Genomic DNA, 53,377 nt, shown 5'->3' on the forward strand with positions numbered 1-53,377 from the left:
AGGCCGGCCGCGAGGGCGGCAACCACCGCGCGCCACAGGGCGCCGAGGTTGCCGCCGCTGGCAGGGCGTTTATTAGACGCGGGCGCGGGCACGGGTTGCCTTGGCGCGATCGTTCGCGTTCAGCAGCACCTTGCGGATGCGGATGGCCTCGGGGGTCACCTCGACGCACTCGTCTTCGCGGGCGAATTCGAGCGATTCCTCCAGGGTCAGGGTCTGCGGCGGGGTCAGGTTCTCGAAGGTGTCCGAGGAAGCGGCACGCATGTTGGTGAGCTTCTTTTCCTTGGTGATGTTCACGTCCATGTCATCGGCGCGCGAGTTCTCACCAACGATCATGCCCTCGTAGACCTCTTCGGTCGGCTTCACGAAGAAGCTCATGCGCTCCTGCAGGTTGATCATGGCGAACGGAGTCACCACGCCGGCACGGTCGGCGATGATCGAGCCATTGATGCGGTACTCGATCGGGCCGGCCCATGGCTCGTAGCCTTCGGCCAGCGAGGCGGCGATGCCCGAACCGCGGGTTTCGGTCATGAAGCGGGTGCGGAAGCCGATCAGGCCGCGGGCCGGAACCATGAATTCCATGCGGACCCAGCCGGTGCCGTGGTTGGCCATGTTGGTCATGCGGCCCTTGCGCGAAGCCATGAGCTGGGTGATGGCGCCCAGGTACTCCTCAGGCACGTCGATGGTCATGTGCTCCATCGGTTCGTGGACCTTGCCGTCGATCATCTTGGTGACAACCTGCGGCTTGCCCACGGTCAGCTCGAAGCCTTCGCGGCGCATCTGCTCCACCAGGATGGCCAGGGCGAGTTCGCCACGGCCCTGGACTTCCCAGGCGTCCGGTCGCTCGGTTGGGAGGATGTTCAGCGAAACGTTGCCGATCAGTTCCTTGTCCAGGCGGTCCTTGACCTGGCGCGCGGTGACCTTGGCGCCCTTGACCTTGCCGGCTAGCGGCGAGGTGTTGATGCCGATGGTCATGGAGATTGCCGGCGGGTCAACGGTGATCAGCGGCAGCGGCTTCGGGTTTTCCAGGTCGGTGAGGGTCTCGCCGATCATGATGTCCTCGATGCCGGCGACGGCGACGATCTCGCCCGGGCCGGCTTCTTCGGCTGGAACGCGGGTCAGGCCCTTGGTGGCCAGCAGCTCGGTGATCTTGACCTGCTTCTGGGTGCCGTCCTGGCGGGCCCAGGCAACCTGCTGGCCCTTGCGCAGGGTGCCGTTGAAGATGCGCAGCAGTGCCAGGCGGCCGAGGAACGGCGACGCGTCCAGGTTGGTCACGTGGGCCTGCAGGACTTCGCCCTCGGTGTAGGTCGGGGCGGGGACGTGCTTGATGATGGTCTCGAACAGCGGCTCGAGGTCCTCGTTGTCCGGCAGCGAGCCATCGGCTGGCTGGTTCATCGAGGCGTAGCCGGCCTTGCCCGAGGCGAAGACGACGGGGACGTTCAAGATGGCGTCCAGATCCAGATCCGGTGCTTCGTCGGCCAGGTCGGAGGCCAGGCCCAGCAGCAGGTCCATGGAGTCGGAGATGACGCCGTCGATGCGGGCATCCGGGCGGTCGGTCTTGTTGACCACGATGATCACCGGCAGGTTCGCGGCCAGCGCCTTGCGCAGCACGAAGCGGGTCTGCGGCAGCGGGCCCTCGGAGGCATCCACCAGCAGCACCACGCCGTCGACCATGGACAGGCCGCGCTCGACCTCTCCGCCGAAGTCGGCGTGGCCGGGGGTGTCGATGATGTTCATGGTCATCTGCTTGCCCTGGGCGGCCGGGCCGCTGTAGAACACGGTGGTGTTCTTGGCGAGGATGGTGATGCCCTTCTCGCGTTCCAGCTCGCCCGAGTCCATCACGCGGTCTTCGGTTTCACCGTGGCTGTCGAAAGCGCCGGTCTGCTGAAGCATTGCGTTGACCATGGTGGTCTTGCCGTGGTCAACGTGCGCAACGATTGCTACGTTGCGCAGTTCTTCGCGGCTCGTGATGTTATCTGACATGCGTGAAGGCTCACTTCTGCTCGAGTTAAGGGTCAATGGAGTCGGGGCCAAGGTCGACCCAGCTATTTATTCTACGCTCTCAAGGCAAGCCAACCGGGGATCTGTGTCAAAACATACAGAAATAAGCACGCAACATCCGGATGAACCGGCAAATTCAGGCGGTCGCCACCCAGAAACGCAGCTGGGTGGTTCCATCCCCGTCCACGACTTCCGGGTGCGTCGCGTCGGGAACTGCCCCGCAGCCCAGGATGGTGGCGCGGGATCCGGAATTGCCGGCAGCGCAGGTGACCAGCGCCCGGTCGATCCCTGCGGCGCGCAGCTCGTCCAACCCGAAACGGCACAGCGCCGCGGCGACTCCCTGCCGACGGGCCTCGGGCAGCACGCCGTAGCCGATATGGCCGCCCAGGTGCTGCAGCGAGGCATTCAGTTCGTAGCGTACCGACACCCGCCCCAGCAGCCAGCCGTCCCGGTCCACCGCGATGAACAGGGCCGAGCGGACCCACCCCTCGGGGATGTGCTCCCCGTGCCGTCCGGCGTTCATCCGGTAGACGTAGTCGGCCCAGTTTTCCCCGTCCGTCCAGGCAGGAAGGAATTCGAAGTCCTCCGCCAGCAGCGTCTGGTGCGCGTCGACGGCCTGCTGCTCGTCGGCGTCGGTGAGTTCGCGAAACAACAGTTCGCCCAATTCGTCCATGGCTCCAGTATCCCTCGTGGCCGCGGGCCGCAGGTCAGTAGGCCAGGGCCTCCCCGCGCACCTGCCTGTACCAGTCCACGGTGCCGCCGGCCAGATTCAGCACCTGCGCTTCCGTCGGCGGCGCCCCGTCCGGCTGCGGGCCCAGGGCCTGGGCGGCGCGCAGCGACCGGGCCCCGCTCTTGCAGGCCAGCACCACGTGGGTGGCGTCCTTCGCGTCGATCGCCTCCCAGCCCAGGGAGAGGATCTGCTCCAGCGGCACGTGCACGCTGCCGGTGATCGCGGCGATCTGGCGTTCCCAGTCTTCGCGCACGTCGACGACCAGCACACGCTGCGCCGCCTCCCGGCGCAGGTCTTCCAGCGCGGCCGGGTCCAGCTGCGCGACGGCCGGGGCGGCGGCGCAGGATTCCTGCGCGTAGTCCCCCAGCTCCCGCACCGGTGCGCGCTGCGGGTCGCGCTCGAAGGCCAGGGTGCGCACCCCGGCGGTCAGCGCGTCGTAGAGCCAGAGCTTGCCGGAGAGGGTTTCGCCCGCCCCGGTGATCAGCTTCAGCGCCTCCACGGCCATGATCGAGCCTACCACCCCGCACAGGGCGCCGAACACGCCGCCTTCCGCGCAGCTGGGCACCGAGTCGGCATCCGGGATCTCCGGGAACAGGTCGCGCAGCATCGGCCCGGTGCGCGGGTCGAACACCGAGACCTGGCCGGAGAACTGGAACAGCGTGCCCCACACCAGCGGGGTTCCGGTCAGCTCGGCGGCGTCGTTGGACAGGTAGCGGGTGGCGAAGTTGTCGCTGCCGTCGATCACCAGGTCGTAGGCGGCGAAGAGCTGTTCGGCATTGTGCGCGGTCAGCCGTTCGGCCAGCGGCACGACGGCGACCTGGTCGTTCAGCTGGGCCGCCAGCCGGGGCACCGAGTCGACCTTGCGCGCCCCGACATCCTGTTGGCGGTGCATGATCTGGCGCTGCAGGTTGGACAGCTCCACCGTGTCGTCGTCCATGACCGCCAGCGTGCCCACGCCGGCGGCGATCAGGTAGTTGCTGATCGGGCTGCCCAGTCCCCCGGCGCCGATGACCAGCACGCGCGCGGCGGCGATGCGGCGCTGGCCTTCCTCGCCGATGCCGGGCAGGGTCAGGTGCCGGGAGTAGCGCGCCAGCTGCGCCGGGTCCAGCGCGGTGCGCGGTGCAACCAGCGGTGCGCGCCGGCTCACGAGAAGTCGCCGATCAGCGCCTGCATCATGCCCTCGCCCGGGGAGGAGGCCAGCGCGGTGTCGCGCACCGGGATGCGCCCGGCCAGCCGTGCGGCCCGTCCGGCGCGCACGGCGTCGCGCATCGCGGCGGCCATCAGCGGGGCGTTGTGGGCGCGGGTCACGGCGCTGGCCAGGAGCACCGCGTCGCAGCCCAGCTCCATGGCCTTGGCCGCGTCCGAGGCGGTGCCCACGCCCGCGTCCAGGATCACCGGGACGGTGGCGCGGGAGACGATGGCGGCGATGTTGTGCGGGTTCAGGATGCCCAGCCCGGAGCCGATGGGCGCGCCGGCCGGCATGACCGCCGCCACCCCGGCGTCCTGCAGCCGGGAGGCCAGCGCCGGGTCGTCGTTGGTGTAGGCGAAGACCTCGAAGCCGTCGGCCACCAGCTGCTCCGCGGCGGCGAACAGCTCCAGCGGGTCCGGCAGCAGGGTGTGCTCGTCGGCGATGACCTCCAGCTTCACCCAGTTGGTTTCCAGCGCCTCGCGGGCCAGGTGGGCGGTGAGGATCGCGTCGCGGGCGGTGAAGCAGCCCGCGGTGTTCGGCAGCGCGGCGATGCCGTGGCGCTGCAGCAGCTCGTACACGCTGGCCGAGCCGCCGGAGGAGTAGTGCCGGATGGAGACCGTGGTCAGCTCCGTGCCGGAGACGACGAGCGCCTGCTCCAGGGTGCTCAGCGAGGTGGCCCCGCCGGTGCCCAGGATCAGCCGGGAGCCGAAGCTGCGCCCGGCCACTTCGAAGGCGTCGTTGGCGGCGCTGAGCTCGGTGAGGCCCGCGGCGGCGTTGGTTGCGGTGGCGTGGTCCATGGTTCAGCCTCCCTGGGCGGCGGTGACGAGTTCGACGGTGTTCCCGGCGGCCAGTTCGCGTGTCGACCAGGCGCTGCGCGGGACCACGGCGCCGTTCACGGCGGCGGCCAGCCCCAGCTTGGCGCCGTCCGCGGCCTGGCCGCGCTCGTCCAGTTCGCGGCCCAGATGCGCGGCGATCAGCTCGCGCAGCGTGGAGCCGTCCGCGATGGTGGCGGGGGTTGAATTCAGCGTGATGTCGATGGTCATCGGTGCATCTCCATTCGGGTCGGTGCGGCGTGGCCGCCGGCACGGCGTGGGTCGGTGAAACGTGCGGGGTCGGTGAAACGGGCGGGGTCCACGGCCCGGGCGTGTTCCGCGTTCGGCGGCAGCCCCTGGACCAGGTCGGCGGCCAGCGCGGACCCGAACGGGGTGAGCAGCACCCCGTGGCGGGAGTAGCCGGTGGAAAGCACCAGCCCGTCGTCCAGCCGCCCGACCAGCGGCCGGTCGTCGGGGGTGCCGGGCCTGGCGCGGGCGATGACCTCGTTCAGCGAGCAGTCCACGATCCCGGGAACCAGCCGGCGGGCGTTGTCCAGCAGCCGGTGCATCTGCCCGATGTTGACCGCCTCGTTGCCGTCCTCGCGGCTGCTGGCGCCCAGCACCAGCGAACCGTCGGCGCGCGGCACCAGGTACACCGGGTCGCGGTGCACGATCCCGCGCACGGTGTGCTGCAGCAGCGGCGGTCCGGAGGGGCCCTGCAGCCGGAAGATGTCCCCGTACACCGGGCGCAGCGGCAGCCGCGGCGCCCCGGCAACGGCGCCCAGGCCCGCGGCGAGCACCACCTGGTCCGCCTCGATGATCCGGCCGCTGCCGGTGCGCACCGCGCGGGTGGCCCCGGCGCGCTGCAGCAGCTCGACGGCGGGTTCGCGGACCAGGTGCGCGTCCAGGTGCCCGGCCAGGATCCGAACCACCGAGCGCGGGTCGATCTGGTGGTCGCCGGCGCAGCGCACGGCGCCGGCGATGTTGCTGGCCAGCGCCGGTTCCAGCCGGCGGGCGGCGCTGGGCAGCAGCACTTCGGCGCCGAATCCCAGATTGGTCTGCAGCTGCACCAGCTCGTGCAGGGCATCGCGGTCGGCCGGTTCGGAGGCCACCACGAGGGTCGCGTTCCGCAGGTAGTCCGGGCGCAGGCTGGTGGCCTGTTCGATGCGTTCCACGAACTGCGGGTAGCGCTGGTTGGAGGCGCCGAGCAGTTCGTGCAGGATTCCCTGGCCCCAGGTGGTTTCGGCGGCCGGGGCGAGCATCCCGGCGGCGGCGCGGCTGGCGCCCTGCCCGGGATCCGGGTCGATGACGGTGACCTCGCTACCGCGCGAGAGCAGTTCGAAGGCGGTGGACAGGCCGATGATTCCGGCCCCGATGATGGCGACGTGCAACGACGGCACTTCCTTCCTACGGCGGCATGACCCGCATCAGGTGTGGCGGTCGGCTCGGTGCCCTCTCAGCCTGGTCGGTTCAGGCTCCCGCGGAGTTGAAGCGATTATAGGCACGACCCGCGGCGCAAAAGCCAGCCCGGCGCGTCCTTGCGCGTCATCTTCGCGCGCGATGGTCCCTGATCCGCGCAATGCACGGGGCTTTCCACGGCGCCGGGTGGGTAAATCCTCAAAGATCCATCAGTTTGTTTGCCCCGGGCCCGAAGGGTGCGGAAGTGTGGCGTGAAGGCGCCCGGAACCGGGCGGCACCGCAACCGGAAGGAGAACACAGTGCTGACACTGACCGATCAGGCCGATGCGATCGTGACCTCGCTGGTCACCAACCAGACGGAGGAGAACGAGGCGGGGCTTCGCATCCAGCCCGCCGACGCGGCCGAGGGCCAGCCCACCGCGCGTTTTGCCGTGCGCGTGGTTGACGGCCCGCAGCCGGCGGACCAGGTGATCCAGGGCGAGGGCAGCCCCGTCTTCCTCGACGAGCTGGTCACCGACGCCCTGGACGACAAGGTGCTCGACGCCAACGTGGATGCCGAAGGCACCATCACCTTCCAGGTCCTGGCCCAGCGTTAGGCTTCCGCCGCGCCCCGGGGCACGAGCTCCGGCGGCCCGGCCGCGAACGCGCCACTGCCCGGGCGGCGCTCGTCCGGTTCGGTCCACCCGGATCCGTACCACGAGCCGCTGCACCGGGCAGTGGCGTGTTGACTATGTTCTTATGCTCCGGCGCCTGGCCGGTTTCCCGCCGCGGCGGGAGGTTCGCTAGTCAGCGATCTCGCTGGTGACCTTGGCCCCCAGCTCGACGGTGCGCGAGACCGTGCAGTACTTGTCGTGGGAGAGCTTCACGATGCGCTCGACCATGCCGGCGGCCTTGCGGCCCTCGTCGGTGTCCGGGAACTTCAGGTCGAAGGACATCTTGATGTCCTCCATGCGTCCGGCGCCCTCCTCGCTCAGCTTGTAGCCGCTGGCGGCCACCTCGAACTTCTCCGGCTCGCTGCGGCGCGTGGTGGCCACGTCGACGTCGATGGCCGAGCACCCGGCGATGGCCGCCAGCAGCAGCTCCACCGGGGTCAGCAGCCCTTCGCCCTGGCCGAATTCCAGGCTGGCACCGGTTTCGCCGCTGGTTGCCCGGTACTTCTTGGACTCGACTCGCTCGACTTTGACTTCACGCAGATCACGGGTGTTTTCGCTCATGGATCTATCGTGACACGTCCGACGCGGAAATGTGGACATGGCGAAGCCGGATCCGGGCCAGCGGATCGGCCTGCTCCGCCGCCTTCTCAATCTCGAAGCCATGGTCAAGGAAGAACGTGAGGGTATTCGCATTCTGGCCGTTGATCTGGATGGTGGTGGCAGGGCACAACGTCAGGATGTCCTTAAGCAGCGCGCTGCCCACCCCCTGGTGCCGGTCGTGGTGGCGCACCCACAGCAGTTCGATCCGCGTTTCGCTCCACGCGGCAAAGCCGACGATGTCCTTGCCCAGCTGGGCGATCCGCACCGAGACCCGCTGCGAATACACCGCTTCGAGCGCGTTGGCGACGGCATCCACGTCTGCCGCCGAGAGGAAGTCGCGGCCTCCCTCCGCCGAGTTGCGCCAGACGTCCAGGAGTTCGGGAACTTCCTCCACGCTGGTCCAATTGCGAAGAACGAGCATCTCAGTCATTGCAACTCCTCTCCAGCCGCGGAATACACCGCATGTTGTCTTGTAATTTTCTCCTTGTGAGATGCCACCGAGAAGCACGGATTGGTAACAAGTAGCCACTCATCTGCGCCCTGAAACCGCGCACGGGGGTGGTGGACTGTCACAACTCACTTCCGGGAGTAGGCCAGAACCGCCCTGCTCCAGCGAGTCATTTCCCCTGCAACGATATCGGGTTGGTCAAGGTGCACGTTGTGCCCGGCCGATGGAACGACCGTGATTTCTGCCGAGGGATACCGTGCAGCGAGCTTGCGGGGATCCGCGAAGCCGGTGACATGGTCCTGCTGGCCGCACAGCATCAGCACCGGACAGTCCAGCGTGCCGGCCCGCTCGACAGGCAGTTCATCGAGGAAATAGCGCTTGGACAGCTTCACCATCGAGCGCAGGTTCACCGAGCGGATCCCCGGCAGCACATGGATGCTGAAGCGTTGCCAGTTCTCCACGGTCTGGAGCACTGACATCTTCTCGTAATGATCCGCGTCCTGCAGCGGAAGCCCTGCCAGCAGGCTCGGGTCGCTGTGCAGAATTTCCCGCGGCGGCACGGTCCGCTGGGCATGCAGCGGGAAGACCAGCGGCGCCAGCATGGCGATGCCGGCTACCTGCTCACCGAACCGGTCCCCCATCTCCTGTGCCAGCAGCGAGCCCAACGAGTTGCCGACCATCGCGAAGGGACGTTGTCCGCATTGCCTGCGGATCAGCGCTTCGAGCCAGTCGGCGATTTCGGGAAGTCCCCCGGCGCCCTTCAGGCCAGCGGTTTGGCCCATTCCGGGAAGATCCACATAGATGCGCTGGAAAATTCCGGTGGCGGCCAGCACTTCATCCAGCGCCAGGAGGATCCGGTGGTCCACCCCGTGCCCGTGAATCAGCACCAGGGGGATGCCCTGGCCGGCAACTTTTTGCACGCCGTCGATGTGGTGCTGGTTCATGCTCAGTGGGTCATTCCTTCGAGGCGCGGGCGTCAGATCGGCACGGGCCCCGCACCGATCACGGCCCGGCGGCTTGCGGCCTCGCGGCCGTTGGCGCCGCGTTGTCCTTGTCCAAAATAGCGCTCACCAGTAGAAACTGTCCAAGAATGTAGGTGAGCATGATCCAGAAGTCCTGGGCCGGGATATGGATGTCCGTGAACGAGCGCAGTGCAATCAGCGCATCGGAGAATAAGAACACCGCTCCGCCCAGCCCGCCCCGCAACCCGGTTCCGGTCGATAGCACAGCCATCGAAACCAATGCGAGGCCGTAGAGGACCACCGGCACCAGCAGCGCACCGGCCGAGGGCCCGCACAGCACCACCAGGGCAGCGAGCACGAGCAGATACGGGACCAGCCCCAGGGGCCGGCGGAGCACCGAGCCGCGCCACCACCGGCGCAGGAGCAGGATGTAGAAAACCTGCGCCACCATGAAACAGCCGACCATCGTCAAAAACCCGGGATCGCCGTCGATCACCCGCGGCAGGGAATCTCCGAGCCAGGAGAAGAACACCGCGGCCAGCGCCAGCGTGACGGTACGGCTCCGCGGCGCAGCGGTGGACGCAAGGATGAATCCGCCGAGCATGGGCATCAGCAGAACCTGCGTCGCCTCGCCGAGCATCCTCCCCGGAGCGACAAGCTGCGACGCCAAGTGGACCAGGCTGACCACCAGCAGAAGCGCCAGGAACACCCGGGCCAGCGGCCTGCTGTCCGTGCCCCCGACGCGTTCCAGGCGAACCCCTTCGCTGCCCATCGTTCCCCTTCATGACATTGCCGGCCCGGCGCGGCACCGGCCTTGGGACGACCCTAGCCAGTGCGGCCGACCGGGGCAAGGCATCGGTCCGTGCCGCGTTCAGGGCCCCTCATTGGCCGCCGCCATGGACCGTGCCCGTTGCCGGGAGAACGCAGAACTCGTTTCCCGAAGGGTCTTGGTAGATGCGCCATGGCAGCTGGCCCCATCCCGGGTGCAGTTCGCGGCCGCCGGCCGCGGCGATCCGCTCTGCGACAGCCTGCGGATCATCGTCGGCGTCCAGCCGAAGATCAAGGTGCACGGGGTTCTTCTCCGTCTCGCGCTTGGCCTCGGCTTCCGGGACGAATTCCAGAAGCGGTCCCCGGCCGCTGGGATGGCGCAGCGCCGCCGGTCCGCCAGTCTGGTCGATCCGCCACCCCGACAGCTCCGCCCAGAAGTGCGCATCGCGCTGCGGCCCGCTTGATTCCAGCCGGAGCGCTGCCAGCCGCAGCGGTCCCTCCGGCGCCTGCCCTGCGCACCCGCTGGCCACGGTGAACCGGTGACCCGCCGGGTCGCGTCGCAGGTCGACGTCCGCCGCTGGGCCGGACTCCGCTCCAGCACCGGCGACAAGGCCCGGGACCAGCCGCTGCCGCGAACGCCTGCCCGGCTCGACCTGCGGGAAGCACAGGTCGAGCACCGGTCCGCCGGGAATTCCCAGGCGGGTCTCGAAACCCTCAGCGCTATCGCTGAGCTGCTCGCAGCCCAGCATGTCCTGCCAGTACCGGCCGGCGGCCCGCGGTTCGGCCGCATCGAAAACGATGTTCTCCAAAAACATGGGTACACCCTACCGGCCTTGGGTGTGCTGCGGGCGTCCCGCGCGGGAAGTTTCCAGACGGCCGGCGGGTCCTGCTGCGGGAGGCCTGCGCCGCCCTTGGTTGCTTGGGCCACAGACCGGAAAACCGGAAGAATGTGGACTTAGTCAATGGAAAATGAATAAAAGCCCCAAAAGATCGTTGACTTAGTCAAAGGTAAACCGGGAGTTCTGCGGGTCGAAATGCACCGGGCTCGATTTCCGGGAACTCCGCGAACCGTTGGCTGACTTGGCTCCACGCAATGGACAACGAATTTATTCCGTGTTTCCGGAAACAAATTTCAGGTTCTGACATGCTTTTTCATGATTAATTCAGTCGTACGATATTTGCATGAGCACCAAGACATTTCCACACCTGATGTCGGAGGGCCGCATCGGTCCGATGACCACCCCGAACAGGATTGTTTTGCCAGCCATGGACATGAACGTGTCCGAAGGCGGCGAGATCGAGCAGTCCGAAATCGACCACTACGCATCCCGCGCCGCTGGCGGCGCCGGCCTGATCATCACCGGCGCCTGCGCCATCGCCTTCCCCTACGGCGCCGCGTCGATGAAGGAACCTGGCCTGTCGGATGACAAGTTCATCCCAGGCATCAAGGCGCTGGCCGACGCCATCCACGCCGCAGGCTCCAAGCTGTGCATCCAGTCGACCCACCACGGCAAGGTCGCCCGCGTCGACACCGCCAACGACCGCCCGGTCTTCGCCCCGAACCAGCCGGACTACAGCTACTCCATGGGTGCGCTGGCCGACTGCACCCCCGAAGAGCTGGCCAAGATGGGCGCGGCCACCGCAGGCAAGAAGATCAGCTATCACGAGATGACCAAGGAAGACATCGACTGGCTGATCACTTCCTGGGCCGATGCCGCCGAGCGCGTCGCCAAGGGCGGCGCCGACGCCCTCGAGATCCACGTGGCCCACGGCTACATCCTGGGTGTCTTCCTGAACCAGCGCGACAACCTGCGCACCGACGAATACGGCGGATCGCTGGAAAACCGCGCCCGCCTGGCCTGCGAGGTCATCGCCGCGGTCAAGGAGCGCGTGGGCGACAAGCTCGCGTTGCTGGTGCGCGTCTCCGGCGAGGAATACGGACAGGAAGGCGCACTGAGCCTTCCCGAGTCCATCGAAGCCTCCAAGATGTTCGAGGCCGCCGGCGCGGACGCCATCCACGTCACCGGCTGGGGCCGCAACCCGTTCGACAACTTCACCGACGGCCCGCTGCCCAATAAGGTCGGCGCCTACCTGGAAAACGCCGCCGAGATCAAAAAGCACGTCTCCATCCCGGTCATCGCCGTGGGACGCATGCTCCCGGAGATCTCCGAGAAGGCCATCGCGGAGAACAAGGTGGACTTCGCCGCCATGGGCCGCCAGCTGCTGGCCGACCCGGAACTGCCGAACAAGCTGCGCGAAGGCAAGTTCGACCAGGTCCGCCCGTGCATCAACTGCTACCTGTGCGTGGGAGAGAACTTCTTCGACGACACCCCGTTCTGCGCCGTGAACCCTGCGCTGGGCAACGAGAAGTTGCTGCCGCTCAAGCCGGCCAGCGCTTCCAAGCACATTGTCGTGATCGGTTCGGGCCCCTCGGGCATGGAATCCGCGCGTGTGCTCACCGAACGCGGCCACCGCGTGACCCTGATCGACAAGGCCGACCGCCTGGGCGGCACCATGTGGTTCTCCACCATGACCACCCCGGACAACGAGCGCCTGCTGCGCTGGCTGAAGTCCGAGCTCAAGCGCCTGCGCGTGGCCGTCAAGCTGAACACCCCGGCCACCGTCGATACCATTCGCGCGCTGAACCCGGACCACGTGATCGTGGCCACCGGCGCGGTGCGCCCGAAGCCGGACATGCCCGGCGGCGACCTGCCGAACGTGCAGACCGGCGACACCCTGCGCGCCATGATGCTGGGCACCGCCACCGCCGAGGAGGCCGGCCTGGTGCTGAGCACCATGGGCAAGATGGGCCGCCTGTCCGGATTGACCAAGTCGCCGGAGTTCGTCCGCCAGTTCACCAAGTACTGGCTGCCGATGGGCAAGAACGTCGTGGTCATCGGCGGTTCGCTGGTGGGCCTGGAGCTCGCCGAGTTCCTCGCCGAGCGCGGCCGCAAGGTCACCTTGGTGCATGAGAAGCAGCAGCTGGGCCTGCCGCTGGCCATGCCGCGCCGCTGGACCGCGGTCAAGGACAACCTGGAGCACGGCGTGCAGATCCACCGCAACGTCACCGTGGACCGCATCACCCAGAAGACCGTGGAATTCACCGTCAACGGCGAGGCCATGAGCGCCCCGGCCGACATGGTGGTCTATGCGGACGGCACCACCGCCGCCGCACCGGTCGCGGACGAGCTGCGCACCGCGGGCTTCAGCGTCGACGTGGTCGGCGATGCCGGTGCCGTGAACTACATCCACGGCGCCATCCACTCGGCCTGGGAAGCCACCGTTTCCCTGTAGGCTCCGACCCGGAAGCGCTACCCGAAACCCCGCTGCGGTCCACCGGCCGCGGCGGGGTTTCCCGTCTCCGGGGGCCTCGGCGCGCGATGGCGATGCACCAGGCCCAGCGGTACGCGTCCGCGAACAGCAGCCAGTCCAGCAGGGCCGGGTCGCGTTCACCCAGCTCGTGGCTCGGCGCCGCCTGGTCCGGGCCGGAGATCAGCCCTGCGCCCCGCTCCCCCGCCGCCGGGCCATGGCCTTCGCACGGCGCAGGAACTCTTCCATGCCGATGGCCCCGCAGGCTACGTCGGTCAGGTTTTCCACGTCCTCGCGGTTCGGAATCCAGCCCTCGTGCCAGGCGGAGGCCAGCGCCTGACGCACGGCGTTGCGCTTCACCGCGTCGAGCCGGTCGAACAGTTCCGGCCAGCGTTCCTCGATATCGAATTTATCGTCCATGGACAAGTCCTCCCCGATAATGCCGCCTCCCATTCTAGGTGCTGCCCTGCGCCCCTGGAAGCTTGGAAAGGGGCAGGTCAGATGGCACTGAAATCGGCCTCTGGCGGAGCTTTCGACAGGAGTCTACCCTGTAGCTAGCAGAACTATCGCACGCCCGGGAGCCGTGCAGGAGGACCCCATGAACAGCACCCAGACCACCGCCCGCGCGGATGCCTCGCGCACGGGTTTCAGCACCACGTTCCTGGCCACGCGCATCGATTTCCCCACCGCCGGACCGGACGTGCCCGCGGATTCCGTGGAGGTGGACGGCTCGCCGGTGATCAACTACACCCACTTCTCGCTGACGCTGAGCACCACGCAGAAACTCGCCCGCTGGGTGGCCTGGAACATCGACGGCACCGAGATCAAGCTGCTCTCCCGCACCGGGCTGAACTTCACCAAGGACCCGCGCATCCCCGAAGAATACCAGGCCGGCAACGACCTGTATGCGAACAACCGCTTGGACCGCGGGCACCTGGCCCGCCGCGCGGATCTCACCTGGGGTTCGGAGACCGAAGCGAAACAGGACAATAAGGACTCGTTCTATTTCACGAACATCACCCCGCAGATGGACGATTTCAACCAGTCCGGACAGGCGGGGATCTGGGGCCGGCTGGAGAACGCCCTCTACGAGGACGTCGAGCTCGACCAGCTGCGCTGCAGCATCTTCGGCGGACCCGTGTTCGCCGCCAACGCCCAGGTGTACCGGGGCTACCGGATCCCCACGGAGTACTGGAAGCTGATCCTCTTCGAACACGAGGGGCGGCTGAAGGCCAGGGCCTTCATGCTCACCCAGGACCTCGACCGGATGCAGGTGTTCATGGCGCTGGACGAATTCCGCGTCTACCAGATCAGCGTGGCCGAACTGGAGGAACGCACGGGGCTGGATTTCCCGGCCGCGGTCCACGCAGCCGACGACCTGGTCCTCGCCCGAGCCGGCGCGCGCTCCCCGCTGGGATCCACGGCCGACATCCTGTGGTGAGGCCCCACGGGCAGGGGCCCGCGGCCCCGGACAGGACAGCTAGAGGCGGACCTCGCCGTTGACGCAGGCCGCGACCTGTCCGCCGATCCAGATGTCCCCGCCCTCGATGCCCACGTGCACCCGGCCCTCGTAGCCGATCGCGGTTCCCTGCGCGGCGACGTAGTCCGCCTCGACGATGCCGGTATCCAGCATCCAGCGCCCCAGCCCCGCGTTCAGGCTACCGGTGACCGGATCTTCCCAGACCGGGTCATCGCCCACGAAGGCGCGGACCTCGAACTGTGTTTCCCGCCCCTGCGGGTGCGGGCCGATCACGCCGATGCACAGCGGACCCAGGTCCGCCGGGTCCGGGTCCAGCGCGAGCACCTGCTGCGCGCTGGCCAGCCGCACGCCGATCCACTGCGGCCCGTTCACGATCCAGGTGCTGTCCAGCAGCTGTTCGGGGTCCAGGCCCAGCACCTCGGCGACCCGCGCCCGCAGCGGCGCATCGAGCGGTTCGTAGCGGGTCAGCGTCGGCGCCTGGAAGGCCAGCAGTTCGCCGTCCGTGCGGACTTTCACCAGGCCGGCGCCGCACTCCTGGAGCAGGTGCCTGGGGTTCTTGGGCTGTCCGCCGGCCTGCCGCCAGGCGTAGGCCGACCCCAGGGTGGGGTGCCCGGCAAACGGCAGCTCGTGGGTGGCGCAGAAAATCCGCACCCGGTAGTCGGCCTCCGGGTCCGAGGGTTCGAGCAGGAACGTGGTCTCGGCCAGGTTGGTCCATTTCGCGAAGCGCTGCATCTGCTCGTCGCTCAACCCCTCGGCCCCGTGCACCACCGCCAACGGGTTGCCCCGGTACGGGGTCGGCGAAAAGACGTCCACTTCACTGTATCTGCGCGCAATCATGGCACTACGCTAGCAGTCGCCGCGCACGGTCCGTACCCCTGCCCCGGCCCGCCGGGGCTGACAGGCGGCGGGTCCATCAAGCACAATGGCGTCCATGAACATCAACGAAATCCTCAGCGGCATGGCCCACCGCCCCATCGACGCGGCCCGCAACCTGCCGGCGCTCACCGCCGAGCAGCTCAATGCCCACCCCGGCGGCCACCCGAACTCGGTGGCCTGGCTGCTGTGGCACACCGGGCGGGAAGTCGACATCCAGCTGGCGGCGTTGTCCGGCCGTGAGCAGCTGTGGCACCGCTACCGCGACCGCTTCGACCTCGGCGAGGCCGGCGACGGGATGGGCTACGGGCACACCCCGGTCCAGGCGCAGGCCATCCGGGTGGAGGACCAGCAGCTGCTGCTGGAGTACGTGGATGCGTCGTTGACCGCGCTGGGCGACTACGCGGCGCATCTGGGAGCGGAGGAGTTCGACGAGATCGTGGACCGCCGCTGGACCCCGGAGGTCACCCGCGGGGTGCGGCTGGTGTCCATCGTGGACGACGCCATCGCCCACGTCGGGCAGGCGGCCTACGCGGCCGGGGCGGTCACCGCGGGCGGAGAGTAGCCGCAGCCGGACGGCGCCCGGCACCGGGCCGTGCGCCGGGCCGCGGCATCAAGCCGGCTGCCGGCGCCCGCGGATCCAGCCCAGCAGCAGGTGGCGGAGCATCGCGCCGAACACCAGCGCCCAGACGAGCACCGCCACCGCCAGCGCCCCGTGCCCGATCGCCTCCACCACCGGCAGCTTGTCCACCCGGCCCAGGTTCAGCGAGGCCACCGCGAACATGCCCACCGGGAACACGATGGACCACAGCGCCGGGGTGTAGCCCAGCGGCACCCGGTGCACCAGGTGGCGCCAGACCCCGGCGCCGATGAGCATCGGGATCAGCCACAGGCAGAAGCTCCAGAACACCGCCACCGTGGAGGCGATGAGCACCCGGGTCGCGTCGATCATCGGGGTGGAGTCCATCTGCACGATCTTGGTGCCGGCCACCACCGCGATGGCCATGGCGCCCATGGCCACCCAGTAGGGCGGCTCGAACTGCCGGGCGGTGATGCCGAAGTGCACGATGCGCAGCAGCACCAGCACCGCGATCCCCGCGTACAGCGCCACGCCCACCGACCAGGACAGCACCGCCAGCAGCCCGACGACGTCCCCGGGAACCCCGGCGGCCGGTTCGACCACGCTCAGGCCGATCGCCAGCGACTGGCTGGCCACTGCCCAGATGAACCAGGTGCCGTTGGTGCGCGCCAGGATCGGCTCGCCGTCGCGGGTCATCAGCACCTGCCAGGGCAGCACGTAGCCGAACACGAACCACAGCGCCGCGGCGAAGAGCACCAGCGGAGCGGCGACCCGCAGCAGCCCCTCGGCGGCCAGCCGCACCGCCAGCACGTCGGTGCCCGCCACCACGGTGAAGTAGGCGAAGGCCGCTTCGGGGCTGCGCAGATCGTGCAGCATGGCCGTGCGGCAGGCCGCCGCCCGCCAGATGTACAGCACCCAGAGCACCGCGTAGGACGCCGCGGCGATCACCAGCAGCACCAGCGACGGCACCCGGGCCCCGACCTCGTGCAGGCCGATCGAGACGATGCCGGTGCCCATGACCAGCGCGAAGTATCCCGGGGCGAGGTGCTCCAGTGCGCCGCCCGCACCCGGGGTCCGGGGCCGGTGTCTGGTCGATTCTGCCGCTGCGTCGGGGCTCATGAGCCCAGCCTACGACGCGCACGCCCCGCGCAACAGAGACTTTTCGCGCCCGCTAGCGCCGGTGCCGCAGCGGCGCGGCGGAGAGCTCCTCCAGCCGCCCTGATGCGTGCTGCCGGGCGAGGTCGGCGGCGCGTTCCTCAGCCGTCGGCAGGGTGCCGCCTTTCGACAACGACATTCCGGGCCAGCGTCTTGAAGCGCGTGCCGTCCTCCTGGCGCACCGTGAGGGTGAGCGCACCGGTCTTGCTGGTGTTCAGGTCCTCCACGGTTCCGCTTTTTCCCTTGTGGGTTCCGGCCGCGACCCGGCACCGGTCGCCGTTGCCGGGCTGCACGTCCCCCGCAGGGTGTGCATTCTCGTTCATGGGTGCCAGTTTAAGCCGGGGGCGCCGTGGAGGCGAGCCCCCGGCGGGCATCCTGGATGCGCTCCTAGCCGATCCGGGTGATCGCCGGGAACACGTAGTCCTGCTCCAGGATCCGCGGATCCGGCTCGTACATGCGCAGCACCGGTCGGAAGGCGCCGGCCGGCGTCGGCAGCCAGTTGGCGCGATCCCTCGCATCGGCCGGCTCCCGGTGGGAGAGGTGGATGACCAGCGACCCGTCCGGCTCGAATTGCAGCCCTTCGGTGCGGTCGCCCAGCGAGTAGCGGCCGATGGGGTTTTCCACCAGGAAGTAGTTGGGCACGTCGTACATGGTCAGCGACCAGAAGGCCCCCACCGGCGGGGTCGGGTTCAGGTGCACCCGGTAGCTGTGCGCACCGGTGAGCGGCTGCTCGTCCTGGTCCACGTAGGTGGCCGTGTAGGCGGCCTCGAAGGCCTGGTTGCCCCACAGCCCGCCCAACGCGGCTCCCGCGCGCTGGGCGATGCGGCGCTGCGGATCGGCGATCTTGTAGCGGTCCTCGTCCAGCGAACCGACTTCGAAGTAGTCAAGGTTGTAGTCGAAGGAATGGTAGGCCAGGTTCCAGCCGTTGACCACCGCGTTTCCGCCCCCGGAGGCCAGCAGCTCATCCAGGGCGGCCCGGCCGGCGGCGAAGGCCTGCTCCAGCTGCTCCTCCCCGGCCTCGGCCAGCTGCAGGGCGCCGCGCTGCAGCTGCCCATCGCGCGGCGCCGGGGCGAACTCCCGGCTCCAGGCGCGGAACTTCGCCCAGAAGTCCAGCGCCGGCGCACCGGTCTCGGGGACCGGGGGCAGCCCGGCCGGCACCGCCGCGGCATCCAGTGGCGTAAGCGTCGTGGCATCCTGCAGCGCATGCGCTGCGGGAAGATCCGCCTCGTTGTCCACCGCCCAGCGTCCGACGATGCTGGCGACGCGCGTGGGCACCCGCACCACCACCGCGTCCTCCGGGGCCTGGCCCTCCCAGCCCGGGGGCACCAGCAGGTAGCGCCCGGCGCCGGTTCCGGTGGCGCGGTGCCCGACATACGCGAAGTTGTCAGTCCAGGCGCTGACGAACTGCAGCACGTAGTAGCGGCCGGCGGCCTCCGGCACCTCAAGCAGGATCGGTCCGACGCCCAGGTCCAGCTGCGCCATGGAGTAGATCGTGTCGTTGTTGATGGTCACGAAGGTGTCCTCGGGACCGGCCAGCGACCGGGCGTGGCTGAAGGTGTTCCACGGCGCGGCGGGATTCTTGCCGACGCCGGTGGCCACATAGCGGGCCACCTGCTCCAGGTTGAAGACCAGCGGGAAGGCGTAAAGGTAGGAAGCGAGCAGTTCCTCACGGCGTGGGCTCATGGGAGCGGTCCTTTCAGGCGGCGCGCCGGACCCGCGGTCCGGCATCATTGCCCCCCCCAGTCTGCCCCGCCGGGCGCCCGGGCGCATCCTCAATCGTTGATGATTGGCGGTGCTGCGCCCGGCATTGCGGCCCGGCGGCGCATGCGCGCGACCAGGTCGTCCAGCCAAGCGCCCACGTTCCTCCGGGCCTGGCCGGTATCCGGGTAGCGGCAGCGCAGGTGCACCCCGGCCTCGTCCAGGATGAACCAGAGCATCACCGAGTCGGTGCGGATCGCGGCGCTGACATACTGCGGCTCCAGCACGGTGGCCGGCAGCTGCACCGGCAGCCTGCGCAGGTCCAGCCAGGACACCGCGAACATGCCCGGCGCCTGCGGCATCCCGCCGAAGGGTTCCATCAGGGGCGCCAGCGGCCAGGAGCCCAGCGCGATGGCCTCCTTCACCGCCGCGGCGCAGGCGCGCGGGTCCGGGTCCGCGGATTCAAGCACCGAGTTGGTGATGAACCAGCCCACCGCATCGAACCAGCGCGGCTCGGTGCGGCTGTGCACCGGGAACACCGCGCGCAGCGGTTCCCCGGCCAGCGCGGCGGTGGTCTCGGTCATCATCGCCACGCTGAGCGCCAGCGTTGACACCCCGGCTTCCTTGGCCTGCGCGGAGAAGTCGGCCAGGGCCGCGGTGCCGAGCACGTCGCGCACCTCCACGCGTTCGGGCTGCGGACTCGGATCCCCCAGCGGCAGCCCGAAGCGCGGCATGGCCCCGCCGCCGGCCTCGATCAGCTGCGCCCAGCGCCGGCGCACCCCGTCCGGGGCGGGGGCCTGCCGCGCCAGGGACCGGGTGTGGTCGGTGAAATCCGGGGCCGGTTCCACCCCGGGCTCCGCCCCCGCGCCGATGGCTTCCAGCGCGGCGACCAGGTCCCGTGCGAGCACGAGCATGGACCACATGTCCACGTGGGAGTGGTCCGATCCGATCACCAGCGCCGGGCCGTCCGCGGTCTCGATCAGGCACAACCGGTGCGCGGGCCGCTCGAAGGGCGCGCAGCTGGCATCCAGCACCCGCTGCACCGCTGCATGCATGGTTTCGCCGGGCTCCACCCGGTGCTCGATCCACGCGCCGGGACCGAACCGCACCTGGTGCAGCTGCGCGCCGGCGGGATCGGCGTCTCCGCCGGGCCCGGGGGTGAAGACCGTGCGCAGCGTCCCGTGCCGGGCCACGACATGCTCCCAGGCGGCCGCGAGCTCGCCGCGCGGCACGGGTCCGGGCAGCCGGAAGGACAGCGCCATCCACGAGCCCGGCCGGTCGCCTTCCCCCACGTGCCGGGCCTGGTCGAAAGACACCGGCAGCCGGTCCCCCACCGCGCCCACGTCCAGGTCGTAGCTGAGCAGCGGGCCGAACGGCAGGCGCAGATACTGGATGTGGGTCAGTCGCATACCACGTATCATATTCGCAAAGCCACCGGAACAGAGCGGAGCCGCGGATGCATGAATTCCACGTGCCGAATGCGCGGATCGCCTGGGCGTTCAGCGACGAGGCCGGCCACCCTGTGGTGCAGCTGCACGGCCTGACCTCCAGCCGCTCCCATGACCGGCTGCTGAACCTGGATTTGGGCCGGGCCCTGTCCGGCACGCGCCTGCTGCGCTACGACGCCCGCGGCCACGGCCATTCCACCGGGCGCCCGGTGCCGGAGGACTACCTGTGGCCGGCGCTGGCCGATGACCTGCTGCGCCTGCTGGACTATTGGTTTCCCGGCGAACAGGTCCACGGGGTCGGCCCCTCCATGGGCGCCGGCACCCTGCTGCATGCGGCGGTGCGCCAACCGGAGCGCTTCAGCGGATTCACGCTGATGCTCCCGCCCACGGCCTGGCAGACCCGTCCCGCGCAGGCCGAATCCTACCGGCGCACGGCCGAGGGCATCGAGGCGCTGGGGCTGCAGGAGTATTTTGCGCGCGGCCCGGAATCCCCGCGGCCGCCGGCCGCGGCGGACAACCCGCAGGTGCTCCCCCACGTGGCCGAGGAGCTGCTGCCCTCGATCTACCGCGGCGCCGCCCTGAGCGACCTGCCGTCGGCCGCGCAGCTGGCGCGGGTCGCGGTCCCGACCACGATCCTGGCCTGGACCGGCGACCCGGGACATCCGCTGTCCACCGCGCAGGCGCTGGCGGGCATCCTGCCCCATGCCGAGCTGCAGGTGGTCGCGACACCGCAACAGGTGGCGGACTGGCCCCAGCTGCTGGCGCGGGACGTCGCCCGGCGGGCCGGCTGAACGCCGGCGGTCCATGCCGCGTCGCACGGGTCCCGGATCAGCCTGCGCCGCGCCGTGTCCGGGCAAGCCAGTCAACCAGCAGCGCCCGCAGCAGCAGCGGCTGTTCATGGGGCAGGGCGTGCCCGGCCCCATCGAGAACCGCCAGCGTGGAGTTCGGAAAATCCGCGGCGGCGCGCATCGTGCCGGCGAACCCGACGGTCGAATCCTGCCGCCCGGCCACCAGCAACGTCGGCGGCTCGTAGGTGGAAGGCGCCGCAGCGACCAGCTCCCAATGCCGGCCGATCCGTTCCATGGCCTGCGCATCGGCCAGTTGCGCTCCGGGCGCCACGAAACGCTCATAGCGTTCCAGCATGCCGCGGGTGTGGAGGACGAAATACTGCGTGAAACCTCGGTCTTCGCTCTGGACCCCGGGCACCAGGACCCGGTGCTCGGGAACCTCGGCATCGCCCGGCAGCAACGGGCAGACCAGAGCCAATCCAGCGACCCGCTGCGGCGCGGCCAACGCCATCGCCCGCGCGTAGTAGGCCCCGGCGGAATGGCCGGCCAGCAGGTAGGGGGCCCCGCCGCTGGCCCGGTCCGCGAAGTCGAGCAGGACCTCCAGCACATCCTCGGCGCCCCCGATTTCCGGCCCGGCTGCGGTTCGCCCCATCCCGGGCAGGTCAGGATAGATGCGCCGATACCCCGGCACGCCGTCGAAGGCCGGCTCGAAGCAGGCCTGCGGTTCGCGGTGGTCGACGCCGCCGCCGTGGAGAACGAGCACCGGCACCCCGGATCCGTGTTCGGCGTAGTGCACCACGGTGGTTCGCGTGGGAATGTCCATTGGCCCATGGTGCGCCCGCCGGCCGCCGTGGACAACGGCCGGCCGCCGTTCTTCGGCCGCCGTCCAGCCTCCGGCCTTGGGCCAGCCGGAGGGAGCTGCCGGAGGGAGCTGCCGCGGCCGCTTGCCGCGGGGCCCGACCCGCGCGCAAAATGTGACCATCAGCCACTTCGTTCAAAGGATCAGCGCATGTCGTTCCAGGCCTATTTGGACACCATCGAGAAAAAGACCGGGCTCACTCCCCGGCAGCTCGTCGAGCTCGCCGCGGCCAAGGGCCTAGACCAGCCGGGGGTGAAGGCCGGCGAGATCCTGGCGTGGCTCAAGGACGAGTACCAGCTGGGACGGGGCCACGGGATGGCGCTGGTCTACGTCATCCAGAACGGCCCGACGATCAGCTCCAAACACGTCGGCTCGGATTCGGTGCACCGCGACGACTCCGAGACGCTCTGGCTGGACGGCATCGCCACCAAACCGGAAGGCTGACGGCCGCGCCGCCACCGGCCCCGGCTAGGAACCCGACAATTGCCGATACGCGTCGGCGGCGGCTTCCTTCAGGAATTCCTCCGGCCAGTAGCCGCGCAGGGCCTGGCCGAACTCGATCTCCTGCAGCGTCGCACCCGCGGCGTGCGCCTGCGACAACACCGCCGCCAATGCGCTGAATCTGCCGGCCTGGTCGACCAGGAATGCGCGGTCCACGGGCGCTCCGTGCCCGGGCACCAGCACCTCGGTGTCCTGGATGCGTTCGGCCAGAGATTCCAGCACCAGCGGCCAGCCCAAGGGATAGGATCCCGAGCCGAACATCGGCGGCCCGGATTCCTCGATGACGTCCCCCAGGAACCACACCCCGGCATCCGGAATGCGGATGGCAAGGTCGGTATCGGTATGCCCCGGGCCCAGCGGCAGCAGCTCCAGTTCGCGTCCCCCTGGACGCACGACCTGCGCGGAGTCCAGCAGCGCGGTGGGCGGGGTCAGTTCCACCTGGCTCCAGGACATCTCCGGCTCGAGGTCGGGCCGCTCGCGCACGAGGTCCAGCCGGGGCCCTTCAAACTGCTCGAAGTGCCGCGGGATCAGGTAGTGTCCGTAGATCGGGATGCCGGCCCGGGCGAAGACCTGGTTGCCGAAGGTGTGGTCGTAGTGCGCATGGGTGTTCACCACCGCCGCAACCGGCTGCTCGAAGCGCCGCGCGACGTCGTGCATGATTTCCCGCGCCTCGGCGGGGTTGTTGCGGGTATCGATGATCGTCGCCCCGTGCGGCCCGATGACCGCTCCCACCGAGACATCCAGCGGGTCGTAGCGCCGCTGGAAGACCCCGGGGCCGACCTCCGTCCAGCCACCGCCGCTCATGCTTCCTCGCTGAAGGCCAGTCCGGCAAGGCCCGGCCAGGGGTCGGTGGCCAATCGGCCGTAGGTGGCCACGTCGATGCGCCGCCCGCCGACGGGGAACTTGGCCCGTTCGGTTCCCTCGCGGATGAATCCTGCGGCCCGGGCCACGCCGCCGGATGCCGGGTTGTCCACCCTATGGCCCAGCTCCAGCCGTTCAAGCTCCAGAGCGGTCAACCCCCAGTTCGCGACGGCCGCCGCGGCCCGGCTGGTCCACCCGCGGCCGCGTGTTTCGGAAGCCATCCAGTACCAGAACCAGCCGCTGCGATTGGCCGCATCGGCGTTCACGCACACCAGGCCCACCAGCCGGTCCTGGAGAACGACGGCCCACGGATGCCGGTTCGAGCCCGGTTCCAGCAGCGCCGCCACATAGCGTTCAGCTTCCCGGGGCGAGCCCACGGACCCCTGCCGTTCCATGCCCGTGCCCGGTGCGAAGGCACGCAGCACGTCCCCCGCATCGGAGGCCCGCAGCCTCCGCAGGCCCGCCTGCGCCTCCCCCGCGGGTTCCTGCCCGGCCCCGCCGCGTCCGCCGCCGGGCGCTTCTGCCGGCGGTGCCGCGGCCACCAGCACCGGCTCCCCGCCGGTCAGGTCCAGGATCGGCAGGTCCTCCCGCAGCACGTCAGCGTACATCAGCCGCAGGTCGTGGCGCAGTTCCTGCAAGGTTTCCCCGAACGGTCCCATGGCGTTGGCGGTGTACGCCGGAGGCTTGCCGGGGTCGGACTCGTACAGCTCGCAGACGTTCCAGCTGATGTTCCCCTCGCCGTCGGCATTCCGCGACGCCGCGTATCTCCACGACTGCATGCTCATGGCCCCAGCCTACCGATGCCCCCGGTCCTTGTCTGCCGCCGCCCGGCGTGCCCTTCGACGGCGCCACGGGAGGCGGCCGGCGAAGATGGGACCATGACAATCACCTACGAATCCGGCCGGCTGCCGGCGTGCGATGAACTGCTGGCCCTGTACGATGCGGTCGGATGGACCGCCTACACGCAGGACCCGCAACGGCTCGAAGCGGCGATCGCCGCATCGCTGTCGGTGGTCGCCGCGCGCGCCGCGGACCGCCTGGTCGGCCTGGCGCGCATCGTCGGCGACGGACTGACCATCGCCTACCTGCAGGACCTGCTGGTGGCGCCGGAGCACCAGCGCGCCGGGGTCGGCAGCGAGCTGTTCCGCCTTGCGTTCCTTCCCTACGACGAGGTCCGGCAGAAGGTCCTGATCACCGACGACGAACCGCGCCAGCTGGCCTTCTACCGGTCCATGGGCTTCAGCGAAATCCGCGACCTGGAACATCCCACCAAGGCGTTCGTCAGGTTCGGCTGACCGCCGGCGGCATGGCCGCGACATCATTGCGTCGACAGCTGCGATGCGGCTGTGCTGTACTGGGCCATGGGCCTGCTTCGCCGGTACCGCTCCACGGGAGCCGATCCGCTGTTCGGACATCCCCTCCGTGCGCACCACGGTGTCGCGATGGAGGGCTATTTCTGACACATCACCGACCCGGACACCGGGCGCGTGGTCATCGCGCTGTGCGGAGCCAACCAGGGGCCCGACGGGCCGTGGGCCACCCTGGGCCTGGCGGCCTGGCCCACCGGATTCCTGCGGACCGCCGCCGTCGACGGGGCCTGGACTGATCCGGACCGGCTGGGCGTCCGGGCCGGCGCGGACCTGCGGGCCTTCGACGCCACCGGTCAGCGCCTGCACCTCGATCTGGGTCCCGGAGCCGGACTCGACATGGAGATCCGCGATCCGCTGCTCTGGCCGCACCGTGCGCTGGGCGGTTCCAGCGTATTCCAGATGGTGCCGGGCCTGAACCAGTACTGGCACCCGTGGCTGTTGGGCGGCAGGGCCTGCGGCACCGCGGTGCTGGGAGATTCCGTGTGGGAGTTCGAGAATGCGCAGGTGTACGCGGAGAAGAACTGGGGGCGCGAAGGCTTCCCGGACTCCTGGTGGTGGGGCCAGGCCCAGGGCTTCGCGGATCCGCTGGCCTGCGTCGCGTTCGCCGGAGGCATGGTCACCGCCGGGCCGCTGCGCACCGAGGTCACCGGACTGGTTGTCCGCTTGCCCGATGCCCGGGTCATCCGTCTGGGCAACCCGCTGATCAGCCCGGTGGCCACGCGCACCGGCGACGAGCAGTGGCGGTTGTCCGGCCGCGGCTACGGTTGGCGCATCGATATTGAAGCCTCCGCCCCGCTCGATGCGGCGTTCGTGCTGCCCGTGCCGCTGCCCAGCGAGCACCGCAATGTCCCCGGAGACCTGGAGCATCTGGCCGGTGAGCTGAAAGTGACCGTGCGCCGCCATGGGCTGCTGGTCTGGGAAGGCAGCACCGCGCTGGCCGCGCTGGAACATGGCGGGCTGGCACGGGCCCGGCAGGAACTTCGCCGGCGCGGGCTTGGGGAAACGCTGGAATCTGCACCTCCAATGCGGCGGGAAAACTGACCCGCGCAACGCAGGCCGGCACACTTCGATCAGCCGAGTTCGGCCTGGATGGCGCGGATGGTGGCGCTCAGGATCCCGGTGCAGAGCAAGCCCGGTCCCAGCGGTCCCGACAAATCAGTCCCCAGCAACGGCAACTCGCGCAACGCCATCCGCTGCCGGTCACCCAGCTGCTGCACCTGCCACCGGATTTCTGCGGCGCTTGCCTTCGGCTCGTCCTCGCACGCCAAGTCCACGGCCTTCACCGCGTACGCCGCAGCGCCCAGCGCATGCGCTCCCATATGCGCGACCGACGCCGCTTGGGCCACCGATCTGGCCGCCGAGGCTCCGGCGGCGGTGCCAGCGGACTTCGCGGCTTTCCCCGCCGCGAAGCGCTTGCGGATCTGATCGGCGGTGTCTGCCTTTCCCTCCCCGTAGGCGCGGGTCCGGGCCACGGCCTCCTGGATGACGCGGCGGCCGGCCTCATCGCCGTCGTACAGGGGAACCACCCGTTCGGCGCAGGCCAGCGCCCAGCGGGCGAGGATGCGTCGTTGCGTATCGCTCAGGGTCTGGATTGATGCCATGCACCAAGAGTCGCACACCGCATGCAGTGCTTGGTTCTCTGCCCCCGCCATTTCCACCACTTTAATCGGATCAGTTTCCCTGCAGTGGCCGCACCGTGCCGGTGGAGCCGCACGCTGGCGATGCGTGGCAAAACTTCTCGCCGGCATGTCAGCATCCACCGGCGCTTGCCCCGCAAGGTCGCTGAAAGCACAATACCGGCCGCGCTGACCGCCGTCCCGCCCGGCCTGGTTCAGCCGGCAGACCTGCCACAAAGGAACACCCGATAGGCTGTTGGCATGCCAGCATTTGAGGGCCGCCTAGCAGGCGACGAATTCACCCCCACCGAGAAGCAGCTTCTCGACCGGTTGTGCTCCGGCCTCGGCCCGGAATCTTTCAGCGCCCGCCGACAGCTTCAAACGGCGCGCTGGGGAGGGTACGAATACGAGGGCTGCAAGTGTTTCCTGATCCAGATCCCCGCCAGCTCCACGGCACCGCTCATCAACCACGACGGCGGGCCGTTCACGATGCTCGAAGTCTCCGCGGATTCGGATTCTTTCGGCATGCTGGAGCTTTGGGTCCTCGACGGGCTCCTGCACTCAGTGACCTACATGCCCTTCGGAGAGGATCATGTCGAGTTGCCCACTGCTGCCGAATTCGAGCTGACCCTCATCGAATACCCCTGATCCTGCACCATGCCGGAAGCACGCAGCGATGAAGCAGGGTTCCGGCAAGGTGGCGACTGGCGATATCTTGGGCCTTGCAATGGGCATCTTGCGCCGCCTCGCACTGGATCATCGGAACAACTCGTAGACTGGATACGCATCCAGGTGCCGCATTATTGCCGGCACGTCGCCAACGGGCTCAAGTACCGGTCAACCGCCTCTCGTGCACGGCATGAGCTTCGACAAGACGTTGGCAGGGCATTGGTGTGGTTCAGACAGAAAAGGAATACCCATGACATTGCACCCTGGTCTGGCTTCAGTGGCCGGCCTCATCGGCACGTGGCGGGGTGAGGGCGACGGCGAATATCCGACGATCGATTCTTTCCGGTACTCCGAAGAGATCGCGTTCACGGATGTCGGCAAGCCGTTCCTCCACTACCTGCAGCGCACGTGGTCTCCTGCTGGCGCGCCGATGCACACGGAAACCGGGTATCTGCGGGTCGTCGACGGTTCCACAGCGGAGTTCGTGCTGGCCCAGCCTACGGGCCAGACCGAATTGGCGGAGGGCGCACTGGAAGCCACCGCCGAGGGATTCACCTGTTTTCTCGCATCACGAATCTTGAACTCGGCGAGCGCCAAGCACGTGGACTCCACGCAACGCCGCCTCGAATTGGCCGGGGATATCCTGACTACCCATTTCGCGATGGCTGCGGTGGGAGTCCAGATGACACACCACTTGAAATCGGTGCTGCGCAGGGTCTGAGATTGCCAGCCGCAACTGCGACGGGACCCTGGAACAGCATGCCATGAGCCAGGTGCCCAGCTTCCCCGCGAAACCGGGACCCTGGCTCATGGTGCGTGGATGTTTACCCCTGCAGCACGTAGCGCAGGGTCTCCACGACCTGGTTGGTGGTCTTGCACCATCCCTGGGCGCCGGCGTCGACCTCCTTGAGCGGGTGCACGATGTCTTCATCGTGCAAGGTCGCGTAGGGCTTGCCCAGCGCGGCGCAATACCCGGCGTCGAAGGCCGCGTTCCACTGCTTGTACTTGTCTCCGAAGCGCACCACCACGAAGTCGCTCTTCTCGATCAGGGTGCGGGTACGGATGGCGTTGATCTTGGATGACTGGTGGTCGCGCCAGAACTGGCTGGAGGCCTCCCCCAGGTGGTCGCCGGCGGCGTCGCTGGCCGGGTGGTCCGTGACCGGGGCGGTGAAAACGATGTCCAGGCCTGCGGCCTCGGCGCCGCGCTGGATCTCATCACGCCAATCGGTGTGGATCTCTCCCGACAGATAAACAGTGAAACTCATGGCCGACGGCTCCTTTGCTGGGACAGACGGACCCGGTTGGTCCTCGAATCCACCATCCTATGGGCCGCATCCGCTATTTCCGCTTCGGCGCCACAGCGCGCCTTAACAATCTCAGCGGCCCGAGCGGCGGCTGCCTTGGCCCTGCGCCGGCTACAGTCCCGAGGCCAGCAACTGCCGCCATCGCTGCGGCATGGGCGCGTCGATGGACAGCGTGGACCCGTCGGGCTTGGGAATGGTCATTGTGGCCGCATGCAGGTAGAGCCCGTTGCCGCCCGCTGCTGCGACCTTGCGGTTGAAGGCCTTGCTCCCGTAACGGTCATCCCCCGCGATCGGGTGTCCCGAATGCTGCAGGTGCACCCTGATCTGGTGCTTCCGACCCGTCAGCAACTGGACCTGGAGCAAGCTGGCGTTCCTGCCGATACGGCGCTGCACCTTCACCCGGGTCTCGGCCCGCTGGCCGGACGGCGCCACAACCACCTTGTCCTCCCGGCGTTGCAGCGGCGCATGGATCACGGTGGCCTTGCTGTCCCAGCTGCCGGCGACGACGGCCAGGTAGTGCCGCTCAATCTCCGCTTCCCTGTCGCGCAACAAATCATGCAGGTAGCGCAGCATGCTCGGGGTCTTGGCCAGGACCAGCACCCCCGAGGTATCCCGATCCAGCCGGTGGCTCAGTTCAAGCTGCGGCAGCTCGGGGCGCAGCTGGCGGAAGGCCTCGATCACCCCGGCCGCGACGTCGGTGCCCTTGTGCACCGCTACGCCGGCTGGCTTGTCGACAACCAGCAGGTCCCTGTCCTCGAACAGCACCGCATTGCCCAGGCTCTTGAGCAATGCGGCAGGAACCTGCGGTGCCCGGGCTTCTGCCGGTGCCGCGTCCAGAACCGGCATCTGGATGGTGTCTCCTTGGGCCAAGCGGTACGTCTGGTCGATCTTGCGTCCGTTGATACGCAACTTGCCGGTACGCAGCAGCTTGAACAGCTGGCCCGCGGGCACGTGCTTGAACTGGGAGCGGAGGTACTTGTCCAATCGTCGGCCAGCGTGCTCGCTGTCCACGACGATCGTCTTGTTCCCTGATCCGCGCGGTGTCATGAGTTGGGGCTGCAAAGCTGTCCCAGGCAAACAATCACTCCATATGCTGGTCCCGTTGGTTCTCGGGGCTCGGCGGTGCCGTTATCGGCGGGTCATTCGCTGGCGGCATCCGAGCAGTTGCGGCCATGCAGCAAGGCTCGAAAAGGCCAACTTTCATGGTACCGCGTTCAACTACGGACATCAGAATCCTCTGGTTCTCGAAGGCCGTGCTGGGTCCGCTGAAGCTGGTGCGCCACCCCGAGGCCCCGGCGACAGTTCCCCGTGTGTGGCCAGGCCCATCCACACCGATGACCGCAGGACCACTGCGTCCCGCCCATGACGCACCATTGGGGCTCGCCGTTGCGGTGAAGTTCACCGCTTCCGCCGTACCGCGCCGCCTGCCGTGGCCATCGCGCTCGGAGGGATAACGGCCACGGGATTCATGCTCTGGTGGCCTCGGGATGCAGCAGCGGACAGCAAGCCAGCAGTGCTCCCCCGAGCACGGAGCCCAAGCCGCCTACGGCCATGTCCGAGAGAGTGTCTTCATACGCGGTATAGATCTCCTTGCTGGCGAGTTCGCGACCTATCCATTCGATCATTTCCCAGAGGGCGCCGGCTGAAAGCCCCAGAGCGGTCACCAGCGTGACGCCCATGCGCGGGGAAAACGCCGGCGAACGAGGATCGGGCAACACCTTGGCATGGGTCAACGCCAGATAGAGCATGACGGCAATTGATCCGTTGCCCAGAAAGTGCACGGCCAGATCCCACCACGCTATCCGCACATACAGGTCGAGCACGTTGCTCCACGCGGCGGCCTGCAGGATCACCACGATCGCGGCGTCGGCGATCGGCCGCATTCCAAGGAACCTCGGTGCCACGCATCCGGGCAGCGCGAAGGCCAGGATTGCCGCGTCGGTGGGTCCGTACACCACCGCCGCCACCACGACGCCCAGTGCAGCAAGGCACCTGAGGACATCCGCGCCAACGGCCGCCGGGCCGTGGAGCCGGCGCAGGAAGTTCTCAATCATTCCACCGCTCCTGTTCCGGCAGCCGGAGCACCGCCTGCACGGGCAGGTGGTCCGACCCCCATCCCCCGTGGTAGCGCAGGCCGTTGGCGCCTGCCGCGGTGACCAGGATCCCGGGCGAGACGAGAATCCAATCCAGCTTGCGGCCCTCGGTCCGCGGAACACGATAAGACCCCAGCGTCCCCCACGCCATGCCCAGGGAGCGCCGTGCCCTGCCTGATGCCTCGAGCAGACCGTAGGTGCGCGTCAGCTCCTGCATTTCCGCGGCATCCAGCCCCGCATTGAAATCACCGGTCACCAGGACCGGAACCGGGCTCTGCGCGACCAGCTGGCCGATGCAGTGCACGGAGCGCCGTCGCGAGCCCGGCGACAAGTGGTCCAGGTGGGTGTTGACCATCTGGACGCAATGTCCAGTGCGCCGATCCCGGAAGCTCGCCCGAACGAGTATCCGCGGCAGGAGGTTTCCCCAGGAGATCGAGCCGGGACGGTCGGGGCGCGCCGACAGGGCACGTTGTTCCCAGCACAGCAGTTCTAGGCGCTGCGCATCGAAGATGATCGGGCAGCGTTCTCCGCGCCCCCGGCGGCTCCGTCCGTAGCCCACCGACCGGTAGGCGGAGCCGAGCGCCGACAGGACGAAGTCCACCTGGGAAGGAAGGGCTTCCTGCAGGCCGAGCACGCTCGGGCGCTCGGACTGCAGCAGGGACTTGATCCTAGGAGCCCTCACATCCCATCGATCCGCTGTCCGGCCCAGTGCATAACGGGTACGGCGCCTGATGTTCCAACTCATGACATGGATATCCGCCACACCGATCTCCCCGGCGAATGGCCTGCTGGCAGGGCGGGGCCCGGAGCCGCGTCCGCGCTCAGGCGACGCGGAAACCACTGGCGTTCCTCGTGTCCCGAGGGTGATTTCCACGGTCGACGCCGAGCAGCCTTTTCCAACGTCGGGGCGGGAATTCATCGGGCCAATGCACTAGAACGGTTCGGAAGCCGCGGCGCAGGCGTTTTGCGAAGGCGCGGGCGTCGAAGAATGGGCGCATCGACACCCCCATCATCGACGACTTCACATAGCCGACTTTGTGGTTCGCTCCAAGATGGAAGGCAAGATCCAGATCGTCATGAAGCTCGGGATCCCGGCGATGGGCCGCAGTGCGAATCTGCGCCCAGGCTTCCCGACGCAGCCCCATATTGGATCCGAACAGCGGACGATGGCCCAAGGCAGGTGCCGTGGCCAGCACGTACACCCCCAGGTAGACCGCGGCCAAGGGAGCGCGAAGCGCCCGGGGGCCGTCGGTGAAACGCGCGGGTCCGGTCAAGGCCGCGGTGCCCGGGTTCCGGGCAAATGCGTCCACCATGTCCTCCACCCAGGTCGCCGGAGGCACGCAGTCGGCATCCAGGCGCAGGATAATCTCGCAGCGGGCATGGTCATACCCCGCTGCGCTGGCCGCGGGGATACCGGGCTCTGGACACGCCACCACTGCCGCACCGGCGTCGCGCGCCACCTGCGCGGAATCGTCGGTCGACGCGTTGTCCACGACGACGATCTCGTCGGCGGCGCGGGTCTGGGCCTTGAGTGCAGCAAGGCACCGGGCCAGCAGGGGACCGTCGTTTTTCACGGGAATGACTATCGAGACCGTGGACCGCCCCGCCGGTCCGGCCTGGCGACCCGTGATCTCATAGTCCATATCCTGTGGCACCGTGTTCATGGAGCCTAGGCTATCGTCTCCGCGATCCGGCGCCGCCCAAACTGGATGCCAGCAGAAAAGGCAGACTGCGGCAATCCGGCCGGAAGCCTCGCGCCGACGCGCTGCACGGAAATTCCGTCGAAACCAGGCGTAGCGACGCCGGGATACTAGGCTGAAAGCATGGCAACCGTTATTCTCGTGCGGCACGGCCGCTCCACCGCAAATACCGCCGGCGTGCTGGCGGGCCGCGCCGACGGCGTCAGCCTGGACGAGGTGGGCCGGGAGCAGGCGTCGCTGGCCGGAGAACGGCTGGCCGCCGTCCCCCTGGTCGGGGTGGTCTCCAGCCCGCTGGAGCGCTGCCTGCAGACCGCCCAATTCATCATCGACCGCCAGCCCCAAGCGCCCTTCGCGCCCATGGACTCCGGCCTGGTCGAATGCGACTACGGCCAGTGGCAGGGCAAGACGCTCAAGGAGCTAGCCACCGAAGAGCTGTGGAAGGTGGTCCAGTCCCAGCCCTCCGCGGCCGCGTTCCCGGGCGGCGAATCGCTGGCGGCCATGCAGGCGCGCGCGGTGGCCGCAATCCGCCGCCGCGATGCTGCCTTCGAATCCGAGCACGGCCCCGGCGCAGTATGGGCGGCCGTCAGCCACGGCGACATCATCAAATCGATTCTCGCCGACGCGCTGGGCACCCACCTGGACATGTTCCAGCGCCTCAACGTCGGCCCCGCGTCGGTGTCGATCGTGCATTACGGGCCGCACCGTCCCAGCGTTTATGCGATCAACACCGAGGCCGGCGATTTGTCCTGGCTGGCCAAGGCCGCCCCTGCGGGCGACGCCCCGGTCGGCGGAGGCCCTGGACACCAGGCGCCGTGAACGTCTTCGGCCTAGAATATTGACATGTCTACACGTGTTCACGAGTTTTCCTGGCCAGATCGTGTCGTCGTCGGCGTCATCGGCGATCCGGGATCGCGGGCGTTCTACCTGCAGGTGCGCGCCGCCAAGCAGCTGGTGACGCTCGCCCTGGAGAAACAGCAATCGGCGGCGCTCGCCGAGAAAATCGACGAGGTGCTCGACCAGCTCGGCGCGGTCGAGGGCAACCCCTTCAGCGTCCCTGCCGGCACGCCCCTTGAACTGGTCGACAACGACCCGCTCGAACCGGTCGAGGTGCAGTTCCGCATCGGCGCGATCAGCCTGGGCTGGGATGCCACCACCTCGCAGATCGTCATCGAGCTCTATCCGCTGGGCGAAGACGACGACGAAGAGGTCCCTGCCGATGCCGACGAGATGCTGCTCGTGCGGGTGCCGGTGGGCACCGCGCGGGCCTTCGCCAAGCGCACCCGCGAGATCGTGGCGGCCGGGCGGCCCCTGTGCCCGCTGTGCGGTTACCCGATGGATCCCGAGGGGCATGTCTGCACCCCTCCGGAGGACTGATGCCGGCGCCGGATCTCATGGCCGCCGAGCTGACCCTCACCGGCCGCATCACCACGGCGTCCAATGCCACCTTTCTGGGCAGCATCGGAGCCACGGAGGTCGTCTACAAGCCGATCGCCGGCGAAAGCCCGCTCTGGGATTTTCCCGACGGGCTTCTGGCCCATCGGGAGGTCGCCGCATACCTGGTCTCCCGGGCTTTCGGCTGGGATATCGTGCCGCAGACCTGGCTGCGCGAGGGACCGCTCGGCGAGGGCATGGTGCAGCTGTGGAAGGAACCGGATGCCGGGCAGAGTCCCGTGGATCTGGTCCCGGCGGACCAGGCGCCGGACACCGGCTGGAAACACGTGCTCAAGGGCCAGGATGAGAGCGGACGCGTCGTCGAGCTCATCCACGAGGACACGCAGGCGCTGCGGCGCATGGCCGTGTTCGACGTGATCGTCAACAATGCCGACCGCAAGGGCAACCACATCCTCGCCATGCCCGATGGCCACCGCTACGGCGTGGACCACGGACTGACCTTCCACCGCGAGCACAAGCTGCGCACGGTGCTGTGGGGATGGCTGGGCCAAGCGCTGAACGACGACGAGCTCGAAGGCCTAGGCAAGGTCGCCGCGGGGCTGTCCGGCGAACTGGGGCGCAGCCTGGCGCAGCTGCTGACCGGCGAAGAAGTCGACGCCTTGGCCGCTCGCTGCCAGCGGTTGCAGGCCACCGGGACATTCCCCGGACCCAGCGGCCAGATGCCGGCTGTCCCCTGGCCGCTGTTCTAGGGACTCCGGCCCCGCGTGGTTTCCCGCTTCAGCGGGGTAAAGCCGGCAATCTCGGTGGCTTGCTCTCCCGGCGCCGGCGCGGATCGGCGCGCAGCGTGTCCGTCCGCCTCTCCGAATGCCTGCGCCGTCTCAGAGCTTCCCGTCGAGGTAGAGCTCCAGAAGCACTTCTTGCATTCGCGGCGCGTACTCCAGGGACTCGAAGGCGCTGCCGGTGCGGGTGTCCTGCCGCTGGACGATTTCTGCGCCCAGCAGCTTAGCCAGCACCGTCGGTTGCCACTCGCCGGGCCTGCCGGCCAGCACCCCGGCATCACGCAGGCGCTCGTTCATCCGCTGGGCCTTGAGCTGCGCGTCTTCGTCCCTCAGCTGCCCGGCACTGCGCCAGCGGTTCAGCAATGCGCTGGCAGTCAGCGTCCGGACGGGCGCCGGTTCTGCGTTGGCCGCCGGCATCCGCGGCGCCGGGGCGGGCTGCACAAGCACCGGTTCCGCGCCTTCGACCGCCGGGCCGGCCGCATCCTCGGGAGGATCCAGCGGGATCCTGGTCGCGTGGCGGCCCATGGTTTCGAAGGCCTGCCCGTTGTTCCAGCGGTTGGCCGCCGCGAACACCACAAACAGGTCCTTGGCCCGGGAGACCGCCACGTTGAGCAGCTCGTGGTTGGCCTCGATGAACCCGGCTTGGCCGCTGTTCTGCCCATAGGTTGCGGAGAACAAGACGATGGGCCGCTCCGCGCCCTGCAGCCGATGCGCGGTGCCGACGGCAACTTTCGAGGTAAGATCCGCCGGAAGGCCTTGGGAACCATCGGCTTGGCGGACTGCTTTCGCGATCTCCCGTTCGATGAGCCGCGCTTGGGCGCTGAAGGGGGTTACGACGCCGATGAGCTCGCCGCCGGCCGCTTTCTTGTTCAGTGAGGAATGCCGCGGGTTGTAGATCTCGAAATAGCGGGCATAGTTCTCCACGATCCACCGGGCAATGGCCTTCGCCTCGGCCTCGTTCCGGCGGCTGGAACCGGCCGGAGAGTCGAAGGATCCAGGCACGTCGTGCCAGGCGAACGCCTCCTCCTCGCCGTTGAGCGGGGAATTATCCGCTGGCCGGCGGGGTACCAGCAGTCCGTCGTAGAGCAGCTCGTTGCAGAACCCGATGATCTGCGGGTGGCAGCGGAAGTGCTCGCTGAGGAACAGTCCCGGATGCCCGTCCCCGTACTGCCACTTGGAGGCGTAGCTGGCGGCCTTCATCAGGCTGGACGGGGCGGAGCAGGTCAGCCCGCGCTCCCGCAGATCGCCCCACCAGCTGGCGGTGTCGATGCCCGCCGACGCGGCGACCTCCTCGTCGCTGAGCTCATCGATGTTCCACACCGGAGAGATCTGCTTGGTATCCCCCACGATGACCGCCCGCTGGGCCAAGGCCAGGGCCGGTAGTCCCAGCGGCGTGTCGACCTGCCCCGCCTCGTCGATGATCAACAGGTCGGCGCGTTCCAGGTCGAATTGATACGGTTCACCGGGCTTGATGTAGAGCTTGAAGTACTTCGGCATCTGGTAGAGCGTCATCACGAAGCACGGGGTCAAGGCCGCGGCCTGGCGCCAGTAGCGGTCCATGACGCGCCGCGTGTTCTTCTTGCGGTCCTCGGCATCCAGCAGGTCCTCGGCCAGCAGCCACTGCGCTTCGTAGTAGTGGACCGCCAACCAGAACTGGGCGTAGCGCAGGGTGAGGTCCAGCTTCTCGTCCAGTTCCTTCAGGTTCTGCGATTCCTTCACCTCGTCGATGCCCTCGATGAGGCGGCCGAAGCGGGAGGATTCCACGCCCGCGCACACCCGCTGGAATTCTTCCGAAGGGCCTTGGGACGCCATGACCTGCAGCAAGCGGATCCGTTCGTAGTCCAATTCCGACAGCGCGTCGTGGATCCAGTCGCACAGCCCTGCGATGTCGTTCGGTGCGCCGAAGTACCTCTTCGCGCTGTAGACGAAGTGGTCCCGCGCGCCGGCCCGGTAGACCTCGCCGCTGTAGGCGGCATAGGTCTGGCCCTTGTTGAGCTGCTCGACCAGGTATTGCCCTTTTGCTTCCTTGAGTTTTCCCGCGGCCGGGCAGTACACGGCCAGCGAACCCAGCGTGCTCCCGGCGAGCGCCAATCCGTCCTGTTCCTGCGGCAGCCAGCGGTAGTCCAGGATTCCCGGTTTGTCCTTGGCCACCGAGGCAAAGGAATTGATGATGTTGGTGACTGCCTGGTTGTTCGTCGAGGCCCCCACGATCACCGGCGGCGCGGCCTTCTCCAGCGCGCGGCGGGTGATCATGTTGGCGACGATGGCCTGCAGCATCGTGGTCTTGCCGGTCCCGGGCGGGCCGCTGACGGCGGTGACGTCGCCGCGGCCCGAGGCGAGGAACGCGTGGACGGCGCGGCGCTGCGAATCGGTCAGCGGATTGCCGTTGTCCATTGAGCCGCAGGATTCCTTGGCGCTGCGGTAGAGCCCACCGGCATCATGGATCGAGAGTTCTGAACGGCGTTCGCCCACCCACCCGGTGGCCGTGCTGTCCAGGAGCGGCGGAAGGGACTCCTGTGCTGACAGGAAATCGTAGAGGTCCAGTAGGGGCTTCACGGCGGTGAAGCGTTCATGTTCCTGGATATAGCAGTACTCGGTGGCGACGTCGAGTCCCTCGGCTTGCCCCTTGAGGGCGAAATCTTCCGGAGCGGAGCCCGAAACCTTGGTGAACAGCGTGTCGGCCATGCCCACCGCATCGGCGAACGACTCGGCCCGGGAAATGGCGGCGTTGGCCTCGGTGCGCAGGTAGTGCCAGAACTTCTCTTGCGGGCCCGCCATGACTTCCAGCCCGTCGCTGGTATCCGATGCCAGCCGATCCGCAGGGATCCACGGCGAGGTGCCTTGGTCGAATTGCGGCAGCAAGCGGCCATCCCGATACAGCTGGGCTGCAAGCAGCAGCAGTCCGCTGTGCCCGGATTCCTTGTACTCGGTGGAGAGCAGGGAGATGGCCACTGGCAGAGGCTTGTCCTGGTCGTCTGGCCCGTGCCGCCCCGAATTCCTGTCGTGGGCTTCGAAGATCCTGAGCGCTTCCTCAGGTGCGATGACGCCGGTGAGCAGCTCGGCGCGAGGCACGGCGATGAAGGTGGAGGATTTCTCGAAGACCACCGATTCCAGCTGGCCGCGCCTGAGCACTCGCGAGAAATAGTCTGCGATTGTTCGGGTATCGTGCACTTTGGCTCCCTGCAGTTCGCGGCAAGGCCATCCCCATCAACAGCTGGTGCGGACGAGTCGCCGTCCCCACTGCCTCACCGGACCGGCAAGCACAGCCCCCGGTTCCAGCTCCTGATGAGGCAAATAACTTCACCTCAGCGGACTTTTTCACAGACTAGCAGTCGGCGAGTGGAATCTACCGGTCATCGGCCACGTCGATCCGCGGCCTCGGTGGCCCTGTCCGCGAGGGTCGAGACGAGGCTGTCCGTGCGTTCGACGCTCTGCGGCGCGTCATCAGGCCTGGCTGCGTCGTACGTCCATGCCTGATTCGGCGAGCAGCAAGCTTTCCTGGCTCTGCGGCCGGTAGTACTCTGCACGGAATGCCGTGAACTCTTTCAGGTGCGGGGAAACCAGCTCATCCATGGCACGCAGGTAGTCTGGCACGATGTCCCGTGGCAGCCGCAAACCCATCGTCAGGTGCGGTGTCCAGCGCGGCCCCCTGCCCGCAGGATTCAGTGCGCTGATGCTGCGTGCTGCGATCTCCAACTCGTCGCTGGCCTCCAGCAGCCACGCCACGGTCTGCTTGCGTTTCGTCCCGAACACCACGGCGCCCACCCTGGTGAGCGTGGATGGAATGACCGCTGGCAGGAGCTCCGCTGCGCTGGCGACCACCTCCGGCGCCATGGCGGGGGCGAAGGTGATGGTGATGTGGGGTGTCTGCTGCTGCCGGGGAAAACCCCGCTGTTCCAGCTGCGCAAAGATTTCCCGGATCGACTGCTCTTGTGCCTCGGGAAGGCGCAACAGGATGTTCTCCGGCGACCGGCTCATCAAGTTCCTCCCCTGCACAGGTGACATGTTCTGGGTCCCAACTTACCAAGCCCGAAAGTTCTCCGGCGATCGCCGCGGTGGATTGCCGGTCACCCTCGCAGTGACGCAGCCACTTCCAAAACCCAGCGCTCTTGTGCAGATGTTTCAACAGCCCGGCGGTGGTAATGCTCCCGTACCCAAGCCACGGCATCCTCCGCCGGGATCCCGCTCATCACTGCCAATACCGACAGGGCCGCCCCGGTACGGCCGAAGCCTGCGCCGCAGGCAATCTCCACCCGCTGTGTTGCAGAGCGTTCGCGGGCCTCGTGCAGGGCCGCCACCACCTCATCGGTGGAATCGGGCAGCCGGAAATCCCGCCAGCGCACCCAGCGGTGCTCGATTGCTCCCGCCGGGGGTCGACGACCGGTGAGGTATACGACGAAGTCCGCGGCAGGCGCCGGTCGCCGCAACGAGCGCAGCCCGCGTCCCCTGATCTGCCGTCCATCGGGGAATTCGACGATTCCCCGGCCCTGTTCCCACTGTGCCATTTATCCGCCTCCCACTTCTTCGTGCAGCGCCAAGAAGCCCAGCTCCCGCGCCTATTCATCATGGCTCAACAGTGGCCTGCCCCTGCGTCGAGCACAAGCACCCGCCAATCACTGGGCGCCATCGGTGCAGCGCCCTTGCCCACCACCCGGGCAAAAGACTAGCGTGGCCAGTAAGGCATCACCCGGTCACGCCGACCGCCACGAGGACGGTAGTCTCCTTGTGGACGGGCAGCCACGCGATTCTTTCGGGCCTGCATTCGTGAAAACCTGCAGGCCCAGAATGTCGCAGCTGACGCAGGCCAACTTCCATCATCTATCGGCTCTCCGACGACGTGTTCCGCGAATTAGCCGCTACTGGGGCCTTCGATCAACGCCGACCCGTCTTGACAACGAACTCACGGAAGCATGCGTACAGCCGGAATAAGCATCGTACTTGTGGAACAAAACCGAGGTTGCGATCGATAATCGGCCAGATGTTAAGAAACAGCCCCAGATGTGCGAATACCCCGGATTCCAAAAGGAAACCGGGGCATTCACAGTGTTCAGGAATCAGACGTTGAAGCGGAACTCCACCACATTCCGGCACGTAGCAACGTCTCACCGATCACCACGAGCGGCCGGCTGAATCATCCTTCTTCCGGTATTTATCCAGCAGTTCCGCCGGAAGGTGACAGGAATCCTCGGGACAACGTGCGAGCCGGTCCTGGTGTTCCTCGGCGCTTCGCACATAGTTGGCCAGCGGCAGCACCTCAACGGCGATTCGGCGAGCGTCGTCTCTCGCAGCAATGAAAACTCGAGCCTGATCGAGATGGGCCTGCTTGTTGGAGTAAACACCAGTGCGATACTTCGGACCGAGGTCCGGCCCCTGCTGGTTGACACTGTAGGGATCGATGATCTCGAAGAGGTAGGCCATCAGCTGCCCGACACCCATAACCGACGGATCAAATCGTGTGCGCACGCATTCTGCGTACCCGTCGTAGTCGCTGTCGATACACTCGCTGGTTCCGTTGGCCCTTCCGGCCTCGGTGAACGTCACCCCGGGCAGTGTCGCGATGAAGGCTTGCACGCCCCAGAGGCAGCCGCCTGCCAAATAAATCTCTTCAACTACTTGCTCGGCTTCCATGTACCGATACTACTGCTACCTGCGCGGCGATCGTTCTGAGGGGAAAGGAACAACCCGAATACAACGGCTGTCCCGAGTCCAGGAGAGGTTGCCACGGGCTACCCGATACACGCAACAGCAGATACGGCCCGCTTGAGCTGACCCCTACGCATCTCTAGACTTCCGTCCGAAGCCGGAGTTGCCACGCCGTTTCGTTTGCGCCGAACTTGGCCTCAGATTTAACTCGGCCGCTTCGCCAGCAATGGGGTCGAGGTTTTACTGGGTCGCGATCCACCAAATGGCGCCCGAAGGGTCCATCACCCCGCCGCGCAGGTCGTCGTCCTGGTTCTTGCGGGCAGGCGCTTGGACGGCGGTCGCTCCCGCATCGATTGCCCGCGCAAAGGCGGATTCGGCGTCCCTCACATACAAATGCACATGTGCAGGAGCCGAGTCTGTCTCGGTCGCACCGCCACCAATCATCACAACGCTGTCATCAATCCTGACCTCGGCATGCATCAACGACCCGTCAGGGCGGTCAAATCGGCGCAGCAGGATCCCGTCAAAGGCAGCCTCAAGGAACGCGATTACTTCTTCCGCATTGCAGCAGATCAAATAGGGGCTAACCGACGGGTACGCAACAGGCTTCCATTTGTGCATGCCGTCAGGCTATGCCAAAAACTCAGCGATGTCAGCCCCGATGGCCCGATTCATGCTGCGACCGAGGCCTACATCGGCATCGTCTTCATGGCCGGTATCTTCCTGGAACGATCTCGGCACATGGCTCGTGCGTGACCATCGACTTTGTAGGAGACCTCGTCTCCGATTGGTGGCATGCATGCGTACCAGGCGCGGGATGCACCGCACCAGCAAAGACTAGGTGCTGGCTCAGAAGCACGAGCGTTTCGTCTCGCTGTGCTCGTTCAACGATCGAGCAGTTTCACACGCTAAACCGGAACCCCACCGAGTACCGGTACTTAGAACCAACAACGACGTCGCCCTAGTTGGAACCTTCAGAAATCTGCAGGTCTGGAGCACTACACTCTCACCACCGGTGGACTAGATGCCCGTCAGACACATATACGGCAAAGCCGCTCACGCGCCCCTCAACGGAGTGATTGAAGCGATCTGTTCCCCCACGAAACCCTCGGCACAATCAAGTTCATAGTGGCTCTGCAAATAGATTCAAAACTCCGCCGATGTGCCGAAGTACTACTCCAGCCACAGTTCGGTATTCGCGGTTATGCCCCGCTTGCTGTGCACGATCTAGTTGATCCGCCAAGGGGACGCCGATGAACACGGCGAGCTTGTTCTGAGTGATCCCGAGTTCTTCGATGAAGTCCGCCATAAGATCCTCACCCGGGTGGATTGGGCGATCAGCTCGACCTCGGTGGTAGTCGGTCAATTCGACATCTTCCATGCCTCCATCTCTTAAGACCAGGCATAGCCACCACCGCGCGATCACGCGAACGCAGTACTTCCTGCGACGATTACCGTCCAAAACGCACCAGCGGGTTCCCCGCCACACGATCCGGCCAACACGATTGATTTAATGCTAGACAATAAACACACACCGATCGGCCCATAGACCATACAATCGGTTTGGAGGCCGATCGGGTGTCCCTAATGCGGTGAATCGAAATTTCCACCACGTTACTCCAGATACCAACCTTTGAGGCTAATGCGCTAAAGGCTGACGATTCACGCGCTCTTCATTAGCCAATCGCAGTTGCAGGGCCACGAGTTCGATGATTTCCCAGGGGTCGTTTGTTGCACCCTGACCGTCGTGCTCGAGAACCTCAGCGACGTGTTCCGGTTTCTTAGAACTCGAATACACGAGTACCCGAGTCTTATCGCCCCACGAACGCAACCCATCGAGGAGTTCATACCCCGCGCGTCTGCTATCAGGTCGCCCCATATCAGTCACGATGACATCGAAGTCGTTATCGGCTATGAGTCGATATGCGTCGTCGGTCGTCGTTACACACACTGATCGAATACCGACCTCTGACAAGGCTGCACGCTCCCACGCGACCGACTCGGGTTCATCATCCACCCACAACACCAGTCCAGAACCAGCTTCACGTAGTTCGCTGTAGAGCCGGGGTATCTTCGTTGGCAGGTTGGATGGGTACTCTTGTGCGCGTGACTTGTACGCTTCCCCGAGTACCTCGATCAAGCGAGCAACCCCTTGATTCGCGCCAGCCGCGCTTGCCGCCGCATCCTCGCTCGTGCTCTCTATGCGCCCCCACAACTTGAGATATCGGCTCTCTTGCAGAGTTCCTTGCTCTTCCTGAAGCGCAAAGATGCGTAGAGACACGTACAGCGCGAGGAAAGTAATCGCAAGTGCGAAGCACGCCAGGGGGTTCACCCCGGCATAGAACCAATCCTGCAGAACGAGAGACACGACAGTACCGACAAAGCACACACACGACGCGCTAAATGCGAGGGCACGGCCACATTTCCCGAGCAGGACCCGAGCAGATGCGCTGGCGAGTGATGCACCCTCTTCCACTGTGCCCCTTTGATTGTCGAAACGCGATTAGACGTTGAAGCGGAACTCCACAACGTCGCCGTCCTGCATGATGTAGTCCTTGCCTTCGATGCGGGCCTTGCCGGCGGACTTCGCATTGGCCACCGAACCGGCGGCGACCAGGTCGTCGAAGCCGATGACCTCGGCCTTGATGAAGCCGCGCTGGAAGTCGGTGTGGATCACGCCGGCCGCCTCAGGAGCGGTGGCTCCCTTGCGGACGGTCCACGCGCGGGTTTCCTTCGGACCGGCGGTCAGGTAGGTCTGCAGGCCAAGGGTGTCGAAGCCGACGCGGGCCAGCTTGCCCAGACCGGACTCGACGATGCCGGCGTCTTCCATCATCTCTTCGGCTTCGTCCTCTTCCAGCTCGGCCAGCTCGGCCTCGAACTGGGCGTCCAGGAAGATCGCCTCGGCCGGAGCCACGAGCGCGGAGAGCTTCTCCTGCATCTCGGTGTCGGCCAGGCCTGCCTCATCGGTGTTGAACACGTAGATGAACGGCTTGGTGGTCATCAGCTGCATCGGCGCGAGCTCGACGAGGTCCACGCCGTCGGTCTTGCTTGCCGAGTAGAGGGTGCGGCCGTCTTCGAGGATCTTCTGCGCGGCCAGCACGGCGTCCAGGAAGGACTTCTCGATCTTCTTGGTGCGCAACTCCTTCTCAAGGCGCGGCAGCTGGTTCTCGATGGTCTGCAGGTCGGCCAGGATCAGCTCGGTGGCGATGGTCTCGATGTCCGAGGCCGGGTCGACCTTGCCGTTCACGTGGATCACGTCGTCGTTGACGAACGCGCGGGTGACCTGGCAGATCGCGTCGGCCTCGCGGATGGTGGCGAGGAACTTGTTGCCCAGGCCTTCACCCTCCGAAGCGCCCTTCACGATGCCGGCGATGTCCACGAAGGACACCGTGGCCGGCAGGATGCGCTCGGAGTTGAAGATCCCGGAGAGGACCTTCAGGCGCGAGTCCGGCAGCGGCACGACACCCACGTTGGGTTCGATGGTCGCGAACGGGTAGTTGGCTGCCAGTACCTGGGCACGGGTCAGCGCGTTGAACATGGTGGACTTGCCGACGTTGGGCAGTCCGACGATTCCGATAGTAAGAGCCACGGGAGGAAATTCTACCTTTTACTAGTATTGTGCGCCCAGTTCTGTGCGGACGCGTGAAATATGTTGGGCCTAGCGGGATGCGGGGCGCGGGCCGCGTCCGCCCAGGGCGCGCTCCTCGTCGCCGGATTCCTTCAGCTTGCTGCGGATCTCCTTGGGCAGCGAGAAGATGATGTCTTCTTCCGCGGTGGTGACCTCGGCGACGTCGTTGAAGCCGTACTCAGCCAGCAGCGCGACGACCTCGCGCACCAGCACCTCGGGCACCGAGGCGCCGGAGGTCACGCCCACGGTGGAGACGCCTTCGAACCAGGTCTCGTCGACCTCGTTGGCGAAGTCCACGCGGTAGGCGGCCTTGGCGCCGTGGTCCAGCGCGACCTCGACCAGGCGCACCGAGTTCGAGGAGTTCGCCGACCCCACGACGATCACCAGGTCCGCCTGCGGGGCGATGTTCTTGATGGCCGCCTGGCGGTTAGTGGTCGCATAGCAGATGTCGTCGCTGGGCGGATCCTGCAGGTTCGGGAAGCGCTTGCGCAGACGTCGCACGATCTCCATGGTCTCGTCCACGCTCAGCGTGGTCTGCGAGAGCCAGATCAGCTTGTCCGGGTTCTTCACCTGGACGGTGTCAGCCTCTTCCGGGTTGTTCACGATGGTGGTGACCTCGGGGGCCTCGCCGTAGGTGCCTTCGACCTCCTCATGGCCTTCGTGGCCGATGAGCAGGATCTCGTAGTCGTTCTTGGCGAAGCGCACGGCCTCGCGGTGCACCTTGGTCACCAGCGGGCAGGTCGCGTCGATGGTCTGCAGGCCGCGGTCCGCGGCGGACTGCACCACGGCCGGGGAGACGCCGTGGGCGGAGAACACAACTAGGGCGCCCTCGGGCACTTCCTCGTTCTCCTCCACGAAGATCGCCCCGCGGGACTCCAGCTCGGAGACCACGTGGACGTTGTGCACGATCTGCTTGCGCACGTAGACCGGCGGGCCGTAGTGCTCCAGCGCCTTCTCCACCGCCACCACCGCGCGGTCCACGCCGGCGCAGTAGCCGCGCGGAGCGGCCAGCAGCACCTTGCGTTCGGTCACCAGCGGGGAAGCCGCCAGGATCTCCTGCACAGGGCGGCGGGTGCGCGGAATACGGGGGACCGGCAGGGATACCGGGACAGAAGTGGAAGTAGCCATACCCCTAGTCTACGAAGTGGGCGCAAGTTAGCGCATGCTCATATGAGCCGAACCACCCCGACGGGCCTGTGAGTTCCGCCTCTGCCGGTGATTTGGCGGTCCGTGCGCGGCCGTCGGCCGGGGCAAATCCGCGCAGATGTCGCACCGGTGGTGTAGCGTCGATTGCGCGCCACAGGTGCGCAAGAACAGCCAAAGGAGCCGTGAGCAGATGCAGTCACCGCCGTCATCCGGCGCGCCGACCGGCGTGCCCGCCACCGCTGCGCAGACGAGCCCGGAGAACCCCTGGCCGCTGCGGGTGCTGTCGGAAAAGATGAAGATCCACATCGAGAACTCCCCCTACACCTGGGTGGAGGGGCAGCTGCTGGAGGCGAACGTGCGCAACGGCCACGCCTACCTGACGCTGCGCGACGTAGACGTGGACAACTCGTTCTCCGTGACCATCTGGTCCTCGGTCATGCGCCAGCTGGAAACCACTCCCACCGTGGGCTCGCGCGTGGTCGCCCGGGTCAAGCCCAGCTTCTACGCCAAGACGGGCCGGCTGTCGCTGAACGCCACCGACCTGCGCCCCGTGGGCCTGGGCGAACTGCTGCTGCGCCTGGAACGGCTGCGCCAGGCGCTTGGCGCCGAAGGCCTGTTCGACCCCTCGCGCAAGCGCCGGCTGCCGGTGCTGCCCGGACGCATCGGGCTGATCACCGGGCGCGACTCGGACGCGGAGAAGGACGTGGTGCGCAACGCGACGCTGCGCTGGCCCGCCGTGCAGTTCTCCATCATCAACACCGCCGTGCAGGGGGTGGACGCGGTCCCGCAGGTCATCGCCGCGTTGCAGAAGCTGGATGCGGACCCTCAGGTCGAGGTCATCGTGATCGCCCGCGGCGGCGGCGCACTGGAGGACCTGCTGCCGTTCTCCAACGAGGACCTGGTTCGCGCCGTGGCCGCGGCGAGCACCCCGGTGGTCTCTGCCATCGGCCACGAGGCCGACCGCCCGATCCTCGACGACGTCGCCGACCTGCGCGCCTCCACCCCCACCGACGCGGCCAAGCGCATCGTGCCGGACCTGAATGAGGAGTTCGCCGGGCTGGATGCCGCACGCCAGCGCCTGCAGCGGTCCATCGACACCATGCTGCAGCGCGAGAAGCTGCTGGTCTCCTCGCTGCGTGCCCGCCCGGTGCTGGCCAACCCGCAGGTCATGGTGGATTCCCGGGCCGAGGACCTGCAGCGCTGGGTGCAGCGTTCCACCGCGCTGATGGGCCACCGCGTGCAGCGCGCCCAGGACGAAGTCACCCACCTGCGCGCCCAGGTGCGCGCACTGTCGCCCCAGCAGACCCTTGACCGGGGCTACTCGGTCACCCAACGGGCCGACGGCAGCGTGCTGCGCGACGCCGCCACCGCCAACCCGCAGGACCTGCTGCGCATCAGGGTCGCCGCAGGCCAGCTCACCGCCACCGTCCAGGACATCTTCCCCGCTGCCCCGGCAGCCAACTAGTTTGGAGCACCGACCCATGAATGAACAGATTCCGGCCGAGATCGCAGCGCTGTCCTACGAGCAGGCCCGCGACGAGCTGGTTGCCGTCGTCAACCAGCTGGAGACCGGCGGCGCGCCGCTGGAAGCATCGCTGGCCCTGTGGGAGCGCGGCGAAGCGCTGGCCGCCCACTGCGAGAACTGGCTCAACGGCGTCTCGCAGCGCCTTGAAGCCGCCCGCGCCCGCCACCTGGAGAACTCCGAGGACTAATCCTGCGGCCAGGTCGGAACCAAGGGATTCTTGGTGCTGCACGACATGGAGCGCTCCGGCTGGCTGGCGATGTCGGCTTCCGGGGCGCGTCGCCGTTACCGATCAGCAGCGCCGACCTTGCACTGGGGTACCTTGGGTGGGTGCAGTTCAAAATGTTTGAGGCCTATGCAGCCTCTTTGGCGGAGCCCGTTGCCGTGGCCCCCGAAGCGCAGAACAGCGACTACGAGTCCGGCCTCGCCCAGATCGACGGCGAAACATGGCATATTCGTACGGCACGCAATACTCCGACGAAGCCTGGCGCTTTCGTGGCATTCTGGCGCCGGGGAATCGACGGAACGACCATACCGTTCAGCGATGAGGATACGGCCGCAGGCCTGCTCGTCTTCGTGGAGCAGCAAGGCCGACGTGGTGTCTTTCGTTTTGCCCGCGCGCATCTGGCCGAGCTGGGAATCACCTCCGGCAGAAGGCCCGGCAAACGCGGGTTCCGGGTCTACCCCAGCTGGTGCAAGGACTTGAATACCCAGGCAACAGCCGCACAACGGGCTCAATCACCCGCATTCGAAGAATTCTGAATTGGCCGACCCAGCTGACCGGCTCAGGGCTTCAGCGATCCCCAAGCAGAACCGTAGTTGCCGACGAACCCGACTGTCCGCATCGCTTCCTTCCTCCGCGCTCCCCAGTCAGGCCATCGCCCACATCGGTTCAAAACGGGACATCCATCCGTCCGCGCCAGACAGGAAATCTCCCCTTGGCTGCGCAACGCGGAGGAAGCGGACTCCGGGGACACCATAAGAAGCTCGACTAGCGTGTCGCGTCAAGCCGGGCCTTTTCCGCGGCAACGTCGAATTTCGCCGGCGGCCACTGCGGGTCGATGCGCCGCAACGCCTGCAGCAGCAGCTCGGCGACGCACAGCCGGGCGCGCCACTTCTGGTCCGCCGGGATGACGAACCACGGGGCCGCGGCGCTGTCGGTGCGGTTGATCGCGACTTGGTAGGCCTGCTGGTAGTCGTCCCAGCGCAGCCGGTCCTCCACGTCGCTGGCCGCGTACTTCCAGAACTTGTCCGGACGTTCGAGCCGCTCGGAGAGGCGCTGATACTGTTCGTCGCGGCTGATGTGCAGCATCACCTTGATCGGGTGGATGTGCAGCTCCCCCAGCCGCTTCTCGAACGCGGTGATCTTCGCGTAGCGCTTCTCCACCTGCTCGGCGGTGCTCAGCCGCTGCACCCGGTGGATCAGCACGTCCTCGTAGTGCGAACGGTCGAAAACGCCGATGATGCCGCGCCGCGGCAGCCGCTTCTCGACACGCCACAGGAAGTCGTGCGCCAGTTCCTCCGGGGTCGGAGCCTTGAACGCGTAGTGGTCAACACCCTGCGGGTCCAGCAGGCCCACCACGTGGCGTACGATTCCGCCCTTGCCGGAGGTGTCCATGCCCTGCAGGATCAGCAGCACCGAGTCCTCGGCCTCCTGCTGCAGCGCGGAGGCGAAGAGCCGTTCCTGCAGCGAGGACAGCTCCTCGCCCAGCTCCTTCATCCGCAGAGCGGCTTCCTTCTTGTCCTGCGGCGCATCCGCCGGCCACCAGTCCGGGTCTCCCGTCGCGCGCAGGGACAGATCCAGGCCGGGCTCGGCGCGCAGCGCGCTGATCAGGTTTTCCGGGTAGGCGGTCATCGTTTCTCCCTTGTCCCGCACGTATTTGGTGCCAGCCTACCGGCTTCGAGCCATGGCGCAGTAGTCCGTGCGGACACATTCGGTCGCGTAATGATGTTCAATCCCCGCCCTGCTGCGCTCAAGACTGTGCAACGAGAAACACCACCCCGCTGGGCTGGATTCCAGCTCGACGGGGTGGTGCTCAAAGGTACTGCAGGAGCTAGGCGCGGGCGCGCCAGTCCTCAAGGAAGGTGCCGATGCGGCCGACCGCGTCGGTCAGATCGCGCACGTTGGGCAGCGTGACCAGGCGGAAGTGGTCCGGGCGCACCCAGTTGAACGCGGTGCCCTGGGAGATCAGGATCTTCTGCGCCTTGAGCAGCTCCAGGGCGAACTTCTCGTCGTCGTGGATCGGGTAGACCTCGGGATCCAGCTTCGGGAACATGTACAGCGCTCCCCTGGCCTTCTGCACGCTCACACCCGGGATGGCGGTGAGCAGGTTGTAGGCCGCGTCGCGCTGCTCCAGCAGGCGACCGCCGGGCAGGATCAGGTCGTTGATCGACTGGTAGCCCCCCAGCGCAGTCTGGATCGCATGCTGCGCCGGCACGTTGGCGCACAGGCGCATGTTGGTCAGCAGGTTGATGCCCTCGATGTAGTCCGCGGCCAGGTGGCGCGGGCCGGAGATGGCCATCCAGCCGGCGCGGAAGCCGCAGACCCGGTAGGCCTTGGACAGCCCGGAGAAGGTGATGACCAGCACGTCGTCGGCCAGGCCGGCGGTGTTGATGTGCTCGGCGTCGTCGTACAGGATCTTCTCGTAGATCTCGTCGGAGAAGACGATCAGATCGTGCTTGCGGGCCAGCTCCAGGATCCCCTCCAGGGTCTCCTTGGGGTAGACCGCGCCGGTGGGGTTGTTCGGGTTGATGATCACGATGCCCTTGGTGCGGTCGGTGATCTTCGCTTCCATATCCTCCAGGTCCGGAAGCCAGCCCTCTTCCTCCACGTTGAGGTAGTGCACCGGGGTGCCGCCGGCCAGCGAGACCGACGCGGTCCACAGCGGGTAGTCGGGAGCCGGGATCAGCACCTCGTCGCCGTTGTTCAGCAGCGCGTTCAGGCTCAGGGTGATCAGCTCGGAGACGCCGTTGCCCAGGTAGACGTCGTCCACGCCGATGGTCTGGATGCCGCGGGTCTGGTAGTACTGCGAGACCGCGGTGCGGGCGGAGAGGATGCCGCGCGAGTCGGAGTAGCCCTGGGCGTTGGGCAGGTTGCGAATCATGTCGACGAGCACCGCGTCGGGCGCCTCGAAGCCAAACGGCGCGGGATTGCCGATGTTCAGCTTCAGGATGCGGTGGCCCTCGGCCTCCATGCGGGTGGCGTGCTCCAGCAGCGGCCCGCGGATGTCGTAGAGGACGTTGTGCAGTTTCGTCGATTGTTTGAATTCGGCCATGGGTACACTTTCTCACGTCAGGCGCGCGCGGCGCGCCTTGTTACTCAACCGTTGCACTCGGCCGACGTCGTCGGCCGGGTGACGGGCTGCTAGTTGTCGATGATCCAGCGCCAGCGCTGCGCGGCGTCTTCCGGCGCCATCGCATCGGGGCCGGAGACCATCCTGTTCAGACCGATCAGCGCCTGCTGGTTCATCTGGCGGGTCACCTGGTTCAGGCCGTCGGCAGCGTCCCGGTCCACCGCGTCGCCGGCCAGCGCCAGGTAGGGGGCGGCGTCGAACAGCTCCGAGCTACCGTCGACCATGGAGAACCCCTCGTCGCCGATCACCGCGTCCTGCCGCTCCAGCACGACCACGCGGCCCACCGAGGCGCGCAGCTCATCGTGCAGCTTGGCGGCGTCGACGGTGCGGAACACCGGGTCGGCGCAACCGGCACCCGCCAGCGCGCTGTCCAGCCCGGCGGTCGACGCGGCGGCGGAGACGAAGGCCAGTTCGCTGCAGGCGGCGGCCAGCGAGGCGACCGAGTCGATGGAGTATTCGATCGCCTCGGCGCCGGAAAGCACCATGACGGCGTCGGCATCGCCCTCGGACAGCGGCAGCGCGGTGAACCCGAGCTCGGCGTCGTTGACCAGTCCCACGAGCGCCTTGGCCTCGTCGCCGGACAGCCGCTGGTCCTCGCCGCGCGGGTCCAGGTCCGCCGGCAGCAGTCCGATGGCCGCCGGGGCGGTGTCGATCGCGATGTCCGCGGCGCCGTCGGCCACCTGGCGGTAGGGATCCTGCGAGGGCTTGGCGAAGCTGATGGTGTAGCCCAGCTTCTCCAGGGCGTCGCCGTAGACGTGCGCCAGCGCCTGCCCGGTGGGATCCGCGGCAGGGGCGATGCGCAGCGCGACGTCCCGGCTGGGCTCGGTTCCGGCGTCCTGCGGCGGGTTCGTGCAGCCGGCCAGCGGCAGGGCCAGTACGCAGGCGGCCAGGGCCAGCGTGCGGGCGGGGGTGGTGTGTGGGAACTTCATGTCCCTACCGATTTTAGGCCAGCGCGGGGCGGATCAGTGGTTGCGCGCGCCGGGATCGGTCATCCGCAGCATCACATCCACCCTTTCGATCCTGTTCAGCTGGCGGATTTCCTCGCGGGTGAACCAGGCGGCCTGGCTGGTGGAGCCGTTCTGCTCGGCGCGCAGCTCCCCGCCGGCCAGCTGCGCGGTATAGGTGACAGCGACGGTCTGCATGGGATGGCCGCCTCCCGAGTAGCGCTTGGCACCGGGGATGATGCCGGTGGTGACATCCAGCAGCGCCAGGTGGTCCACGTGGTAGCCGGTTTCCTCGAAGACCTCGCGCACCACCCCGTCCGAGGTCTGCTCGCCCAGATCGATGCCGCCGCCGGGCAGCGTCCAGCGCGGGATGAACCGCGGATCGCGGTGGCGCATGTCCCAGAGGGCCAGCAGCACCTTGCCCGCGTTCTCCACCAGCGCGTAGGCGGCCAGGCGGGTGTCGTACAGTTCTCCGGTCTGCTCGGATGCTCGTGTCATGAGACTAATATATCCGTCGGCGCCGGCCGTTCCGGGCAGCTGCGCCGCACCCCGGCGGCAGCACGGCACGCGCCTTGCGCATCGAAGCAGTGCTCGATTCAGCCCAAGTATGGTGAAATATTCTTATGTCATCGCAATCAGAGCAGACCTACGGTACCGATCTCGACGAAATTGATCGAATCATCATCGACGAGCTGGTCGCCAATGCGCGCATCTCCAATGCGACGCTGGCCCAGCGTGCGGGCATCGCCCCGTCGACGGCGCTGCTGCGCACCCGCTCGCTGGTGGAGCGCGGCATCCTGACCGGCTACCACGCCGAGGTGTCGCTGCGCAGCGTGGGCCGCACCGTGCAGGCGCTGATCTCCGTGAAGCTTCGGGTCCACGACCGCGAGAAGATCGACACCTTCGTCGACCGCATCCCGCAGCTGCCCGAGGTGCTGTCCATGTTCCACGTCTCCGGCGGCACGGACTACCTGCTGCATATCGCGGTCAGCTCCACGGAGGCGCTGCGCGACTGGGTGCTGGATAACCTGGCCACCGACGAGTCCGTGGGGCATACCGAAACCACGCTGGTCTTCGCGCACCACCTGGGCCACCGCGGCCCGCTGCCTTCCGGGGAAAGCAGCCTCTAGGCACTGATGTCCGGGGGCCTTCGGGCTCCCGGGGCGGCGCCGTGGCGCAAACTCCCCCGCACGGCAAAAAACCTGCGCCCCTGAAGGGGAACGCAGGTTTTTTCTGTTGGCTGGCGGCGCTAGGCGCGGCGGCGCTGCATGACCGCATCCAGGTTCAGGCGGGCCTTGGCCGAAGCCGACTTGTCCGGGGCCGGAGCCTCGGTGCGCGGCGCGGCGGTGTCCGCGCCGGCGGCCTCGGCGGCAGATGGTGCGGCGGCGGCCGGCGGCTGGATCGCGGCGTCCTTCGCCGCAGGGGCCAGCTTGGCCGGAACACTGGCCACGGCGGCCTGGTCCTCGGCGGAGACTTCCGAGGCGATGCGCTTGGCATCCTCGGAGGCCTTGAGGCTGATCTGCTTGCTCGGACGCAGCGGCTCGGAGACCGGCAGCGGTTCCGGGGCCACGCGGGCGGCGATTTCGCGGTGGGTGGCCTCGCGCACCTGGACGTAGGTGGGGCGCGGCACGTTGGTCGGCTCCCAGGTGTCCGGCTGCTTCACGCCGCCGAAGCCATGCGCCACGCGCAGCGCCTCGGCGCGCAGCTCGTCGGCCGTGATCGCCGGGGCGCGGCGGGCGGAACCCGGACGGGCGTCGAAGACCTCCTCGTCGCCCTGCTTGCGGACCAGCACCGGGGCGGCGCCGTCCTGGATCGCAGGGGTCTGCATTGCGCGCTCGCGGGTGGCCTCCAAGGTGGCCAGCAGCTTGCGGTTGCGGTCGCGCACTGCAAGCATGCGCAGCGACGCGAAGGAGCCCAGCCCGGCCAGGAAGAAGATCCCGACCCAGCCGAAGGTCAGCGCGGTGAACGGTGCGAGAACCAGGCCGACGAGGGTGGCCACGACGGCCAGCAAACCCACCAGGGCGAGGGACAACCGGCCATAGCGCACGCGAATCCTGAATTCAGAGACAGCCTTCGCCTGCGAAGCGCTCTGTGACGTGCCGGCCATGTGGTTCCTCCATCACCGATAGGTTCGGTCAAATTCTGCGGGAAACCGGATACGGCTTCTCGAGTCAACACTATGCAACCGATGAACCGGTCACCCGCACTTGCGCAGGCGTGTTGCAAAGTTTTCGTGCACGATGTGCCACCTCAGAAGCGCATTGACGGCTTCGGGCCGGATTTGGCGGCTTTATTCGTAGATGCGTTCGATCATCGGCGCCGCCAGCTCCTCGCGGTTCAGCGCGAAGGTGCGGTGGTCGCGCCACTGCCCGTCGATGTGCAGGTAGCCGCGGCGCAGCCCCTCGTCGCGGAACTTCAGCTTGTCCACCACCCGCAGGCTCGCCGTGTTCTCCGGGCGGATGTTGATTTCCAGCCGGTGCAGGCCCAGCGCGCCGAAGCAGTGGTCGACGACCAGCGCGCAGGCCTCCGGCATCAGCCCGTACCCGGCATGGGACTGGTCGATCCAGTAGCCGATGGACGCGGTGCGCGCCGCGCCCCACTGCACCCCGCTGACCGAAACCTGCCCGATGATCGGCGGGTTCGCGCTGTGCAGCTGCGGCAGCGTGAGCACCCAGGCGTAGCCGGTGCCTTCCCGCGCGGCGGCGTGCTTCAGCCCGATCATGTCCCGGTAGGTCAGCACCTCGGGCGGACCCGCGGGGTTGGTGGGGTCCCAGGGCTTGAGCCACTTCGCATTCGCGTAGCGCAGCGCGGACCACTCGGCGGCGTCGGACAGTTTCAGCTGGCGCAGCACCAAACGCTGCGAGACCAGATCCGGAACCGCGACCCTGCCGCGCCAAAAGCCTTTCATGGCTTTAATGGTATCCGCCGCACGGCCCCGGACGCGGCCGCTGCGCGTCATACACGCCCCGGCGCGGGCGGCGCAGTGAGTACAGTGGGTGCCATGGATGCACAAAGCTCACCGTCCTCCGTGCCGGCCGATTCCGCCGCCGCGCGCCCCGGCGCCTTTGCCGAGTCGAAAAAGGCCCT

At 67.5% G+C, this 53,377-nt stretch carries 60 protein-coding genes, 1 pseudogene and 1 riboswitch (2 of these 62 running past the window's edge); of the genes and pseudogenes, 19 read left to right on the forward strand and 42 right to left on the reverse strand.

The genetic code is table 11. The annotated features are described in order from the left end of the window. The 7 genes from JQN66_RS11400 to thiO all read right to left on the reverse strand — a co-directional run. Positions 1–92: the beginning of a hypothetical protein gene (locus JQN66_RS11400; RefSeq protein WP_204675075.1), read on the reverse strand. It extends 355 nt beyond the left edge of the window; only the first 92 of its 447 coding nucleotides appear in the window; its start codon is at positions 90–92; the stop codon falls past the left edge of the window. Continuing rightward, the gene (gene typA, locus JQN66_RS11405) at positions 73–1,980 is read right to left on the reverse strand and encodes a translational GTPase TypA (protein WP_188946571.1); all 1,908 of its coding nucleotides are present in this window, start codon (positions 1,978–1,980) and stop codon (positions 73–75) included. Before typA ends, JQN66_RS11400 begins: the two co-directional genes overlap by 20 nt. Before the next feature lie 154 nt (positions 1,981–2,134). After that, entirely contained in the window at positions 2,135–2,671 is a 537-nt protein-coding gene (locus tag JQN66_RS11410; RefSeq protein WP_204675077.1) for a GNAT family N-acetyltransferase, read from the reverse strand. 34 nt (positions 2,672–2,705) lie between these two features. After that, positions 2,706–3,875: a molybdopterin-synthase adenylyltransferase MoeB gene (gene moeB / locus JQN66_RS11415; protein ID WP_204675079.1), complete on the reverse strand. Its 1,170-nt coding sequence runs from the start codon at positions 3,873–3,875 to the stop codon at positions 2,706–2,708. Beyond that, complete coding sequence (locus JQN66_RS11420; protein WP_204675081.1) at positions 3,872–4,714, reverse strand: thiazole synthase; 843 nt, start codon at positions 4,712–4,714, stop codon at positions 3,872–3,874. Before JQN66_RS11420 ends, moeB begins: the two co-directional genes overlap by 4 nt. A gap of 3 nt (positions 4,715–4,717) precedes the next feature. Next, positions 4,718–4,960, reverse strand: a complete 243-nt coding sequence (gene thiS, locus JQN66_RS11425; protein ID WP_245353577.1) for a sulfur carrier protein ThiS — start codon at positions 4,958–4,960, stop codon at positions 4,718–4,720. Continuing rightward, entirely contained in the window at positions 4,957–6,129 is a 1,173-nt protein-coding gene (gene thiO, locus JQN66_RS11430) for a glycine oxidase ThiO (protein WP_239463994.1), read from the reverse strand. Before thiO ends, thiS begins: the two co-directional genes overlap by 4 nt. Next, positions 6,117–6,221: riboswitch (TPP riboswitch) on the reverse strand. It overlaps the preceding gene by 13 nt. A 226-nt stretch (positions 6,222–6,447) precedes the next feature. On the opposite strand from thiO, the gene JQN66_RS11435 reads away from it, so the two are divergent. Then, complete coding sequence (locus JQN66_RS11435; RefSeq protein ID WP_188946567.1) at positions 6,448–6,744, forward strand: Fe-S cluster assembly protein HesB; 297 nt, start codon at positions 6,448–6,450, stop codon at positions 6,742–6,744. Between the two features lie 186 nt (positions 6,745–6,930). Here JQN66_RS11435 and JQN66_RS11440 read toward each other — a convergent pair whose 3' ends face one another. From JQN66_RS11440 to JQN66_RS11460, 5 genes are all read right to left on the reverse strand, one after another. Then, the gene (locus tag JQN66_RS11440) at positions 6,931–7,362 is read right to left on the reverse strand and encodes an OsmC family protein (protein ID WP_188946566.1); all 432 of its coding nucleotides are present in this window, start codon (positions 7,360–7,362) and stop codon (positions 6,931–6,933) included. Between the two features lie 4 nt (positions 7,363–7,366). Beyond that, on the reverse strand, positions 7,367–7,831 hold the full coding sequence (locus JQN66_RS11445; RefSeq protein WP_204675083.1) for a GNAT family N-acetyltransferase: 465 nt from the start codon (positions 7,829–7,831) through the stop codon (positions 7,367–7,369). Positions 7,832–7,977: 146 nt separating this feature from the next. Continuing rightward, a complete protein-coding gene (locus JQN66_RS11450) occupies positions 7,978–8,793 on the reverse strand; it encodes an alpha/beta fold hydrolase (protein WP_204675085.1) in 816 nt (271 codons plus the stop codon). Between the two features lie 58 nt (positions 8,794–8,851). Beyond that, a complete protein-coding gene (locus JQN66_RS11455; RefSeq protein WP_204675087.1) occupies positions 8,852–9,583 on the reverse strand; it encodes a lysoplasmalogenase family protein in 732 nt (243 codons plus the stop codon). 109 nt (positions 9,584–9,692) lie between these two features. Beyond that, positions 9,693–10,394, reverse strand: coding sequence for a VOC family protein (locus JQN66_RS11460; RefSeq protein ID WP_204675089.1), 702 nt, complete (start codon positions 10,392–10,394; stop codon positions 9,693–9,695). Positions 10,395–10,761: 367 nt separating this feature from the next. Between JQN66_RS11460 and JQN66_RS11465 the strand changes: the two genes are divergently transcribed. Continuing rightward, a complete protein-coding gene (locus tag JQN66_RS11465; protein ID WP_188946561.1) occupies positions 10,762–12,873 on the forward strand; it encodes an oxidoreductase in 2,112 nt (703 codons plus the stop codon). A gap of 198 nt (positions 12,874–13,071) precedes the next feature. Here JQN66_RS11465 and JQN66_RS11470 read toward each other — a convergent pair whose 3' ends face one another. After that, positions 13,072–13,308 (reverse strand): antitoxin VbhA family protein, encoded by a 237-nt coding sequence (locus JQN66_RS11470; RefSeq protein ID WP_204675091.1) that lies wholly within the window; start codon positions 13,306–13,308, stop codon positions 13,072–13,074. Between the two features lie 178 nt (positions 13,309–13,486). On the opposite strand from JQN66_RS11470, the gene JQN66_RS11475 reads away from it, so the two are divergent. Continuing rightward, positions 13,487–14,329 carry a DNA/RNA non-specific endonuclease gene (locus JQN66_RS11475; protein WP_204675093.1) on the forward strand — a complete coding sequence of 281 codons (843 nt, stop codon included), beginning with the start codon at positions 13,487–13,489 and terminating at the stop codon, positions 14,327–14,329. Between the two features lie 39 nt (positions 14,330–14,368). On the opposite strand, the gene JQN66_RS11480 is transcribed toward JQN66_RS11475, so the two are convergent. Further along, positions 14,369–15,205, reverse strand: a complete 837-nt coding sequence (locus JQN66_RS11480; RefSeq protein WP_204675096.1) for a PhzF family phenazine biosynthesis protein — start codon at positions 15,203–15,205, stop codon at positions 14,369–14,371. A 94-nt stretch (positions 15,206–15,299) separates the two neighbouring features. On the opposite strand from JQN66_RS11480, the gene JQN66_RS11485 reads away from it, so the two are divergent. Beyond that, entirely contained in the window at positions 15,300–15,806 is a 507-nt protein-coding gene (locus tag JQN66_RS11485; RefSeq protein ID WP_204675098.1) for a mycothiol transferase, read from the forward strand. A gap of 48 nt (positions 15,807–15,854) precedes the next feature. Here JQN66_RS11485 and JQN66_RS11490 read toward each other — a convergent pair whose 3' ends face one another. From JQN66_RS11490 to JQN66_RS11505, 4 genes are all read right to left on the reverse strand, one after another. Then, positions 15,855–16,940 carry a tellurite resistance/C4-dicarboxylate transporter family protein gene (locus JQN66_RS11490; RefSeq protein ID WP_204675100.1) on the reverse strand — a complete coding sequence of 362 codons (1,086 nt, stop codon included), beginning with the start codon at positions 16,938–16,940 and terminating at the stop codon, positions 15,855–15,857. Between the two features lie 137 nt (positions 16,941–17,077). Continuing rightward, positions 17,078–17,299: a KOW motif-containing protein gene (locus JQN66_RS11495; protein ID WP_204675101.1), complete on the reverse strand. Its 222-nt coding sequence runs from the start codon at positions 17,297–17,299 to the stop codon at positions 17,078–17,080. 64 nt (positions 17,300–17,363) lie between these two features. After that, positions 17,364–18,659: a DUF1254 domain-containing protein gene (locus JQN66_RS11500; RefSeq protein ID WP_204675103.1), complete on the reverse strand. Its 1,296-nt coding sequence runs from the start codon at positions 18,657–18,659 to the stop codon at positions 17,364–17,366. A gap of 89 nt (positions 18,660–18,748) precedes the next feature. After that, the gene (locus JQN66_RS11505) at positions 18,749–20,083 is read right to left on the reverse strand and encodes a condensation domain-containing protein (protein ID WP_204675105.1); all 1,335 of its coding nucleotides are present in this window, start codon (positions 20,081–20,083) and stop codon (positions 18,749–18,751) included. Between the two features lie 47 nt (positions 20,084–20,130). Between JQN66_RS11505 and JQN66_RS11510 the strand changes: the two genes are divergently transcribed. Continuing rightward, positions 20,131–20,913 carry an alpha/beta fold hydrolase gene (locus JQN66_RS11510; RefSeq protein ID WP_204675107.1) on the forward strand — a complete coding sequence of 261 codons (783 nt, stop codon included), beginning with the start codon at positions 20,131–20,133 and terminating at the stop codon, positions 20,911–20,913. Between the two features lie 37 nt (positions 20,914–20,950). Here JQN66_RS11510 and JQN66_RS11515 read toward each other — a convergent pair whose 3' ends face one another. After that, complete coding sequence (locus JQN66_RS11515; RefSeq protein WP_204675109.1) at positions 20,951–21,733, reverse strand: alpha/beta fold hydrolase; 783 nt, start codon at positions 21,731–21,733, stop codon at positions 20,951–20,953. A gap of 186 nt (positions 21,734–21,919) precedes the next feature. On the opposite strand from JQN66_RS11515, the gene JQN66_RS11520 reads away from it, so the two are divergent. Then, positions 21,920–22,213, forward strand: a complete 294-nt coding sequence (locus JQN66_RS11520) for a DUF4287 domain-containing protein (RefSeq protein ID WP_161449800.1) — start codon at positions 21,920–21,922, stop codon at positions 22,211–22,213. A gap of 24 nt (positions 22,214–22,237) precedes the next feature. Here JQN66_RS11520 and JQN66_RS11525 read toward each other — a convergent pair whose 3' ends face one another. Further along, positions 22,238–23,074: an MBL fold metallo-hydrolase gene (locus JQN66_RS11525; RefSeq protein WP_204675111.1), complete on the reverse strand. Its 837-nt coding sequence runs from the start codon at positions 23,072–23,074 to the stop codon at positions 22,238–22,240. Continuing rightward, positions 23,071–23,916 carry a GNAT family N-acetyltransferase gene (locus JQN66_RS11530; protein WP_239463995.1) on the reverse strand — a complete coding sequence of 282 codons (846 nt, stop codon included), beginning with the start codon at positions 23,914–23,916 and terminating at the stop codon, positions 23,071–23,073. Before JQN66_RS11530 ends, JQN66_RS11525 begins: the two co-directional genes overlap by 4 nt. 93 nt (positions 23,917–24,009) lie before the next feature. Here JQN66_RS11530 and JQN66_RS11535 point away from each other — a divergent pair, with 93 nt between their 5' ends. Next, positions 24,010–24,426, forward strand: a complete 417-nt coding sequence (locus JQN66_RS11535) for a GNAT family N-acetyltransferase (RefSeq protein ID WP_204675113.1) — start codon at positions 24,010–24,012, stop codon at positions 24,424–24,426. 192 nt (positions 24,427–24,618) lie between these two features. Continuing rightward, complete coding sequence (locus tag JQN66_RS11540; protein ID WP_239463996.1) at positions 24,619–25,542, forward strand: tocopherol cyclase family protein; 924 nt, start codon at positions 24,619–24,621, stop codon at positions 25,540–25,542. 29 nt (positions 25,543–25,571) lie between these two features. Here JQN66_RS11540 and JQN66_RS11545 read toward each other — a convergent pair whose 3' ends face one another. Then, positions 25,572–26,102, reverse strand: a complete 531-nt coding sequence (locus tag JQN66_RS11545; RefSeq protein ID WP_204675115.1) for a putative immunity protein — start codon at positions 26,100–26,102, stop codon at positions 25,572–25,574. A 276-nt stretch (positions 26,103–26,378) separates the two neighbouring features. Between JQN66_RS11545 and JQN66_RS11550 the strand changes: the two genes are divergently transcribed. After that, complete coding sequence (locus JQN66_RS11550; RefSeq protein WP_204675117.1) at positions 26,379–26,765, forward strand: hypothetical protein; 387 nt, start codon at positions 26,379–26,381, stop codon at positions 26,763–26,765. A 271-nt stretch (positions 26,766–27,036) separates the two neighbouring features. Beyond that, complete coding sequence (locus JQN66_RS11555; RefSeq protein WP_161449813.1) at positions 27,037–27,507, forward strand: heme-binding beta-barrel domain-containing protein; 471 nt, start codon at positions 27,037–27,039, stop codon at positions 27,505–27,507. A gap of 103 nt (positions 27,508–27,610) precedes the next feature. Here the strand turns inward: JQN66_RS11555 and JQN66_RS11560 are convergent, their stop codons facing one another. Beyond that, positions 27,611–28,051 carry a YtoQ family protein gene (locus JQN66_RS11560; RefSeq protein ID WP_204675119.1) on the reverse strand — a complete coding sequence of 147 codons (441 nt, stop codon included), beginning with the start codon at positions 28,049–28,051 and terminating at the stop codon, positions 27,611–27,613. Between the two features lie 150 nt (positions 28,052–28,201). Continuing rightward, the gene (locus tag JQN66_RS11565; RefSeq protein ID WP_239463997.1) at positions 28,202–29,101 is read right to left on the reverse strand and encodes an RluA family pseudouridine synthase; all 900 of its coding nucleotides are present in this window, start codon (positions 29,099–29,101) and stop codon (positions 28,202–28,204) included. A 191-nt stretch (positions 29,102–29,292) separates the two neighbouring features. Here JQN66_RS11565 and JQN66_RS11570 point away from each other — a divergent pair, with 191 nt between their 5' ends. After that, a complete protein-coding gene (locus tag JQN66_RS11570) occupies positions 29,293–29,544 on the forward strand; it encodes a hypothetical protein (RefSeq protein WP_204675122.1) in 252 nt (83 codons plus the stop codon). A 12-nt stretch (positions 29,545–29,556) separates the two neighbouring features. Here the strand turns inward: JQN66_RS11570 and JQN66_RS11575 are convergent, their stop codons facing one another. The 3 genes from JQN66_RS11575 to JQN66_RS11585 form a co-directional block, all read right to left on the reverse strand. Then, the gene (locus JQN66_RS11575; RefSeq protein ID WP_204675125.1) at positions 29,557–30,144 is read right to left on the reverse strand and encodes a DUF2238 domain-containing protein; all 588 of its coding nucleotides are present in this window, start codon (positions 30,142–30,144) and stop codon (positions 29,557–29,559) included. After that, positions 30,137–30,928: an endonuclease/exonuclease/phosphatase family protein gene (locus JQN66_RS11580; RefSeq protein ID WP_204675127.1), complete on the reverse strand. Its 792-nt coding sequence runs from the start codon at positions 30,926–30,928 to the stop codon at positions 30,137–30,139. The genes JQN66_RS11575 and JQN66_RS11580 overlap by 8 nt, the downstream gene beginning before the upstream one ends. A gap of 76 nt (positions 30,929–31,004) precedes the next feature. Then, positions 31,005–31,847 (reverse strand): glycosyltransferase family 2 protein, encoded by an 843-nt coding sequence (locus tag JQN66_RS11585; protein ID WP_239463998.1) that lies wholly within the window; start codon positions 31,845–31,847, stop codon positions 31,005–31,007. 159 nt (positions 31,848–32,006) lie between these two features. Between JQN66_RS11585 and JQN66_RS11590 the strand changes: the two genes are divergently transcribed. From JQN66_RS11590 to JQN66_RS11600, 3 genes are read left to right on the forward strand one after another with little or no spacing between them, the layout of a single operon-like run. Further along, entirely contained in the window at positions 32,007–32,699 is a 693-nt protein-coding gene (locus JQN66_RS11590) for an MSMEG_4193 family putative phosphomutase (protein ID WP_113606519.1), read from the forward strand. Between the two features lie 24 nt (positions 32,700–32,723). Beyond that, on the forward strand, positions 32,724–33,257 hold the full coding sequence (locus tag JQN66_RS11595) for a DUF3090 domain-containing protein (protein ID WP_204675129.1): 534 nt from the start codon (positions 32,724–32,726) through the stop codon (positions 33,255–33,257). After that, the gene (locus JQN66_RS11600; RefSeq protein WP_204675131.1) at positions 33,257–34,024 is read left to right on the forward strand and encodes an SCO1664 family protein; all 768 of its coding nucleotides are present in this window, start codon (positions 33,257–33,259) and stop codon (positions 34,022–34,024) included. Before JQN66_RS11595 ends, JQN66_RS11600 begins: the two co-directional genes overlap by 1 nt. Positions 34,025–34,153: 129 nt before the next feature. Here JQN66_RS11600 and JQN66_RS11605 read toward each other — a convergent pair whose 3' ends face one another. The 9 genes and pseudogenes from JQN66_RS11605 to JQN66_RS11645 all read right to left on the reverse strand — a co-directional run bounded on the left by JQN66_RS11605 (position 34,154) and on the right by JQN66_RS11645 (position 44,453). After that, a complete protein-coding gene (locus JQN66_RS11605; RefSeq protein ID WP_204675133.1) occupies positions 34,154–37,225 on the reverse strand; it encodes a DEAD/DEAH box helicase in 3,072 nt (1,023 codons plus the stop codon). A gap of 273 nt (positions 37,226–37,498) precedes the next feature. Further along, complete coding sequence (locus JQN66_RS11610; RefSeq protein WP_188948848.1) at positions 37,499–38,032, reverse strand: 2'-5' RNA ligase family protein; 534 nt, start codon at positions 38,030–38,032, stop codon at positions 37,499–37,501. 89 nt (positions 38,033–38,121) lie between these two features. Then, positions 38,122–38,559 carry a protein-tyrosine phosphatase family protein gene (locus JQN66_RS11615; protein WP_204675135.1) on the reverse strand — a complete coding sequence of 146 codons (438 nt, stop codon included), beginning with the start codon at positions 38,557–38,559 and terminating at the stop codon, positions 38,122–38,124. Between the two features lie 604 nt (positions 38,560–39,163). Next, positions 39,164–39,682, reverse strand: a complete 519-nt coding sequence (locus JQN66_RS11620; RefSeq protein WP_204675137.1) for a peptide-methionine (S)-S-oxide reductase — start codon at positions 39,680–39,682, stop codon at positions 39,164–39,166. A 255-nt stretch (positions 39,683–39,937) separates the two neighbouring features. Then, entirely contained in the window at positions 39,938–40,318 is a 381-nt protein-coding gene (locus JQN66_RS11625) for a VOC family protein (RefSeq protein WP_204675139.1), read from the reverse strand. A 435-nt stretch (positions 40,319–40,753) separates the two neighbouring features. Next, positions 40,754–41,038 (reverse strand): annotated as a pseudogene (locus JQN66_RS11630) (HigA family addiction module antitoxin). Positions 41,039–41,336: 298 nt separating this feature from the next. Continuing rightward, complete coding sequence (locus tag JQN66_RS11635) at positions 41,337–42,065, reverse strand: response regulator (RefSeq protein WP_183043084.1); 729 nt, start codon at positions 42,063–42,065, stop codon at positions 41,337–41,339. Positions 42,066–42,200: 135 nt separating this feature from the next. Beyond that, positions 42,201–43,286: a redox-regulated ATPase YchF gene (gene ychF, locus JQN66_RS11640; protein WP_204675141.1), complete on the reverse strand. Its 1,086-nt coding sequence runs from the start codon at positions 43,284–43,286 to the stop codon at positions 42,201–42,203. A gap of 69 nt (positions 43,287–43,355) precedes the next feature. Further along, positions 43,356–44,453, reverse strand: a complete 1,098-nt coding sequence (locus JQN66_RS11645; RefSeq protein WP_204675143.1) for a 4-hydroxy-3-methylbut-2-enyl diphosphate reductase — start codon at positions 44,451–44,453, stop codon at positions 43,356–43,358. A 208-nt stretch (positions 44,454–44,661) separates the two neighbouring features. Between JQN66_RS11645 and xseA the strand changes: the two genes are divergently transcribed. The 3 genes from xseA (at position 44,662) to JQN66_RS11660 (ending at position 46,755) form a co-directional block, all read left to right on the forward strand. Next, entirely contained in the window at positions 44,662–45,936 is a 1,275-nt protein-coding gene (gene xseA, locus JQN66_RS11650; RefSeq protein ID WP_204675144.1) for an exodeoxyribonuclease VII large subunit, read from the forward strand. Positions 45,937–45,952: 16 nt separating this feature from the next. Then, entirely contained in the window at positions 45,953–46,183 is a 231-nt protein-coding gene (locus JQN66_RS11655) for an exodeoxyribonuclease VII small subunit (protein WP_188948856.1), read from the forward strand. Positions 46,184–46,335: 152 nt separating this feature from the next. After that, entirely contained in the window at positions 46,336–46,755 is a 420-nt protein-coding gene (locus JQN66_RS11660; RefSeq protein WP_204675146.1) for a MepB family protein, read from the forward strand. Positions 46,756–46,984: 229 nt separating this feature from the next. Here the strand turns inward: JQN66_RS11660 and JQN66_RS11665 are convergent, their stop codons facing one another. The 4 genes from JQN66_RS11665 to JQN66_RS11680 all read right to left on the reverse strand — a co-directional run bounded on the left by JQN66_RS11665 (position 46,985) and on the right by JQN66_RS11680 (position 50,788). Next, positions 46,985–47,848 (reverse strand): PPK2 family polyphosphate kinase, encoded by an 864-nt coding sequence (locus JQN66_RS11665; RefSeq protein WP_204675148.1) that lies wholly within the window; start codon positions 47,846–47,848, stop codon positions 46,985–46,987. Between the two features lie 199 nt (positions 47,849–48,047). Beyond that, positions 48,048–49,268 carry a pyridoxal phosphate-dependent aminotransferase gene (locus JQN66_RS11670; protein ID WP_188948858.1) on the reverse strand — a complete coding sequence of 407 codons (1,221 nt, stop codon included), beginning with the start codon at positions 49,266–49,268 and terminating at the stop codon, positions 48,048–48,050. An 89-nt stretch (positions 49,269–49,357) separates the two neighbouring features. Next, a complete protein-coding gene (locus JQN66_RS11675; RefSeq protein ID WP_204675150.1) occupies positions 49,358–50,275 on the reverse strand; it encodes a hypothetical protein in 918 nt (305 codons plus the stop codon). Positions 50,276–50,308: 33 nt separating this feature from the next. Next, the gene (locus tag JQN66_RS11680) at positions 50,309–50,788 is read right to left on the reverse strand and encodes an NUDIX hydrolase (RefSeq protein ID WP_204675152.1); all 480 of its coding nucleotides are present in this window, start codon (positions 50,786–50,788) and stop codon (positions 50,309–50,311) included. Between the two features lie 125 nt (positions 50,789–50,913). Between JQN66_RS11680 and JQN66_RS11685 the strand changes: the two genes are divergently transcribed. Beyond that, positions 50,914–51,420 carry an Lrp/AsnC family transcriptional regulator gene (locus JQN66_RS11685; protein ID WP_188948861.1) on the forward strand — a complete coding sequence of 169 codons (507 nt, stop codon included), beginning with the start codon at positions 50,914–50,916 and terminating at the stop codon, positions 51,418–51,420. A 119-nt stretch (positions 51,421–51,539) separates the two neighbouring features. On the opposite strand, the gene JQN66_RS11690 is transcribed toward JQN66_RS11685, so the two are convergent. After that, positions 51,540–52,397 carry a hypothetical protein gene (locus JQN66_RS11690; protein ID WP_204675154.1) on the reverse strand — a complete coding sequence of 286 codons (858 nt, stop codon included), beginning with the start codon at positions 52,395–52,397 and terminating at the stop codon, positions 51,540–51,542. Positions 52,398–52,580: 183 nt separating this feature from the next. Next, positions 52,581–53,198, reverse strand: a complete 618-nt coding sequence (locus JQN66_RS11695) for a GNAT family N-acetyltransferase (protein ID WP_204675156.1) — start codon at positions 53,196–53,198, stop codon at positions 52,581–52,583. A 93-nt stretch (positions 53,199–53,291) separates the two neighbouring features. Between JQN66_RS11695 and JQN66_RS11700 the strand changes: the two genes are divergently transcribed. After that, positions 53,292–53,377 carry the beginning of a 5-formyltetrahydrofolate cyclo-ligase gene (locus tag JQN66_RS11700; RefSeq protein WP_204675158.1) on the forward strand. It continues 571 nt past the right edge of the window, so only the first 86 of its 657 coding nucleotides appear in the window; its start codon is at positions 53,292–53,294; its stop codon lies beyond the right edge, outside the window.

It is taken from the genome of Glutamicibacter protophormiae (genome assembly GCF_016894325.1).
GTDB classification, from domain to species: Bacteria; Actinomycetota; Actinomycetes; order Actinomycetales; family Micrococcaceae; genus Glutamicibacter; species Glutamicibacter protophormiae.

Coding starts and splice junctions, on each gene's coding strand:
- JQN66_RS11525 (WP_204675111.1), bottom strand. CDS start 23,074: ATGAGCGGCGGTGGCTGGACGGAGGTCGGCCCCGGGGTCTTCCAGCGG.
- JQN66_RS11515 (WP_204675109.1), bottom strand. CDS start 21,733: ATGGACATTCCCACGCGAACCACCGTGGTGCACTACGCCGAACACGGA.
- JQN66_RS11600 (WP_204675131.1), top strand. CDS start 33,257: ATGCCGGCGCCGGATCTCATGGCCGCCGAGCTGACCCTCACCGGCCGC.
- JQN66_RS11685 (WP_188948861.1), top strand. CDS start 50,914: ATGTCATCGCAATCAGAGCAGACCTACGGTACCGATCTCGACGAAATT.
- JQN66_RS11575 (WP_204675125.1), bottom strand. CDS start 30,144: ATGATTGAGAACTTCCTGCGCCGGCTCCACGGCCCGGCGGCCGTTGGC.
- JQN66_RS11520 (WP_161449800.1), top strand. CDS start 21,920: ATGTCGTTCCAGGCCTATTTGGACACCATCGAGAAAAAGACCGGGCTC.
- JQN66_RS11455 (WP_204675087.1), bottom strand. CDS start 9,583: ATGGGCAGCGAAGGGGTTCGCCTGGAACGCGTCGGGGGCACGGACAGC.
- JQN66_RS11585 (WP_239463998.1), bottom strand. CDS start 31,847: ATGAACACGGTGCCACAGGATATGGACTATGAGATCACGGGTCGCCAG.
- JQN66_RS11690 (WP_204675154.1), bottom strand. CDS start 52,397: ATGGCCGGCACGTCACAGAGCGCTTCGCAGGCGAAGGCTGTCTCTGAA.
- JQN66_RS11500 (WP_204675103.1), bottom strand. CDS start 18,659: ATGAGCCCACGCCGTGAGGAACTGCTCGCTTCCTACCTTTACGCCTTC.
- JQN66_RS11555 (WP_161449813.1), top strand. CDS start 27,037: ATGACATTGCACCCTGGTCTGGCTTCAGTGGCCGGCCTCATCGGCACG.
- JQN66_RS11675 (WP_204675150.1), bottom strand. CDS start 50,275: ATGAAGTTCCCACACACCACCCCCGCCCGCACGCTGGCCCTGGCCGCC.
- JQN66_RS11480 (WP_204675096.1), bottom strand. CDS start 15,205: ATGATTGCGCGCAGATACAGTGAAGTGGACGTCTTTTCGCCGACCCCG.
- JQN66_RS11665 (WP_204675148.1), bottom strand. CDS start 47,848: ATGACCGCCTACCCGGAAAACCTGATCAGCGCGCTGCGCGCCGAGCCC.
- JQN66_RS11470 (WP_204675091.1), bottom strand. CDS start 13,308: ATGGACGATAAATTCGATATCGAGGAACGCTGGCCGGAACTGTTCGAC.
- JQN66_RS11420 (WP_204675081.1), bottom strand. CDS start 4,714: ATGGACCACGCCACCGCAACCAACGCCGCCGCGGGCCTCACCGAGCTC.
- JQN66_RS11570 (WP_204675122.1), top strand. CDS start 29,293: ATGGTACCGCGTTCAACTACGGACATCAGAATCCTCTGGTTCTCGAAG.
- JQN66_RS11510 (WP_204675107.1), top strand. CDS start 20,131: ATGCATGAATTCCACGTGCCGAATGCGCGGATCGCCTGGGCGTTCAGC.
- JQN66_RS11590 (WP_113606519.1), top strand. CDS start 32,007: ATGGCAACCGTTATTCTCGTGCGGCACGGCCGCTCCACCGCAAATACC.
- JQN66_RS11475 (WP_204675093.1), top strand. CDS start 13,487: ATGAACAGCACCCAGACCACCGCCCGCGCGGATGCCTCGCGCACGGGT.
- JQN66_RS11505 (WP_204675105.1), bottom strand. CDS start 20,083: ATGCGACTGACCCACATCCAGTATCTGCGCCTGCCGTTCGGCCCGCTG.
- JQN66_RS11460 (WP_204675089.1), bottom strand. CDS start 10,394: ATGTTTTTGGAGAACATCGTTTTCGATGCGGCCGAACCGCGGGCCGCC.
- typA (WP_188946571.1), bottom strand. CDS start 1,980: ATGTCAGATAACATCACGAGCCGCGAAGAACTGCGCAACGTAGCAATC.
- JQN66_RS11595 (WP_204675129.1), top strand. CDS start 32,724: ATGTCTACACGTGTTCACGAGTTTTCCTGGCCAGATCGTGTCGTCGTC.
- JQN66_RS11530 (WP_239463995.1), bottom strand. CDS start 23,916: ATGAGCATGCAGTCGTGGAGATACGCGGCGTCGCGGAATGCCGACGGC.
- JQN66_RS11490 (WP_204675100.1), bottom strand. CDS start 16,940: ATGAGCCCCGACGCAGCGGCAGAATCGACCAGACACCGGCCCCGGACC.
- JQN66_RS11450 (WP_204675085.1), bottom strand. CDS start 8,793: ATGAACCAGCACCACATCGACGGCGTGCAAAAAGTTGCCGGCCAGGGC.
- JQN66_RS11660 (WP_204675146.1), top strand. CDS start 46,336: ATGTTTGAGGCCTATGCAGCCTCTTTGGCGGAGCCCGTTGCCGTGGCC.
- JQN66_RS11695 (WP_204675156.1), bottom strand. CDS start 53,198: ATGAAAGGCTTTTGGCGCGGCAGGGTCGCGGTTCCGGATCTGGTCTCG.
- JQN66_RS11670 (WP_188948858.1), bottom strand. CDS start 49,268: ATGGCCGAATTCAAACAATCGACGAAACTGCACAACGTCCTCTACGAC.
- JQN66_RS11465 (WP_188946561.1), top strand. CDS start 10,762: ATGAGCACCAAGACATTTCCACACCTGATGTCGGAGGGCCGCATCGGT.
- JQN66_RS11445 (WP_204675083.1), bottom strand. CDS start 7,831: ATGACTGAGATGCTCGTTCTTCGCAATTGGACCAGCGTGGAGGAAGTT.
- JQN66_RS11485 (WP_204675098.1), top strand. CDS start 15,300: ATGAACATCAACGAAATCCTCAGCGGCATGGCCCACCGCCCCATCGAC.
- JQN66_RS11560 (WP_204675119.1), bottom strand. CDS start 28,051: ATGAGTTTCACTGTTTATCTGTCGGGAGAGATCCACACCGATTGGCGT.
- JQN66_RS11580 (WP_204675127.1), bottom strand. CDS start 30,928: ATGAGTTGGAACATCAGGCGCCGTACCCGTTATGCACTGGGCCGGACA.
- xseA (WP_204675144.1), top strand. CDS start 44,662: ATGCAGTCACCGCCGTCATCCGGCGCGCCGACCGGCGTGCCCGCCACC.
- JQN66_RS11410 (WP_204675077.1), bottom strand. CDS start 2,671: ATGGACGAATTGGGCGAACTGTTGTTTCGCGAACTCACCGACGCCGAC.
- JQN66_RS11625 (WP_204675139.1), bottom strand. CDS start 40,318: ATGCACAAATGGAAGCCTGTTGCGTACCCGTCGGTTAGCCCCTATTTG.
- JQN66_RS11440 (WP_188946566.1), bottom strand. CDS start 7,362: ATGAGCGAAAACACCCGTGATCTGCGTGAAGTCAAAGTCGAGCGAGTC.
- JQN66_RS11645 (WP_204675143.1), bottom strand. CDS start 44,453: ATGGCTACTTCCACTTCTGTCCCGGTATCCCTGCCGGTCCCCCGTATT.
- thiS (WP_245353577.1), bottom strand. CDS start 4,960: ATGACCATCGACATCACGCTGAATTCAACCCCCGCCACCATCGCGGAC.
- JQN66_RS11535 (WP_204675113.1), top strand. CDS start 24,010: ATGACAATCACCTACGAATCCGGCCGGCTGCCGGCGTGCGATGAACTG.
- JQN66_RS11615 (WP_204675135.1), bottom strand. CDS start 38,559: ATGGCACAGTGGGAACAGGGCCGGGGAATCGTCGAATTCCCCGATGGA.
- JQN66_RS11680 (WP_204675152.1), bottom strand. CDS start 50,788: ATGACACGAGCATCCGAGCAGACCGGAGAACTGTACGACACCCGCCTG.
- JQN66_RS11610 (WP_188948848.1), bottom strand. CDS start 38,032: ATGAGCCGGTCGCCGGAGAACATCCTGTTGCGCCTTCCCGAGGCACAA.
- JQN66_RS11550 (WP_204675117.1), top strand. CDS start 26,379: ATGCCAGCATTTGAGGGCCGCCTAGCAGGCGACGAATTCACCCCCACC.
- JQN66_RS11495 (WP_204675101.1), bottom strand. CDS start 17,299: ATGAACGAGAATGCACACCCTGCGGGGGACGTGCAGCCCGGCAACGGC.
- JQN66_RS11655 (WP_188948856.1), top strand. CDS start 45,953: ATGAATGAACAGATTCCGGCCGAGATCGCAGCGCTGTCCTACGAGCAG.
- JQN66_RS11545 (WP_204675115.1), bottom strand. CDS start 26,102: ATGGCATCAATCCAGACCCTGAGCGATACGCAACGACGCATCCTCGCC.
- JQN66_RS11620 (WP_204675137.1), bottom strand. CDS start 39,682: ATGGAAGCCGAGCAAGTAGTTGAAGAGATTTATTTGGCAGGCGGCTGC.